Below are 57115 nucleotides of genomic sequence, written 5' to 3' on the forward strand. Positions count from 1 at the left end.
AAAGTTCTCCAAGTCGCCAGGGAAACCGGGCGGCCACCGGGACCACGAACCAAGCTCCCACCTCAGGTGGTAGAGTGGGTGGTTCCAAAGCAGGAGATCGGCTAGACCCCCCGCTGAAGCGCAAGTTTCACAGGGTGAACGGTGTGTCTTCTGAACAAACGGCTTGAAATAATGCCTCGGAAAAGGCCGTGTGAAGCGGGCTCTTCCAGGGTGTGTTGCTTGAGAACTCAACAGTGTGCTAGTGAACTAAGCCAGTAGAGCTTATATGAAACCCCCTCGTTGGGGTTTCCTTTGAGAATGATTGAGAAATAGTCTCGATCGAACTGTTCATTGTTGGAGAGTTTGATCCTGGCTCAGGACGAACGCTGGCGGCGTGCTTAACACATGCAAGTCGAACGCTGAACCGGTTTCGGCCGGGGATGAGTGGCGAACGGGTGAGTAACACGTGGGTAATCTGCCCTGTACTCTGGGATAAGCCTTGGAAACGGGGTCTAATACCGGATATCACAATTCCTCGCATGGGGGGTTGTTGAAAGTTCTGGCGGTACAGGATGAACCCGCGGCCTATCAGCTTGTTGGTGGGGTAATGGCCTACCAAGGCGACGACGGGTAGCCGGCCTGAGAGGGTGACCGGCCACACTGGGACTGAGACACGGCCCAGACTCCTACGGGAGGCAGCAGTGGGGAATATTGCACAATGGGCGAAAGCCTGATGCAGCGACGCCGCGTGAGGGATGACGGCCTTCGGGTTGTAAACCTCTTTCGCCAGGGACGAAGCGCAAGTGACGGTACCTGGATAAGAAGCACCGGCTAACTACGTGCCAGCAGCCGCGGTAATACGTAGGGTGCAAGCGTTGTCCGGAATTATTGGGCGTAAAGAGCTCGTAGGCGGTTTGTCGCGTCGGCTGTGAAATCTGGAGGCTTAACCTTCAGCGTGCAGTCGATACGGGCAGACTTGAGTTCGGTAGGGGAGACTGGAATTCCTGGTGTAGCGGTGAAATGCGCAGATATCAGGAGGAACACCGGTGGCGAAGGCGGGTCTCTGGGCCGATACTGACGCTGAGGAGCGAAAGCGTGGGGAGCGAACAGGATTAGATACCCTGGTAGTCCACGCTGTAAACGTTGGGCGCTAGGTGTGGGCGACATCCACGTTGTCCGTGCCGTAGCTAACGCATTAAGCGCCCCGCCTGGGGAGTACGGCCGCAAGGCTAAAACTCAAAGGAATTGACGGGGGCCCGCACAAGCGGCGGAGCATGTGGATTAATTCGATGCAACGCGAAGAACCTTACCTGGGCTTGACATGCGCCAGACATCCCCAGAGATGGGGCTTCCCTTGTGGTTGGTGTACAGGTGGTGCATGGCTGTCGTCAGCTCGTGTCGTGAGATGTTGGGTTAAGTCCCGCAACGAGCGCAACCCTTATCCTACGTTGCCAGCGCGTTATGGCGGGGACTCGTGGGAGACTGCCGGGGTCAACTCGGAGGAAGGTGGGGATGACGTCAAGTCATCATGCCCCTTATGTCCAGGGCTTCACACATGCTACAATGGCTGGTACAGAGGGCTGCGATACCGCGAGGTGGAGCGAATCCCTTAAAGCCGGTCTCAGTTCGGATCGCAGTCTGCAACTCGACTGCGTGAAGTCGGAGTCGCTAGTAATCGCAGATCAGCAACGCTGCGGTGAATACGTTCCCGGGCCTTGTACACACCGCCCGTCACGTCATGAAAGTCGGTAACACCCGAAGCCCATGGCCCAACCCCGCAAGGGGAGGGAGTGGTCGAAGGTGGGACTGGCGATTGGGACGAAGTCGTAACAAGGTAGCCGTACCGGAAGGTGCGGCTGGATCACCTCCTTTCTAAGGAGCACAACACATCCACCTGGCCGGGATACCCGGACCAACCATGGTGGAGTGGCTCGAGTCTAGAAGCCGACTGTGTTTCTGCTCGGGTTGCTCAAGGAATTGTGGAACTACTGGTCTAGGTGTTCAGGTGGTGACTGCGGTCGCCGGCGAGTACTGCACATGCTCTTCGGGGTGGGTGCGTGGAAAGTCGGGTTTCCGGGTCGGGTCTGGGCATGTTCATTGGCACGCTGTTGGGTCCTGAGGCAACACACTGTTGTTTCTGGTGTGGTGTTTGAGAACTGTAGAGTGGATGCGAGCATCTTTGTGGTCAAGTTGTTAAGGGCACATGGTGGATGTCTTGGCTTCAGGAGCCGATGAAGGACGTAGGAGGCTGCGATAAGCCTCGGGGAGCTGTCAACCGAGCTGTGATCCGAGGATTTCCGAATGGGGAAACCCAGCACCAGTGATGTGGTGTTACCCGCCGGTGAATATATAGCCGGTGTGGAGGGAACGCGGGGAAGTGAAACATCTCAGTACCCGTAGGAAGAGAAAACAACCGTGATTCCGTGAGTAGTGGCGAGCGAAAGCGGAAGAGGCTAAACCGATTGCATGTGATACCTGTCAGGGGTTGTGTAGTCGGTGTTGTGGGACCCACCTTGAAGAAACTGACATTTTTTCGAAGTCACGCATGAGTTAGTGGAACCGTTTGGGATGGCGGGCCGGAGTGGGTGAGAGCCCCGTACGCGAAAGCTTGTGTTGTGGTTTTTGGTGGTGTTCCCGAGTAGCAGCGAGCTCGTGGAATTTGCTGTGAATCTGCCGGGACCACCCGGTAAGCCTAAATACTTCCTGAAGACCGATAGCGGACTAGTACCGTGAGGGAAAGATGAAAAGTACCCCGGGAGGGGAGTGAAAGAGTACCTGAAACCGTGTGCCTACAAGCCGTCAGAGCCCGAGCATGTCGTAAGACGTTACGGTGATGGCGTGCCTTTTGAAGAATGAGCCTGCGAGTTAGTGCTGCGTGGCGAGGTTAACCCGTGTGGGGTAGCCGTAGCGAAAGCGAGTCTGAATAGGGCGAGTATAGTCGCGTGGTCTAGACCCGAAGCGGAGTGATCTACCCATGGCCAGGGTGAAGCGACGGTAAGACGTCGTGGAGGCCCGAACCCACTTAGGTTGAAAACTGAGGGGATGAGCTGTGGGTAGGGGTGAAAGGCCAATCAAACTCCGTGATAGCTGGTTCTCCCCGAAATGCATTTAGGTGCAGCGTCACATGTTTCACCGCGGGGGTAGAGCTACTGGATGGTCTAGGGGCCTTACCGGGTTACCGAAATCAACCAAACTCCGAATACCGTGGTGTGAGAGTGTGGCAGTGAGACGGCGGGGGATAAGCTTCGTCGTCGAGAGGGAAACAGCCCAGAACACCAGCTAAGGCCCCTAAGTGTGTGCTCAGTGGGAAAGGATGTGGGATTGCCCAGACAACCAGGAGGTTGGCTTAGAAGCAGCCACCCTTGAAAGAGTGCGTAATAGCTCACTGGTCAAGTGGTCCTGCGCCGACAATGTAGCGGGGCTTAAGCACACCGCCGAAGCTGTGTCATTGACACAATAGATCCGCCTTGCTCTTGCAGTAAGGGTGTAGTCGTGTTGATGGGTAGGGGAGCGTCCTGCATCCAGGGAAGCGGCCGTGTGAACGAGTCGTGGAGGGTGTGGGAGTGAGAATGCAGGCATGAGTAGCGAATGCAGAGTGAGAAACTCTGCCGCCGGATGACCAAGGGTTCCTGGGCCAGGCTAATCCGCCCAGGGTAAGTCGGGACCTAAGGCGAGGCCGACAGGCGTAGTCGATGGACAACGGGTTGATATTCCCGTACCCGAGCATGTGCGCCCATGACGAGGCGTTTGATACTAACCACCCAAAGCGTTCCTGTGATGCCTTCGGGTTGAGTGGGGATTGTGGAGCGTGGGACCTGATTTCGTAGTAGTCAAGCGATGGGGTGACGCAGGAAGGTAGCTCCGCCAGGCGATGGTTGTCCTGGTGTAAGCGTGTAGGCCGGAACATAGGCAAATCCGTGTTCCATATAGGTTGAGACGTGATGCGTAGCCGTTTGAGGCGAAGTAGAGTGATCCTATGCTGCCGAGAAAAGCCTCTAGTGAGTGCATGCACGGCCCGTACCCCAAACCAACACAGGTGGTCAGGTAGAGAATACTAAGGCGATCGGGTGAACTGTGGTTAAGGAACTCGGCAAAATGCCCCCGTAACTTCGGGAGAAGGGGGCCAAACATCCTGAAGCTTCTTGCAAGCTAGGGGTGGGTGGCCGCAGAGACCAGCGGAAAGCGACTGTTTACTAAAAACACAGGTCCATGCGAAGTCGCAAGACGATGTATATGGACTGACGCCTGCCCGGTGCTGGAACGTTAAGAGGACCGGTTAATCCCTTCGGGGGTGAAGCTGAGAATTTAAGCGCCAGTAAACGGCGGTGGTAACTATAACCATCCTAAGGTAGCGAAATTCCTTGTCGGGTAAGTTCCGACCTGCACGAATGGCGTAACGACTTTCCGGCTGTCTCAACCACAGGCCCGGCGAAATTGCACTACGAGTAAAGATGCTCGTTACGCGCGGCAGGACGGAAAGACCCCGGGACCTTTACTATAGTTTGGTATTGGTTTTCGGTTCGGCTTGTGTAGGATAGGTGGGAGACTGTGAAGTCATCACGCTAGTGGTGGTGGAGTCGTTGTTGAAATACCACTCTGGTCGAATTGGGAATCTCAACCTCGGACCATGATCTGGTTCAGGGACAGTGCCTGATGGGTAGTTTAACTGGGGCGGTTGCCTCCTAAAGAGTAACGGAGGCGCCCAAAGGTTCCCTCAGCCTGGTTGGCAATCAGGTGTTGAGTGCAAGTGCACAAGGGAGCTTGACTGTGAGACAGACATGTCGAGCAGGGACGAAAGTCGGGACTAGTGATCCGGCACCACCTGGTGGAAGGGGTGTCGCTCAACGGATAAAAGGTACCCCGGGGATAACAGGCTGATCTTGCCCAAGAGTCCATATCGACGGCATGGTTTGGCACCTCGATGTCGGCTCGTCGCATCCTGGGGCCGGAGTAGGTCCCAAGGGTTGGGCTGTTCGCCCATTAAAGCGGCACGCGAGCTGGGTTTAGAACGTCGTGAGACAGTTCGGTCCCTATCCGCCGCGCGCGTAGGATACTTGAGGAAGGCTGTCCCTAGTACGAGAGGACCGGGACGGACGAACCTCTGGTGTGCCAGTTGTCCCGCCAGGGGCATGGCTGGTTGGCCACGTTCGGAAGGGATAACCGCTGAAGGCATCTAAGCGGGAAGCCTGTTCCAAGATGAGGTATCCCACCCCGTGTGGGTTAAGGCCCCCAAGAGACCATTGGGTTGATAGGCCAGAGATGGAAGCACAGTAATGTGTTATCGAGTTGACTGGTACTAATAGGCCGAGGACTTGCCCACAAAGATGTTACGCATCCACTCTACAGCTCTGAAACACCACACCGACACCATCGAACAACTGGTGGTGGGTGTGTGTTGTTTCGTAGTGTTTCGGTGGTTATAGCGCCAGGGAAACGCCCGGTCCCATTCCGAACCCGGAAGCTAAGCCTGGTAGCGCCGATGGTACTGCAACCGAAGGGTTGTGGGAGAGTAGGACGCCGCCGAACTTTACGTCAGAAGCAGGGCCCCGGTCGAGGATCAGCAATGATTCTCCCGGGGCCCTACTTCTATATCTGGACCCTTTCCGGTTCCAGACCCTTTCCAGGGAACGCGACCCGGCTACGACCCGGCTCAGTGTCCGGACTTTCCACCGCGAGCCGGCCAAAGGCAGCCGCGGTGAGCTTGTGCCGCCCAGCTCGGGCGCCGCTTCAACGACGCTTCAGTGGGCCGGCCGCGCCGCCATTCGAGCCGGAGGACCAGGCGAACAGCGCCGACGAGGCGGCCTGGACCAGTTCGCAGCCGCAGAGAGGGGCCAGCTACCGCTTATGGCCGCGAGAAGCGCGGGAACGGCGGCACCAGCGGCCGCACGGGAACAGAAGCGTCGATGGGGGAATGGGACCAGTCGCGTTGGCACAGGGGGGCAAGCCGCACGTCCGCGGGAGCGCGTGTGCGGAACAGCCGCGCGTCGATGGGAGTGTCGCGTTGGGCCTACGCAAGGGAACGTTGGGCGTAGGCAAGGGAACAGAGCCGCGCGCTCGGGAAGCGAGCAGGCAGCGTGCAAGCCGGGCAGCGCGCGAACGGGCCGGGGGAACGAGCGCACGAAAAAGGCGCCGGAGCGAGCTGCTCCGGCGCCTTTCTCATGGCCTGCTCCCCAAAGAGAGTCCTTACAGGGCGGCGCCCTTCTGCCAGTCGGGCCAGGACTTGGACCAGTCGCCGTACAGGTCCCAGACCGGGAGCTGCGGGCCGCCCGAGTTGGTGACCTCCACGACGTCGCCGAGGCCGAAGTTCTGGAAGAACCACTCGGCGTTCGCGGCGTTCAGGTTGATGCAGCCGTGCGAGACGTTGGAGCTGCCCTGCTGGCCGACACTGTTGGGGTTCTCGTGGACGAACTCACCGTCGTTCGAGATGCGCTGGGAGAACTTTTCGTTGGAGCGGTACGCCTTCGGGTCCGGCGGGCAGACACCGTAGGTGCAGGAGTCCATCGTGTAGTTCGCCTGCTTGTCGGAGATGACGTGCGCGCCCAGATGCGTCGGGGTGGCGTCCTTGCCCATGGAGATCGGCATGGACTTCACCATGTCCCCGTTGTGGAAGATCTGCATCTGCTCGGTGTTTCCGTCGGCCTTGGCGATCCAGGAATCGTGCACCTTGTACGTTTCGGTGCGGTCCTCCGCGCCGAAAACGCCGTTTCCGAAATCGACGCCGTAGATCTTGGCCGTGACCGTCAGCGTGGTTCCCGGCTTCCAGTACTCCTTGGGCCGGTAGTGGACGTTCTTGTCGTCCATCCAGTACCAGCTGCCCTCCTGCTTCGGCGAGGACTCGACGTCCAGCGCCTTCTCGACGGCGGCCTTGTCCTTCACCGCGACGCCGAAGCTGAAGACGATCGGCTGGCCGACGCCCACGCCGCTGCTCTTCACCGCGGACGGCGCGGGGATCAGGTTCGCGTTCGCCTGCTTCGTCGGCGACAGCGTGGTGACCTGACCGTCCTTCTCGACGGACTTGCCGTCGCTGCCCTGGGCGTGGGCGACGATCTTGTAGGTGCCGCCGTAACCGAGGACGTCGGTGTTGGTCCAGCTGAGCCCGTCCGACGCGATCTTGCCGGCGACCGCCTTGCCCTTGGCACTGGTCACCGCCACGTCGAGCAGCTTGCCGTTGGCGGCCTTGACGACGATGGGGGTGGTGGGGCTGACGCCGTCGGCGCTCGCCGGGTCGATCGACACCGTCACCGGTGTCGCGGACTGGTTGGAACCGGGTGCCCCGGGGGTTGTTGCTGTCCCCGCGGTGTCCCCACCGGAGGAGCAGGCCGAGACCAGCAGGGTCGCCGCGAGGACTCCGGCAACCGAAAGTAAAGTCTTCTTCGGGAACATATTGTCTCTTTTGTGGGGGATCGCGGACCAGCAGGCTTCTTCGGTTTCAAAACTACGCGATCGTGAAGACGCTCCGTGCGGCGGATAGGTGCATCGCAGTGTCGTGGATCACGTTGTGACGAGCCCTGGCGCGCCGTAGAGACCGGGGCCGTCTACCTGGAGTTCTTTCAGATATCCGGCCGCCGCGCTGTAGGCCTGGTCCGCGAGTTCATCCGTACGGGTGAAGTCCAACGGGCTGACCCGCACGGGGGCCGGGCCGGGCAGATAGACGACGGGTGCCCGTTTCGCGGCGACCGGGGCCTCCAGCACGGCCTGGTTCCGCATGCTGATCATCGCGGTGAACATCATCACCTCGGCGAACGTCCGCGGCGCGCCGGGCATCTTGCCGGGGAACGCGCAGTCGAGGACCACCAGCGACTTCGCGCCCATGGCCAGTGCCTGCCGCATCGGCACGTTCGCGACGAGGCCGCCGTCGTAGAGCAGCCGTCCCTCGTGCTCGACCGGCGGGTAGATGCCGGGGATCGCGCAGCTCGCCAGCAACGGTGCGCGCAGTGGCCCGGAGCGGATCAGCACCGGCTCGGCGGTGTCGACGTCCGTGGTGACGACTCCGAGCGGCAGCGCGAGATCTTCGAAGCGGCGGCCGGCGCCCAGGTGGCCGTCGACGATCTTCTCCAGGCCGGTGTTGGGGAACAGGTGCGTTTTGCTGTGGCGCAACGTGCGCACCTGGCTGAGCACGCCGCCGGGGAAGGCCTCGTGCTTGGTCATGTGCGCCCAGATGCCGCGCAGGCGGTCCAGCCGGTTTCCGCCGGGCAGGGCGAGCACGGCCGCGTTCAGCGAGCCCACGGACGTGCCGACGACGAGGTCGGGCGTCACGCCGGCGTCCTCGAGCGCGCGCAGCATCCCGACCTGCAGCGCGCCGAGGCTGCCGCCCCCGCCGAGGACGAACGCGATCGGCCTGGGGAGATCGAGTGGGGTCATACCGCCGAATGTAACCAGCGGGAGCGTTCACGGCGGTGTGACTCCGGCCAAGCTCAGCCGGTCGTGCGGGCGGGCTCCTCGGCCTCGGGCTCCTTGGCCGCGAGTGCCTTGCGCTTCTTGAACCGGAGGAGGAAGAACAGCAGGACGCCGATCACCACGACGGCCACGACGAGGAAGCCGGTGCTGAGCGCGCCCTCCACCTGCTTGGCGGCCTCGCCGAGCGCGGCGCCGATGCTGATGTGCACCAGCGACCAGCAGAACGCGCCGGCCGCCGTCGCGGGCAGGAACCTGCGGAACGGCAGCCCGGACGCGCCCGCGGCCGCCGGCGTCAGCGTTCGCAGCACGGGCAGGAAGCGCGCGAAGAAAACCGCCCAGGCACCGCGCCGTTCGAGCACGGAGGCGGCCTTGTCCCACGCGTCGAGGCCGTACTTGCGGATCAGCTTGGTCTCACGCAGCCGCGGCCCGAAGCGACGGCCGAGCGCGTAGCCGACGGAATCGCCGAGCGCCGCGCACACCGTGACGACGGCCCACAGCGTGAGGAACCGCGGCACGGTCGTGGCGGTCGTCGCCGCGATCAGCAGCCCCGACTCGCCGGGCGCGATGAACCCCAGCCCGATGGTGCACTCGGCGAACACAAGCCCGCCGGCCGCCGCGACAAGGCCCGGTTCCGGGAGTCCTTGCAGCCAGTTCAGGAGATCCGTTACCAAAGCCACGACGCCACTTTACTGACTCTTTGGAATTGGTGGGGTGGGTGGAGGGGAGATGGGTGATTTCTGGGGGAGCTGCCTTAGGGGTGGCGGCGGTGGGGTGGTGATGCGATGGGGGCTTCTGCGGGCGTGGGCGTGGGGCTGGGCGGTGAGGCTGGGGTTGGGGTTGGGCGTGAGTGGGACGGCTGGTGGGGCGGCTTGGCTGGCGTTGCTGCGAGCGGCGAGGGTCGGCGGAGCCGCGCGGTGCGCGAGGTTGGGGCTGCCGAGGCAGGCGGGGCCGCTGCAGGCGCGCTGGGAGCATGCCGGGTCTGCTGGAGCGGGCTGGGGCGCGGTGGGCGGGGACGCTGTACATGGGGCTTGGACAGCTGGCAGCGGTGGGCGTCGCACGCTGGCTTGGTGTTGCGGGGGCGCGCGGCGCTTGGGCCATGGTTGAGAGAGCGAGCGGGGTGTTGCAAGCGAGGCGGAGGCGTGCGAGGCGCACCGTACGCGGGTCCCGGGAGCAGGCGGGGCGCGCTTTACGCGAGCTGAGAGCAGTGGGAGCGGGTGGGGTCGCGGCGCGCGGGCCGAAGGGTAGGGAGCGAGTGAGTCACTAGTCGCGGGGTCGGGCTGCGGAGGCGTTCGAGTCGCTGTGCGCGGGGCCGGGGCTGCCGAAGTGGGCAGGGTGCACTGTGACTGGGCCGGGGCTGCGGAAGCGGAAGGAGCGCGCTGTACGAGTCATGGCGCTGTACGCGGGCTGGGGCCGTGGGAGTGAAGTGAGCCGTGGGAATGGGTGTGAGCGCGCAGAAAACGGTGGAGGGCCCGCTCGGAGGATGAGCGGGGCCTCCACCGTTAAGGGCTGGAGTCAGCGGGCGAGCAGCGAGGCGGCTTCCTGCGCGGCTGGGCCCTCGGTGGCGAGGTGGGAGAGGTTGTCCGGGAGGTCTTCGCCGCGGTGGGCCTTCGTCTGCGCATACAACCGGCCCGCACGGTAGGACGAGCGGACCAGCGGGCCCGCCATCACACCGGCGAAACCCATCGACTCCGCCGCCTTCGAGTGTTCGACGAACTCTTCCGGCTTCACCCATCGGTCCACCGGGTGATGCCGCGGGGAGGGGCGCAGGTATTGGGTGATCGTCAGGATCTCGCAGCCGGCGTCGACCAGGTCCTGCATCGCCGCACCCACCTCGTCGGGGGTTTCGCCCATGCCGAGGATCAGGTTCGACTTCGTCACCAAACCTGCCTCGCGGGCGCGGGTGATGACTTCCAGGGACCGTGCGTAGCGGAAACCGGGGCGGATGCGCTTGAAGATCCGCGGGACCGTCTCCACGTTGTGTGCCAGGACTTCCGGGCGGGAGCTGAAGACTTCGGCCAGCTGTGCGGGGTCGGCGTTGAAGTCCGGGATCAGCAGCTCGACACCGGTACCGGGGTTCAGCTCGTGGATTTGGCGGACCGTTTCCGCGTAGAGCCAGGCGCCGCCGTCGTCGAGGTCGTCACGGGCGACGCCGGTGATCGTCGAGTAGCGCAAGCCCATCGCCTGGACGGATTCGGCGACCTTGCGGGGCTCGGTGCGGTCCAGGTCGGCAGGTTTGCCGGTGTCGATCTGGCAGAAGTCACACCGGCGGGTGCACTGGTCACCACCGATCAGGAAGGTGGCTTCTCGGTCTTCCCAGCATTCGTAGATGTTGGGACAACCCGCTTCCTCGCAGACGGTGTGCAGACCTTCGCGGCGGACCAGGCCCTTCAGTTCCGTGAACTCAGGCCCCATCCGCACCCGGGTCTTGATCCACGACGGCTTCTTCTCAATCGGCGTCTCACTGTTACGGACCTCCAACCGCAACAACTTCCGCCCTTCAGGTGCAGCAGTCACGGCCACCACAGTACGCCCGGACTGCCCGGGTGATCGCCTAGCGCGGGTCGGGGGTGACGCCCGTCAAGTCGGCCGTCAGGTCCCACAGGGCGGGGCCGGTGACGGGGTTGCCTGCCGCTCGCACCGGTCGCACTTTCGTGGGGTAGCCGTGGATACCGCCGAGGCCGCGGGGGCCGATGTAGTCGCCGCCCTGGATGTCGGCGACGGTCGCGGCGTACAGCTGCGGCAGGGCGCCGAGTGCCACGTTCTGGGAGAGCAGAAGCTCGCCCGCGTGGTTGATGGCCAGGATGGCCTTGCGGACGACTGAGCTGGTGTACGTGCGCGCCATGCCGACGCTCAGCCCGGTCGCGGTGTAGCCGGGGTGCGCGAGGACGCTCAGCACCTTCGAGCCCTCGGCGCGCAGCCGCCGGTCCAGCTCCAGCGCGAAGACCTGGTTGGCGAGCTTCGCCTGTCGGTACGCCGTCGCCGGGTTGTACTGGCGGTGCTCGAAGTTCGGGTCGTCCAGGCGGATCTGCGCGCCGACCGCGGCGATGCTCGAGAGTGTCACGACGCGGGCGCCGATCCCGCCGCGCAGGGCGGGCATCAGCAGCCACGTCAGCGCCGCGTGGCCCAGGTGATTGGTGCCGAGCTGCAGTTCGAAGCCGTCGGCGGTTTTGCCCCGGGCGGCCGCCACTACGCCGGCGTTGTTGATCAGCACGTCGAGGGCGTCGCCGGTCAGCTCTCGGACGGACTCGGCCGCCGCGCGCACCGACGCCAGGTCGGCCAGGTCCAGCGTCACCAGTTCCGGCGCGGAACCGGACGCGGCCGACCGCACCCGCTCCAGCGCGGCGGCGCCACGCTCGGCCGAGCGGCACGCGAGCAGCACCCGCGCGCCGCGGCCGGCGAGCACTTCGGCGGTACGCAGGCCGAGGCCCGAGTTCGCGCCGGTGACGACCACCGTCCGGCCGGCCTGGTCGGCGATGTCGGCCTCGGTCCAGCGCTGGTCCATGCGTCTACCTAACTACACCTCACGCGCTGGGTGCGAGCAGGCGCATCAGGTGGCCCATCGGGCTGCGCCGACGGGCCGGACGGGCGTCACCCGCGCGCACCAGCGCGTCGAAAGTGTGCCCGACCTTGGTGATCTCCTCGGCCGGCTCCCCGGGCTCCGCGAGGCCGGCGGTGATCGCCAGCATCCGCAGCTCGCCCTCGTACTGCCGGGCGAGGGCGGGGTAACGCTCCTGCGCGCCGTCGAGGACCGCGCGCAGCGCCTCGTTCCCGGACTGCGCCCGGCGCCACGCCCGCGAGACGGCGTCGACCTGGTCGCTGTCGACAGTGTCGGCCGCGGCATCGGCCGGGTCGGCGAACTCGGCGCGCAGGTGCCCGCCGAGCAGTTGGCTCCACTTGTACTGCATCGCCAGCAGCAGGTTCTCTTCACTGCCGAAGGCCTCGGCCGCGCCGGGGATCTCCTCCAGCGTCAGCGGTTCACCGGGCGCGCGCCCCGCGTGGCGGATGGCGGCTTCGAGGATTTCCCGGCGTCGGTAGAAGTCGGTCCAGCTCATGTGTTGGCTCCCCTTCCGTGACCCGGGCCATACCGCAGGTTTGCGGCATACTCCCGGTACGGACCTGACGGCACGAACATACCATGGGTATGAAGAGACTCCTCCGGCGTAAGGTTGTGAGCGTGCCGACAATGAGGTCCCGACGTCTCGACTATTCGGAGTCGACCCGCTCCGCGCTGGTCGACAGCGCGGTCGAGCTGTTCACCAAGCGCGGATACGCGGGTACCTCGCTCGACGAGGTCGCCAAACGCGCCCGCGTCACCAAAGGCGCGCTTTACCACCATTTCAGCGGAAAGCAGGCGTTGTTCGAAGCCGCTTTCGACTCGGTGGAAAGCCTGGTCTACGACCGGCTCGAGAAGATCATGACCGGCCCCGGCACGCCGTGGGAACGGGTGCTCGGCGGGCTGAACACGTTCATCAGGAGCTGCCTCGACCCGGCGTACCAGCGGATCGCCATCCACGAGGCGCCGGTGGTGATGGGCTGGGAGCGCTGGCGCGAGGCCGAGGAGCAGTGCAGCTTCGGCCTGGTCCGCTCGGGCCTGCAGTCCCTTGTGGACGCAGGCGAGGTCGAGCCGGTGCCCGTGGAGGTGACCGCGCGGCTGCTGTTCGGCGCGCTTTCCAGCGCGGCCACGGAAATCGCCAGCGCGGCCGACCCGAAGAAGGTCAGCGGCGAGATCCAGGACGTCATCGTGCGCATGCTGCTGCGGATCCGGCAGCCCGGCGACACCGGAGAGCAGCCCGCCGCGAGCTGATTAGGCTGGCGGCCATGGACTTGAGGATCTTCACAGAGCCCCAGCAGGGCGCCACCTACGACGACCTGCTGCGCGTGGCCAAGACGACCGAGGCCGCCGGCTACGACGCCTTCTTCCGCAGCGACCACTACCTGGCGATGGGCGACGGCGACGGGCTGCCCGGCCCCACCGACGCGTGGATCACCCTGGCCGGCCTGGCCCGCGAGACGAGCCGGGTGCGGCTGGGCACACTGGTCACCGCCGCCACGTTCCGGCACCCGGGCCCGCTCGCGATCGCCATCGCGCAGGTGGACCAGATGTCCGGCGGCCGGATCGAGTTCGGCCTCGGCTCGGGCTGGTTCGACGCCGAGCACACCGCGTACGGCCTGATGCTGCCGCCGCTCAAGGAGCGCTTCGACCTCTACGCCGAGCAGCTGGAGATCATCACCGGGCTGTGGAAGACGCCGGTGGGGGCGAAGTACTCGTTCTCCGGCAAGAACTACACCCTCGTGGACTCGCCCGCGCTGCCGAAGCCCGCGCAGTCGCCCGCGCCGCCCGTGATCATCGGTGGCGGCGGCAAGAAGCGGACGCCGGAGCTGGCGGCGCGCTTCGCCGACGAGTTCAACCTGCCGTTCGCCGACCAGGAGACGGTGTCCGCGCAGTTCGCCCGCGTCGACGCCGCGGCCGAGGCGATCGGGCGTGACCCGAAGTCGATCCTGCGCTCGGTCGCGCTGACCGCGGCGATCGGCCGCGACGACGCCGAGGTGGCACGACGGGCCGAGGCCATCGGCCGCGACCTCGGCCAGCTGCGCGCCGACGGACTGGCCGGGACGGCCGCCGAGGTCGTCGACCGGATCGGGGAGTGGCGGGAGAAGACCGGCATCACCCGGCTGTACCTGCAGGTGCTGGACCTCGCCGACCTCGACCACATCGAGTTCATCGCGGCCGAGGTCGCGTCCCAGCTGTAAGCCCCTCGTGAGTGGCTATGACGGTTCTAACCGGCATAGCCACTCACGAGTCAGTTCTGCAGGGCGAAGGTGACGCCGGGGGCCGTTGGGGCCTCCGGGCGCGGCAGCCAGCGGTCGTCGTTCACCGGCAGCTCGCCTTCGAGGGCGGCCAGCACGGTCTCGCGCGCCATCGGCAGCACCTCCTCGACGGTGACGTCGCGCTCCAGCTCGGCGGAGAGCGACGTGACGCCGGCGTCGCGGATGCCGCACGGCACGATCGCGTCGAAGGCGGACAGGTCGGCGTTGCAGTTCAGCTCGAAGCCGTGCATCGTGACGCCGCGCTGCACGCGGATGCCGATGGCGGCGATCTTGCGCTCGATACCGCGGTCGTCGGCCGGGATCCACACGCCGCTGCGGCCTTCGACGCGGCCGGTGCGCACACCGAGCCGCTCGCACACCACGATCAGAGCCTCCTCGAGGCGCCGCACGTAATGCATGACGTCGATGGGGTCGGCGAGCTTGAGGATCGGGTAGCCGACGAGCTGGCCCGGCCCGTGCCAGGTGATCTTTCCGCCGCGGTCGACGTCGATCACCGGGGTGCCGTCAGTGGGCCGGTCGCTGGGCTCGGTGCGCTTGCCGGCCGTGTACACCGAGGGGTGCTCCAGCAGCAGCAACGTGTCCGGGCCCGCGTCGTCGGCGCGCGCGGAGAGGACCTCGCGCTGCAGGTCCCAGGCCTCGGGGTACGCGATCGTGCCGAGCTCCCGGACGTCGACGGGCTCGCTGGCGATACGGCAGGAAGGGCTCGAAGAACTCACCCGTCGAGGCTACGCCCGTCGCGGCCGGGAAAGGGCAGGAGCCGGAGTGCGCTCGCTGACACCAGCCCGACGCCGAGCACCGCCAGCGTCGCGCCGACGGTGTCCGTCACCCAGTGCACCCCCAGCACGATCCGGCAGACGGCCGCGAGCACGGTGGCCCCCGCGCCGGCCGCGATCGTTCTCCTGATCAGCCGCGGCGCGAGCCACGCCACGAGCAGCACCGCCACCAACGCGGCCGACGCGACGGACACGACGTGCCCGCTCGGGTAGCTGAGGTCCGGGTACTCGCGCGGGCGCTGGCGCAGGAAAACGGGCTTGAACACCACGCTCGTCAACCGGCACAACACGAGCACGGCCGCGAGCTTCAGACACAGCGGCAGGCGCGCGCGGTCGCGCAGCGCGAGTGCGACGAGCGCCACGCCGAGCACGATGGGGAGGACGGGGCCGAGCACGTTCGTGACCACCCCGGCGACCAGCCCCGCGGGCTGGGAATCCTGCCCGCGCAACGCATTCGCCACGGCCTGGTCCAGTTTCAGCGGCTGCCGGTCGACCGTGAGGCCGAGCCCGAGGAAAGCGGCCAGGAGGACGACGCCGGTCACCAGCCAGCGGATCCGGGGGATGGTCATGACATGACCGGCCGATGTGGTGGCCGGGCTGGGGTTGGAGGGGTGGCGGCGTGGGGTGAGGTGTGGGGTGGCAAGGCTGTGGGTGAGAGAGCGGTGGGTGAGGCGAGCTGGGTCGAGGAGGTTCGTGATGGGGAGGACGTTTGTGGCGGGCAGAGCGAGGTTCGGGGATTGTGCGGCGACGGCTTGGGTCGGCATGCCCGCGAGCCGAGCGGGTTGGTCTGGGGTTTGGGCGCGGCGAGGTGAGGGCGGTGGTGGCTGGTTTGGGGTTTGTGGGCGGAGGTTCGGGGGTGGCGCGAGCGAGCTTGAGGTGCGGGTGAGGAGGGGCGCGGGCAGGTCTCCGGTTTGTGCGCGGAGGGGTGGAGCCCACGTGGCCAAACCTGGAGCCCGGGTGAGGAGAAGCGGGGACTGCGCGGGGAAGTCCGAGGCCCGTGCATCGAGGGCCTGCGCGACCAAGTCCGGGACCCGTGCACTAGGGGCGGGGAACATGGCTGGGAGCAGGAGTGCGGCCGGCCGCGGGAGCGGGAACAGGACCGGGAGTGGGCGCAGGAGTGGGACCGGGAACAGAGCCGGGAGTGGAGCCGGGCACAAGAACGGGACCGGGCGCAGGCGAGGGAGCGGGACGTGATCACGTCGCCGCGGCCAGGGCGCTCTCCAGGGTCTCGTGGCGGAAGGTGTAGCCCGCGCGTTCCAGCTCGCGTGGGACGGCGCGCTGGCCGAACAGCGCCATCTCCTCCGCGGCCTGCCCGAGGGCCAGCTTCAGGGCGATCCCGGGCGCCCACCACGGCGCCGGGCGGTGGACGGCGCGGCCCAGGGCGCGGGTGAACTCCGTGTTGCTCACCGGGGCCGGGCCGGTCAGGTTGACCGGGCCGGCGAGGTCGTCGTGGGTCAGGGCGTGGACCAGGGCGCCGACCTGGTCGTCGAGGGAGATCCACGACATGAACTGGCGGCCGTCGCCGAGGCGGGCGCCCAGCGCGAGCTTGAAGAGCGGGCGCAGCAGGTCCATCAGGCCGCCCTTGCGGGACAGCACCAGGCCCGTCCGCACCGACACCACGCGGGTCCCGGCCGCGGTGGCCGGGGCGGTCGCCGACTCCCACGCCGTGCACAGCTCGGCCAGGAAACCCTGGCCGGCCGGGGAAGTCTCGTCGACGACCGTCGAACCGGCGTTCCCGTAGTAGCCGACGGCGGAGCCGTTCACCAGCACCCCGACGCCGTGCTCGGCGACGGCCTCGGCCAGTACCTCGGTGGGCTCCACCCGGCTGTCGAGCAGTACCTGCTTGCGCATCGCGCTCCAGCGGCCCGGCAGCAGCGGCGCGCCGCACAGGTTCACGACCGCGTCTACGCCGGTGAAGGCGCCTTCGTCGATCCGGGCGGACGGCGGGTCCCAGCCGCGCTCGTCGGCCGCCCGCGCTTCGCGCCGTACCAGCCGGAGGACGTCGTGGCCGGACGTCCGCAGCCGGACGGCCAGCGCCGTGCCGATGAGCCCGCCGGAGCCCGCGATGAGTACCCGCATGCCTGTGATCGTGTCCTATCCGTTCTGGTTCCGCACGCCCGGTCGCAGCTGGCCGGCGACGTCCGCCGCCGCCGTCAGCAGCACCAGCGCGGGGATGGTGGCGGCCGGGCGCAGCCGATAGCTGCCACGGCGGTCCTGCTCCACCAGCCCGGCGCCGGTGAGCGCCTTGAGATGGTGGTACAGCTGGCCCGGCGAGCCCAGCTCGGCCGCCTCCTGCAGGGCCGCGCCGGTCTGCGCGCCGCCCTGCGCCAGCGCGCGCACGAGTGCGATCCGCACCGGGTTGGCCAGCGCGGCCAGCACCTCGACCCGCGGGCCGTCGGGCAGCGCCAGCACGGCGGGCGCCGCCAGCCGGATGGTCCAGCTCAGCTCGCCCGGCTCGGTCAGCTCGCCGTGGTAGCCGACGACGCCCCCGGGAATGTCCGGAATGGACTCCTCCGGCCGCCCCTCGAGCGCGGCCACCCGCCGTTCCAGCGCCGCGAGACGCTCGGCCAGGTCGGGATCGTCGGTCATGGGACTCAGTGTCCCAGCGCGCGCTCCAGCCCGGTGAAGCCGCCCGGCGTGGCGAGGTAACTGATCGACGCCTCGATCAGCGGGCCGGTGTTGGCGAAGTCCACATCGGACACGTTTTCGAGCATCAGCACGCAGGTGCCGGTGCGCCCGGGCGCGAGTAGGTCCAGCCCGATGGTGATCACCCCGGGCAGGCTGCCGCCCTTGAACAGCAACGAGTCCGCGCCCGGCGGCACCGCGCCCGGCAGGCTGGACGCGAGGACGTCGCGGGCCAGCGCCGCGGCCTTCCCACCGCCGGTGGCGAGCGCGCGGTGCATCGAGAACAGGTCGGCCGCCGGTGCGCGGCCGGTGTGTGCGACCCATTCGCGCGTCCACTCCGGCGTCGGCGGGTGCGAGAAGATCTGGGGCAGCACCCGGTTGCGGAACTCCGTGTCACGGGCGAACCGGTCCGACAACGCGTTGCCGAGGGCCCGGCGCACCGGCACCGGCGTGCCCGGCGGCGGGGCGTACTCGGGGAAGATCCACATCAGCGTCTCGCCGCCGAACATGCGCACGTCCGGGTTCGGCCAGCCGCCCTTCGCGGCGGCGGCGCGCAGAGCCGGGCCGCCGAGGCGGGCGTGCAGGTAGTCGGCCGCGGCGTTGTCACTGGACAGGATCATCGCCTCGGCCAGCTTCTGCAGCGGCACCCGCTGTTCCGGGTCCTTCGCGACGCCGTACTCGTCGCACGGGACGCCCAGCTGGGTCAGCGCGGTGTGATGGGACCCCGCGCCGATGATGCCGTCGCCGACGTAGGGATGGCGGGCGTCCCAGTCGCCCAGCCGGATGGGCTCGTCCGGGTCGAGCCGGCCCGCGGCCACCGCCGCGGTGTAGGCAGCGAGGTGCACGACCTTGATCGCGGACCCCACCACGCGGGAGTCGCCAGGCCGGTGCCGGAGCCGGCGGCCGGTGCCGTAATCCGCGACCACGGACACGTCGGCGCGGTGCGCGGCGAGCCACGCGAGCCAGCCTTCGGGCGTCGAGGTGTCCGGTGGCGCGGAGGCGCGCGCGGTCGCGGGCAGTAGGAGAGCGGCCGAGCCGGCGGCGGCCACGGTGGTCAGCAGGCTTCGTCGGGTGAGCATGACGCCACGATACTCTGGAACTCCGTAATTCCGGAATAGTGGAATATGCGGAAACGGCGAAGGCCGCCGCACCCGTGGGGGGAGCGCGGCGGCCTTCGCTGCGGGAACTGCCGGGGCCTTACAGACCCAGCTCGTCCTCGAAGTTGCCCTCTTCCAGACGCTGCTTGATCGTGGTCAGGAAACGGCCGGCGTCCGCGCCGTCGACCAGGCGGTGGTCGTAGGTCAGCGGCAGGAACACCATCGAGCGGACGGCGATCGTGTCGTTGCCCTCGGCGTCGGCCACCACGACCGGGCGCTTCACGACGGCGCCGGTCCCGAGCATGCCGGACTGCGGCTGCACGATGATCGGCGTGTCGAACAGGGCGCCGTTGCTGCCGATGTTCGTGACGGTGAAGGTGCCGCCCGACAGCTCGTCCGGCTTGATCTGCCCGGCGCGCGCCCGGCCCGCCAGGTCGGCGATGCGGTGCGCGAGACCGGCCAGGCTCAGCTCACCCGCGTCGTGGATGACCACCGAGAGCAGGCCCTTGTCGGTGTCCACCGCGATGCCCAGGTGCACGGCGCCGTGGTAGGTGATCTCCTTCGTGTCCTCGTTGTAGGACGCGTTGACGTTCGGGTGCTGCTTGAGCGCCTCGACCGTCGCCTTGGCGAAGAACGGCAGGAACGTCAGGTTGACGCCCTCGCGCTCCTTGAACGCCGCCTTCGCGCGCTGGCGCAGCTTGGCGACCTTGGTGACGTCGACCTCGTGCACCTGCGTGAGCTGCGCGGAGACCTGCAGCGACTCGCGGGTCTTCGACGCCGTGATCTGCCGGATCCGGCTCGCCTTCTGGACGGTGCCGCGCAGGGCGGCGATGTCCGGCGAGACGGAGGCGGCACGCGGAGCCGACGGCGCGGCCGCCGGCTTGGCCGGGGCCGCCGGGGCGGCAGCGGCGGGCGCCGAGGCAGCCGCCTTCTGCTTGGCCTCGGCCGCGGCGAGCACGTCCTGCTTGCGGATCCGGCCGCCGACGCCGCTGCCGGTCAGGCCGGCGAGGTCGATGTCGTGCTCCGAGGCGAGCTTGCGCACCAACGGGGTCACGTACGGGCCGTCGGCCGAGCCGTTGTCCGAAGTGGACGCGGCGGGCTGCGGCGTGGGCTCCGGCTTCGGCTCGGGCTTGGCCTGCTGGACTGGCTCAGGCTTGGCCTGCTGGACCGGCGCGGGCGTCGGTTCCGGCTTGGGCTCGGGCTTGGGTTCGGGGGCCGCCGCGGGCTTCGGCGCCGCGTTGGCGTCACCGATCACGGCGAGCACCCCGCCGACCTCGACGGTCTCGTCCTCGCCCGCGCGGATCTCCAGCACAGTGCCGGCGACCGGGGACGGGACCTCGGTGTCGACCTTGTCCGTGGAGATCTCCAGCAGCGGCTCGTCGACCTCGACCGAGTCGCCGACCTGCTTCAGCCAGCGGGTGACGGTGCCCTCGGTGACGCTCTCGCCCAGCTCGGGCAGCTTCACCTCGGTGCCTTCACCACCGGCAGCGGGCGCGGTGTCCGGCTGCGACGGGGCCTCGGCCTTGGCCGGCTCGGGAGCCGCCTCCGGCTCCGGCTGCTTCTCTTCCACAGGCGCCGCGGCGGGCGCCGACGAGGACTCGGGGACGCCGCCGGTGCCGTCGTCGATCACGGCGAGTTCCGCGCCGACCTCGACGGTCTCGTCCTCCTGGGCACTGATCTTCACAACCGTGCCGGCGACCGGCGACGGGACCTCGGTGTCGACCTTGTCCGTGGAGATCTCCAGCAACGGCTCGTCGACCTCGACGGTGTCGCCCTCCTGCTTCAACCACCGGGTGACGGTGCCTTCGGTGACGCTCTCACCGAGCTCCGGCAACGTGACGGAGTAGGCCATCGTTCGCTGACTCCCTTGATCTGTAAAACGTGGTGTGGATTCTGCCGGTGAGACGTCAGCTGTGCACGTGCAGCGGCTTGCCCGCGAGGGCAAGGAACGCTTCACCGAGGGCCTCGGTCTGGGTGGGGTGCGCGTGGATCAGCGGGGCGACGTCCTCCGGGAACGCCTCCCAGCTGTAGATCAGCTGCGCTTCGCCGATCAGCTCGCCGACGCGGTCGCCGACCATGTGCACACCGACGACGGGGCCGTCGGGGGCCTTCACCAGCTTCACCCCACCGGAGGTCTTGAGGATCTGGCTCTTGCCGTTGCCGCCGAGGTCGTAGGTGAACGTGGTGACGTCCGCCCCGTACTTCTCCTTGGCCTGGGATTCGGTGAGGCCGACGGAGGCGACCTCGGGGTGGGAGTAGGTGACCCGCGGGATGCCGCTCTCGTCGATCACGCGCGGGCTCAGCCCGGCGATCTCCTCCGCGACGAAGATGCCCTGCTGGAAGCCGCGGTGGGCGAGCTGCAGGCCGGGGACGATGTCGCCGACGGCGTAGACGTTCGGCAGGTTCGTGCGTAGGCGGTCGTCGGTGAGCACGAAACCGCGCTCGATCTTGACGCCGGCCTCCTCGTAGCCGTGCCCGGCCGAGTTCGGGCCGCGGCCGACGGCGACCAGCAGCAGGTCCGCGTCGATGGTTTCGCCGGACTCCAGCGAAACGCTCACGCTGTTGTCGTCCTGCTTCGCGCCGGTGAACCGCACACCGGTCTTGAAGGTGATCTTGCGACGGCGGAACGCGCGTTCGAGCTGCTTGGAAGCGAACTCGTCCTCGTTCGGCACGAGCCGCGGCAGCGCCTCGACCACGGTGACGTCGACGCCGAAGGAGGCCCACACGCTGGCGAACTCCACGCCGATCACGCCGCCGCCCAGCACCACGACCTTCTTGGGCACGTAGTCCAGCGAAAGCGCCTGCTCGCTGGCGATGATCCGGCCGCCGAGCTCGAGGCCGGGCAGCGTGCGGGAGTAGGAGCCCGTGGCGAGGATGACGTTCTTGCCCGTGTGGCGGGTGCCGTCGACCTCGACGGTGGTGCCGCCGACGAACGTGCCGGAGCCCTCGACCAGGTTGACCTTGTGGGCCTTGGCCAGGCCCTGCAGCCCCTTGTAGAGCCGGGAGACGATGCCGTCCTTGTACTTGTTGACACCGGCGATGTCGATGCCTTCGAAGACGGCCTTGACGCCGACGGACTCGGCCTCACGGGTCTCGTCGGCGACCTCGGCGGCGTGGAGCAGGGCCTTGGTCGGGATGCAGCCTCGGTGGAGGCAGGTCCCGCCCAGCTTGTCCTTCTCGATCAGCGTGACGGAAAGGCCCAGCTCGGCCGCGCGGAACGCCGCGGCGTAGCCGCCCGATCCGCCTCCCAGGATCACAAGGTCGGCGGAGGTGTCGGTCACTTCAATAACTCCTCGGCAAGCGGTAGGGGTGAAGCTCTGTTGCCGCCCGGCGCGGTATAAACGCGCGCGCGACAAGGCCATCTTGTCACTACGTTGATCCGGCCTGCGACCTAGCCGGGCCAAGGCGGCCTTTGCGACACCGACCACACCATGGCCCGGGAATAATGGGTGTAAGACACGAGCAGGAAGAGAGGTGGTCGGAGTGGGGATCTTCGACTCGCTGCGCCGGCGCGGCCGCGGCGGCAGACCGGGCACGACGCGCAAGGCCAGCTCGGAGGACACCCGGCACCTGGAGGAATGGGCCGCGACCCGGCGCGGGGTGGAGGCCTTTGTGGAACCGAAGACGAACGTCACGGAGGCCACCGTGGTCCTGGTCGCGCATGACGGCGAGTGGACCCGGCGCCGCATCGGCGGCCTCGAGTCGGCCCAGCAGTTCGGGCACCGGCGGTCCATCCCGGTGTACGAAGTGGCCCGGGTCGGTTACCCCAAGCGCATGCGCGAGTACACCGAGCGAAAGAAGCGTGGCCAGGCGCCTGGGTGAGGTTCGTCACCCAGCGTCAGGCCGGGGTCAGCCGGCGGCCTCCAGCAGCCGCAGGTGGTGCTCCAGCAGCGCACGGAACGTCGGGTGCGGGGTGCTGCCGAACACCGCGTCGACCTCGATCGCCCGCCACTGGCCGCCGGTTGCGGTGAGCAGCACCACGGCGGGCTCGGCGACGATCACCACCGGGCCGTCCGCACGGAGTTCGCGCGCGGGCAGCAGACGGGGGAAAACGACGTCCGCGGGCAGCCCATCGGCGGTCCGTAGGAACTCTCGGTAGTCGGCGGGCAACGGAGTGCCCAGTCGCGCTTCGGCTGCCGCGACCTCGCTTTCGGACGCCGGGGCGGGCGCCTGCTGGCCGCGTAGCCGCAGGATCGCGGCGACCAGCTCGGGCCAGCTGCCGGCGTCGGTGGGGTAGCGCTCGCGCAAGGCGGCGACGAGCGCCGCGGCGCACTGCTCCGGCCACTCGGGGCCGAGCCCGAGCGGGTCGGCGCCGGCCACGAGCCGCGCAGCGAGCGGGCGGGTCGCGCCGAGGGTTGCGACGTCCGGACTCGGATGGCCGGCGACGAGCGCGGCCCACCCTTCGAGGTCGCCCTCGGCGAGCGTTGTGCGAACCGGGTCGGCCCGGCCCGGCGCGAGCCCGGCGACGACGCCCGCGATGGGCGAGCCGTCGAAGACCCCTTCCAAGTCGGACACGCGACGGGTCAACAGCGCCTGGTGCGTCCGTTCTTCGGCGTCGAGGTCCAAAGGCGACAGTGCGTCCGCCCACTGTGGACGGACGCCGCGCGCCTCGAACAGCATCGCCCAGGCCCGCGCGCGCACGGCGTCGTCCGCCAGCCGCGTGACGGGCCGCTCGGTGACCTGCTGCCAATGTGCGACGAGCCGGTCGGCCTGCCCAGGTGCGCCCGCGGTGGCGAGCAGGAGCGCGGCGTGACCGACCCGCCGGTCGACGGTCGCCTCGTCGCCGGTGAGGACGTCGCGGACCGCCGCTTCGAGGTACTCGTCACGCTCCATGGGCGCGAGGGTGCCATAGATGTGGAGGGGTGCCTTGTCTGCCGGGTGAGGGGCGGTTGGTCGGCTGGTGGCAGCGCGGTTCGCGGTAGCCATTCGCGGTGGGCGGATTGGCCGCCGGATTGGCGGGTGGCGCGCTGGCGGGGGAAGGATCGTCCACCGTTGCCCGCTTGGCTCGTCACGCCGAACAGCCGGTCGCCGGTGGCCGGTTCCGAAGACCCGGGCGGCTTCGAAAACGTGACCCGTCCGGTCCTGGTGAGGACCCTATGGTGCAAATACTCCAGTTGTAGTGGTCTGGGAGACCACTACAACTGGAGTATTTGAGGCGTAGGGTCGCCGCCCTCGACGGTGGCCTCCGGGTTGCGGGTTGCGGCCCGGTCCGGCGGTGAGGGGACGGGTGGCGTCGCGATGGTGCGGGTGCTGCGCCCGGCGCCCGGCGCCCGGAGCCGGAGCCGGAGCCGGAGCTAGGGCCGGAGCTAGGGCCGGAGCACGAGGGCCAAAACCGGAGCCGGAGCCGGAATCAGTGGGCCGAAGCCGGAACCGGAGCTGATGCCCGGAGCTGAAACCCGAGGCTGAAGCCGAAGTTCGAAGCACAAGCGGGAGCCGAAATCCGAGAGCGGAGCCGGAAACCAGGGCCGGAAACTAAGGCCGGAACCCAGGGCCTGGCGCTGCCCGATCGGCTCCACCAATCCCGGCAAAGCTGCCGCCCCCGAACAAGTCGGGCCGGAGCGATCACCACCAGACGGCGAAAGCCCCCTCGCAGCGTGGCGAGGGGGCCTCCGGCGTCGGAATGAAGCAGGTCAGCCCTGGTCGGCGATGTCCGCCAGCACCGCGGCGAGAGTGCGGACCGGGACGCCGGTGCCGCCCTTGCCGGTGTAGCCCCAGGGGCTGCCGGTGTGGAACGCCGGGCCCGCGACGTCGATGTGCGCCCACGGCAGGCCCTCGGCCACGAACTCGCGCAGGAAGATGCCGGCGGCGAGCATGCCGCCCCAGCGGTGGCCGGGGACGTTGGCCAGGTCGGCCAGGCGGGAGTCCAGGTCGGCGCGCAGCTCGTCGGGCAGCGGCATCGCCCAGCCGCCCTCGCCGGTGGCCTGCATGATGCCCGCGACGCGGTCGCGGAACTCGTCGGAGCCCATCACGCCCGCGGTGCGGCTGCCGAGCGCCACGACCTGGGCGCCGGTGAGCGTGGAGGTCTCGATCAGGTAGTCCGGGCTCTCCTCGGCGGCGCGCACGATCGCGTCGGCCAGGACCAGGCGGCCCTCGGCGTCGGTGTTGAGCACCTCGACGGTCTTGCCGCCGTACATGGTCAGCACGTCGCCCGGGCGGTACGAGGTGCCCGAGGGCAGGTTCTCCGCCAGCGGGATGTGCGCGGTCACCTCGAGCGGGTACTTGAGCTTCGCGGCCAGCACCACGGCGGCGAGCACGGCGGCGGCGCCGGACATGTCGGAGGTCATGTGGTCCATGCCCGCGGCGGGCTTGATCGAGATGCCGCCCGAGTCGAACGTGATGCCCTTGCCGACCAGCGCGACCTTCTTGGCCGCCTTCGCCGGCTTGTAGCCCACGCGCAGCAGACGCGGCGGGCGCGAGGAGCCGCCGCCGACGCCGAGGATGCCGCCGAAGCCCTTGCGCTTGAGTGCCTTCTCGTCGAGCACCTCGAAGTCGAGGCCGCCAGCCTCGGCGAGCTTCTTCGCGCGGTCGGCGAAGGAGGCCGGGAACAGGTCGTTCGGCGGGGTGTTGATCAGGTCGCGGGCGATGATCACGGACTCGGCGATGGCGGTCGCGGCCTTGAGCGTCGCCTTGTGCTCGCGCGCGGCGCCGTCCTCCGGGCTGACGAAGTCGGCCTTGGCCAGCGGGCCGTCGCCCTTTTCGGAGCGGTACTCGGTGAAGGCGTACGCGCCGAGCGCGGTGCCCTCGACAGCGGCCTGCAGGTCGAGCGCGGAGAGCGTGACGAACGCGCGCTCGGTCCCGGCCAGCGCCCGGCCGGCGGCACCGGCGGCGCGGCGGACCTGCTCGGCGGTGACGGCGCCGTCCTTCGGCTTGCCGAGGCCCACGGCCAGCACCACGGAAGCCGGGAGCTTGCCCAGCGTCGGCACCTTGACGACCTCTTCGGCCTTGCCGCTCGCGCCGAGGGCGGCGAGCACCTCGGCGAGTTTGCCGTCGAACGCGGCGTCGGCGATGCCGGCGCCGACGGCCAGCGTCGGGCCGTCTTCGCCCTGCAGGGTGCCGATCACCACCACGTCGGCGCGGGTCTTGGCCAGTGCCGCCTCGCTGTTGTCGGAGAGGGCAAGCTTCGGCACGGTCACTTCTGGCTCCTCGCGCGTTCACGGTGGTACCGGGCGGCGCGCCCGGACGGATCGTGAGCCATGCTAATGACACGGGTGGCCGGGCGTCGGAAGGGGACCATCGTGCGTCTCGGGGGTGGGCTCCTCGTCGTGCTCGCGGTGGGGGCCGCCGGCGCCGGTTACTGGGTGCTCGCGGGGGTCGTGCTCGCCGCGGTGGCCGCGGTTTTCGCCACCCGGCTGCCTGCGCCCGGCGACACCCGGGCCGAGCGGTACGTCGGCGGTTTCGCCCGGCTGGCGCTGGTAGTGGTGTACGGGATCGTGTTCGGCGACTACGTGGTGCCCGCCGCTCCGGCGCCTGCCGCGGCGGGGCTCGTCCTGGTGGTCGCGGCCGCCGATCTGGCCGGACTCCGGCTGCCGGCGGCGCTGCGACGCTGGTTGACCGTGGTGCTGCTGGTCGCTGCGGCGGTGCTTGTGGTGCTGTGCTCGGTGATCGCGCCGGTAGCGGCCGCCGGCGGGATCGGCTCGCCGGACGTCGCCGGGATCGTGGTGGCGGCGCTGGTCGTGCTGCCGTTCTTGCTGCCGGCGGCGGGGGACCGCGCGCTGGGCCGGACGGTCACGCTCGGCGGGGTCGCGGTGCTGGTGACGCTCGTCGCGCTGGTGCAGCTCGGGCCGATCCGGCTGGGCCTGTCCGCGACGTCCTTTCGCGACCTGCTCTACGCCGCGGACGCCGGCCAGCTGCAGCCGTTGCTCACCGTGGTCGTGGTGCTCGCGACGGTCCCCGCCGCGCTGACCACGTTCACCGACGCGCGTGAGCGCTTCGCGCCGGAAGGCGGCCTGCCCGGGGCGGCCGGCGGGATCGTCGGCGCGGGCGTGGCGCTGATCGTTACGCCGTACGTGGCGCTGCTCGCGGCCGGTTTCGGCACGGTCGCCGAACTGGTGCTGCGGGCGCGCGGGCGCCGCTACCGTGACGCGCATGAGTGATTACCGCTGGGAGCCGGGGCAGACCGTCGTCGAGCGGTTCCTGCGGCCCGACGGCAGCATCGGCCAGCACCACCCGTTGCGCGTGGTTTCCGACGACGGCCGGGTGCTGTTCGGCTGGCTCCCGATGGGCACGCCGATCGTCGGCAGCCGGCTCGCCGACGGCCGCAAGATGCACGAGGCGCCGCTCGAGGAGCGCTTCCGGATCCCGCGCGTGCGGGTGGCCGACTCCTGGCACGGCACGTCCACGCTGCGGATGATCGCCGAGGACGAGTGGTCGTCGGTGTGGTGGTTCTTCGGGCCGGACGGCACCTTCCGCGAGTGGTACGTCAACCTCGAGCTGCCGATGGGCCGCACCGCCGCCGGGCCGGACCGGATCGACGGGGTGCTGGACGTCGTGGTCACCCCGGACGGCGGCTGGCGCTGGGAGGACGAGGACGAGGCCGGGGAGGCCGTCGTCGCCGGGCGGCTCACCGCCGAGCAGCTGGACCGGCTGCGCGCGGAGGGGGAGCGGCTCGCCGGGCTGGCCGAGCGCGGGGCGTTCCCGTTCGACGGCACGCACACGGACTTCCGGCCGGACCCGGCGTGGCCCGCGCCGGAGTTGCCCGACGGGCTGCGCTGAATCTTGGGCGGCTGAGTCTCAGGTGGCGTTGACTCAGGCGGTGCTGACCCGGGTGGCTGAGTCTTGGGCGGCTGAGTCTCAGGTGGCGCCGACTCAGGCGCTGACCTGGGCGGCTGAAACTCGGGTAGCCGGGCCTCGGGTGGAGATGACTGAGGCGGCGCTGACCCAGACGGCTGAGTCTTGGCGGCGCTGGCCCCGGTGGCTGGATCTCACGCGGCACTGACCCAGGTGACTGGATCTCGGGCGGCGCTGAGCCAGGTGTCTGAGCCTCAGGCAGCGGTGAGCAGCAGGATCCCGGCCAGCACGACGTTGACCACCAGCAGGATGATCACCGAGCGGGTGGGCAGGTCCGTGGCGAACACCTTGCCGTGCAGGCTGCGCCACCAGTAGATGCCGAAGCCGGCTGCGACGAGGCCGAGGACGAAGCCGAAGCCGCTGCTCAGCAGCGCCCAGCCGACCATGCCGAGCAGGCCGGCGCCGAAGGTCAGCAGGACCGCCGTGCCGAAGGTCTTCAGGTCGGTGCTGAACCCGGGCTTGGCCGGCAGTGCGGGGTGTGAGGTCACGTGGCCATCCTAGTGGCGTCGCGCCGAGGGTGCGGCGTCGCGCCGCTGGTGCCGTGGTCATGGGGGCGTGCGGCGTCGCGCTGCTGGTGCCGTGGTCATGGGGAGCGTGCGGCGTCGCGCCGCTGGTGCGGTGGTCATGGGGGCGTGCGGCGTCGCGCTGCTGGTGCGGTGGTCGCGGGGAGGGTGCGGCGTCACGCTGTGGGCGCGAGGGTATGCGGCGTGTGAAATAGGCGGTCTTCCGACTAACGCGCCTCCGACCAAGCGCTATCGTCTAACCATGACGATAGCGACGCAGTTCACCCATGTCCCGAACTCGAGCCCCGCGAGCCCGGAACGCGTCGCCGAGGTACTCGCCAATCCCGGGTTCGGGACCTACTTCACCGATTACATGGTGACGGTGAAGTGGAACGCGGCACAGGGCTGGCACGACGCGACGGTGGGCCCGTACGCGCCGTTCTCCCTCGACCCGGCCACGTCCGTGCTGCACTACGGCCAGGCGATCTTCGAGGGGCTCAAGGCCTACCGCCAGCCGGACGGCACCATCGCCGCGTTCCGGCCCGACGCCAACGCCGAGCGTTTCCAGGACTCCGCCGAGCGGCTCGCGATGCCGAAGCTGCCGGTGGAGATCTTCGTCGACTCGCTGCGTGAGCTGATCGCCGTGGACGAGCGCTGGGTGCCCACGAAACAGGGCGAATCCCTTTACCTGCGCCCATTCATGATCTCCACCGAGACGGGCCTTGGCGTCAATCGGCCGGCCGGTGAGTACGTGTTCGCGGTGATCGCCTCGCCCGCCGGGTCGTACTTCAGCGGTGGCGTGAAGCCGGTGAGCGTGTGGCTGTCCACGGAGTACGTGCGCGCGGCGCCTGGCGGTACCGGGTTCGCGAAGTGCGCCGGCAACTACGCGGCGTCGTTCGTGGCGCAGGCGCAGGCCGTGGAGAAGGGCTGTGACCAGGTGGTGTGGCTCGACGCCGTCGAGCGCCGCTGGGTCGAGGAGATGGGCGGGATGAACCTGTTCTTCGTCTTCGGCTCGGGCGACGACGCCCGCGTGGTGACGCCGGAGCTGACCGGTTCGCTGCTGCCGGGCGTCACGCGCAAGTCGCTGCTGCAGCTCGCGCAGAGCATGGGCCACGCCGTCGAGGAGCGCCGGATCTCCACCGAGGAGTGGGAGAAGGCGGCCGCCTCGGGTGAGCTGACCGAGGTCTTCGCCTGCGGCACCGCGGCGGTCATCACGCCGGTCGGGCACGTCAAGCACGCGGGCGGCGAGTTCTCTGTCTCGGGCGGCGAGCCGGGCAAGCTGACGATGAAGCTGCGTGAGGAGCTGGTCGGCATCCAGGAGGGCACCCGCCCGGCCCCGGAGGGCTGGATGCTGCCGCTGCGCTGACCGGCGCCGACGGAACCGGACAACGGCGAAAGGGCCGCTCGTGACTTGTCGCGAGCGGCCCTTTCGCTTCGGATCAGGTGGCCGGGACGACGGCCGGGTTCAGCCGCGCCCCACAGCCGCGTGCGTTCGTGAGCGGTTCAGCCGCGCCCGCGGCCGGTTCCGTTCGTGAGCCGGTTCAGGAGGCCTCGACCGGGACGAGCGGGCCGGAGACGCCGGACTGCTCGTGGGTGGTCATCTCGGCCAGTACGCGGGCCGCCATCATCAGCAGGGGCAGGGCGGTGACGGCGCCGGTCCCCTCGCCGAGGCGGACGTCGAGGTCCAGCAGGCCGCCGAGGTCGAGGTGCTCCAGGGCCAGCGCGTGCGCGGGCTCGCCGGTCAGCTGGCCGGACATCCACCAGCGGCGCGCGCCGGGCGCGAGCTCTTCGGCCACCATCGCGGCGGCGCAGACGACGAGGCCGTCGAGCACCACGGGCGTGCGGCGGACCGCCGCCTGTGCCAGGAAACCCGCCATCGCGGCGATGTCGGCGCCCGAGGAGGTGCGGAGCAGCGCCACCGGATCGGCGAGGACCGCGCGGGCGCGGCGGAGCGCGTCGCGGACCGCGGCGGCCTTGCGCATCCACGCGTTGTCATCGATGCCGGAGCCGCGGCCGACCACGGCCACCGGCTCGCTGCCGGTCAGCGCGGCGACCAGCACGGACGCCGGGGTGCTGTTGCCGATCCCCAGGTCGCCCGCGATGAGCAGGTCGGCGCCGCCGTCCACCTCGCTGTCGGCGATCGCGATGCCGGCGCGCACGGCGGCGCGGACCTCGTCGTCGGTGAGGGCGTCCTCGACGTCGATCGAGCCCGAGCCGCGGCGGACCTTGAACTCGCCGATCGACCGCATGGCCGACTCCCCGGTGTCCACGGCCATGTCGACCACACGCACGCTGGCGCCGGCCGCGGCCGCGAGCACGTTGATCGCCGCGCCGCCGGTGAGCATGGTGCCGACGAGCTGCGAGGTCACCTCGGCGGGGTAGGCCGAGACGCCCTTCCTCGCGATCCCGTGGTCACCCGCGAACACGACCACCCGCGGCCGAGTGAACGGCCGCGGCGGCGCCTGCCCCTGACAGGCCGAGATCCACACGCCCAGCTCTTCCAGCCGGCCGAGCGAGCCGGCCGGTTTCACGAGCTTGTCGTGCAGCGCGATCGCCGCCGACCGGGCCTGGTCGCTGGGCGGCTCGATCTCGCTGAACTCGATGCTGGTGTCCGCGTCCACGCCAGGCCTTTCTCTCACCGGGGTACCCGTTCGCAAACCTACCGGCCGCCGCGGGAAAACCTCCGGCGCCCACCGTGGATCTCCTCGGCCCAGCCGGTGCTCCTCGGCTGCACGCCGGCGCCCGCGGCCCAGTAGGGTCGCGCGACGTGCGGGAAACGACTGCGGCCGGGGTGGTGCTGGCCAGTGGCGCCGGCACCCGCGTCGGCGCCGAGCTGAACAAGGTGTACCTGCCCGTCGCGGGGCGGCGGGTGGTGGCGTGGTCGCTGGCGGCATTCGCCGCGGTGGCCGACGTCGGCGTGCTCGTGCTGGTCATCCGGCCGCAGGACGCCGAGCTGGCCGGCGAGGTGCTGGCCGCGCATCCCGGGCCGGTCGAGATCGTGCACGGCGGGGCGACGCGGCAGGCTTCGGAGCTGAACGCCCTGCGCCACCTCGCCCCGCGGATCGCGGACGGCAGCGTGGACGCCGTGCTGCTGCACGACGCCGCCCGGCCGCTGGCCTCGCCCGAGCTGATCGGCGACGTGCTCGCCCGGACGCGGGAGCACGGGGGAGCGGTGCCGGGCGTGGCCGCCGACGACGTGGTCGCGGTGACCGGCGACGAGACGGTGTCGGCACGGGTCCCGGGTGCCATCCGCGTCCAGACCCCTCAGGGCTTCCGCGCCCGGCCGCTGCTCGCGGCGTACGAACAAGCCGAGGCCGAGGGCTTCCTCGGCACCGACACGGCCTCGTGCATGGAGCGGTTCTCCGCGCTGCCGGTGCGCTGGGTGCCCGGCGGCGCGGAGAACCTGAAGATCACCTACCCGCACGACCTGCTGGTGGCCGAGCGGCTGCTGAGCCGCTGATCAGGGGCTGCGGGTCAGCGAGGCGTCGCGTTCGACGACGTCTTCGAGGGCCTCGTCGATCGCGGTGAGCAGCTCCGGCTCCAGCTTCACCCCGGCCGCCTTGACGTTCTCGTGCACCTGCTCGGGGCGGGACGCGCCGATGATCGCCGAGGCGACGTTCGGGTTCTGCAGCACCCATGCCACGGCCAGCTGCGCCATGCTCAGCCCGGCTTCGGCCGCCAGCGGCTCGAGCTTGGCGACGGCGGTGAGCGTCTTGTCGTTCAGGAAGCCCTTGACCGTGTTCGCGCCGCCGTTCTCGTCGGTCGCGCGCGAGCCCGCGGGCAGCGGCTGCCCGGCCTTGTACTTGCCGGTGAGCACGCCCTGCGCGATCGGCGACCAGACGATCTGGCTCAGCCCCTCGCGCTCGGACGCCGGCACCACCTGCGACTCGATCACGCGCCACAGCATCGAGTATTGCGGCTGGTTCGAGACGAACGGGACCTTCAGCTCACGGGCCAGCTCCGCGCCCCGGGTGATCTGTTCGGCGGTCCACTCCGAGACGCCGACGTAGAGCACCTTGCCCTGGCGCACCAGGTCGGCGAAGGCGAGCATCGTCTCTTCCAGCGGCACGCTCCGGTCGAACCGGTGCGCCTGGTAGAGGTCGAGGTAGTCGGTGCCGAGCCGCTGGAGCGACGCGTTCGCCGACTCCAGGATGTGCTTGCGGGAGAGGCCCTTGTCGTTCGGCCCCTTCGGACCGGTGGGCCAGAAGACCTTGGTGAAGATCTCCAGGCTCTCCCGGCGCTGCCCCTGCAAGCCACGGCCGAGCACGGACTCCGCAGCGGTGTTGGCGTAGACGTCGGCGGTGTCGAACGTGGTGATGCCCGCCTCGAGCGCCGCCTTGATGCAGGCCTGGGCCTGTTCCTCCTCGACCTGGGAACCATGCGTGAGCCAGTTGCCGTAGGAGATCTCACTGATGTTGAGGCCGCTGCGGCCAAGTCGTCGGAACTCCATGGCGCACAGCCTAGGCGAAGTTGTTCGCTTCGCTAACGAACCCTGCCCCGAACGTCAGCTCGGGATCGGCTGGCCCGGCTTGAGGCGGGGCTTCGGCACACGCAGCTTGCGGATCTGGCTCGCCCGGACGAACGCGTACCAGCCGAGGCCGCGCACGCCCACCGCCTCCTTCGGGAAGCGCTCGCGCGCCAGCCTGCCGATGCGGCGGCCGTTCACCACGCCCTCGACGGCCATCACGAGCAGCATCGCCATGCAGACCAGGGTGATGTACTGCTGCGCCGCGGGCACCGGGATCAGCAGCGCCACGAAGACCAGGATCGCCAGCGGCATGAACAGGCCCAGGATGTTGCGCCGGGAGTCCACGAGGTCGCGCACGTAGGCCTTGACCGGGCCGCGGTCGCGGGCGGGCAGGTACTTCTCGTCGCCGGCCATCATCCGGGCGCGGGACTCGCGCGCGGCGCTGCGGCGCTCCTCCTTGAGCTGCGGGTTCGCCTTGCGCAGCTCCTTGTTGCGCTTCATCGCCTCACGCATGCTGGTGGGCGGCGGCGCGACGGGTCCCCGCTTCTTCGCCTCGGCTTCCCGCCGCTTCGGCGTCGCCCGGCCCTTGCCCGGCGTGTACGACGCCTTGCCGGTGGCGGCATCGATTTCGATGGCGTCGCCGTCGTCGGCGGCGGTGTCTGTGGTGCTTCGGCGCAGGAACCTCACCTCGCCAGGGTATTGCAGGCGTCACGGCGTTGTTCACCAGGTGCGTTGGATGTGCGACGATGCAGGGGGAACAGATCGGGCGCGGCTCGCGTTGGAAATTGCGCACGAGTAGTACCCGCACCGAGTTCGACCAAGAGGGAGTGCCATGACGACCGCTGAGCAGACCGGCGCGACGCAGGCCGAGGCCGCCGAGGAGACCCACGGCGTCACGTTGACCGACACCGCGGCGACCAAGGCGAAGGCCCTGCTCGAGCAGGAGGGCCGCGACGACATGCACCTGCGCATCGCCGTCCAGCCCGGCGGCTGCGCGGGCCTGCGCTACCAGCTGTTCTTCGACGAGCGCAAGCTCGACGGCGACCTCTTCCGTGACTTCGACGGTCTGCAGGTGGCGGTCGACCGGATGAGCGCGCCGTACGTGACGGACGCGGTGATCGACTTCGTCGACACCATCGAGAAGCAGGGCTTCACCATCGACAACCCGAACGCCACCGGGTCCTGCGCCTGCGGCGACAGCTTCCACTGAGCCCTGGGCTCGGCAGAACGCGGAACATGAAGAGGGCCCCGGCCGGTGACGGCGGGGGCCCTCTTCATGTGCTGGGTGGGTCCGGCTGGCGCGCTGTCTTCCTGTTGCGCGTTGCCCGGGCTCCGGGCTGGTCAGACGTTGCGGGGCTGGTCAGACGTGCGGGGCCGGTCAGACGTAGGCGTCGAGGTCCGCGACCTGCGCGTGGCAGGCGTCGTCGACGGTCCACGGCGTGGCCGTCTCCCGCGGGAGCGGCAGGTTCCCGGCGCCGGGCTTTTCGACCTGGAGCGCGGGCGGGATGTGGGCGCAGTCGGCGATCAGCTCGCCGAGGGTTTCCGGTTCGGTGGTGACGTTCACGTCGCCGACGCTATTGACCATGATTCGAGGGGGAAAGCGGTACCAGCCGGTAGTGTCGGTCGAGGCGCGGGAACTACCCGTACGGGGCATGACCCGCGGGTAACTTCGCGTGAGTTCGAGCACACCAGAGCCATGACAGCTATGAGGAGAACCGGTGGCAGACAAGGCCAGGATCGCGGTGTCCGGCAGCATCGCAACCGACCACCTGATGCACTTCCCCGGCAGGTTCGCGGAGCAGCTCGTCGCGGAACAGCTGCACCGGGTGTCCCTGAGCTTCCTGGCCGACGACCTGGTGGTCCGGCGGGGCGGGATCGGCGCGAACATCGCGTTCGGGCTGGGTGTGCTGGGCGTCAGCCCGGTGCTGGTCGGCGCCGTGGGAGCGGACTGGGCCGACTACGCGTCCTGGCTGGAGCGCCACGGCGTCGACACCTCGGGGGTGCTGGTCTCCGAGGTGGCGCACACCGCGCGGTTCGTCTGCACCACCGACACCGACCTGTGCCAGATCGCCACGTTCTACGCGGGCGCGATGGCGGAGTCGCGCAACATCGAGCTCAAGCCCATCGCCGACCGCGCCGGTGAGCTGAGCCTCGTGCTGATCAGCCCGGACGACCCGGACGGCATGGTCCGCCACGCCGAGGAGTGCCGTCAGCGCGGCTACACCTTCGCTGTCGACCCGTCGCAGCAGCTGGCCCGCATGGACGGCGCGCAGGTGCGTGCGTTCATCGAGGGCGCCAAGTACCTGTTCAGCAACGACTACGAGTGGGAGCTGCTGCTCCAGAAGTCGGGCTGGACCGAAGCCGACGTGCTCGAGCGCGTCGGCATGCGCATCACCACGCTCGGCGAGAAGGGCGTGGAGATCGTCGGCAAGGACGGCGTGAACCTGCAGATCGGCGCCGTCCCGGAGCGCGGCAAGGCCGACCCGACGGGCGTCGGCGACGGCTTCCGCGCCGGCTTCCTCGCCGCCCTCGACGGCGGCCTCGGCCTGGAGCGCGCCGCCCAGCTCGGCTCGCTGATCGCGGTGCTGGTGCTGGAGACCGTCGGCACCCAGGAGTGGACCTTCGACCGCGCCGACGCACTGGCCCGCCTCAGCGAGGCCTTCGGCCCGGCGTCGGCGGACGAGATCGCCCCGGTCCTGCCCGGCTGATCCCGGTTTTGTGGTGTGGACGGCCCTCTCGTGCTCGGCGCGAGGGGGCCGTCCTCGTCCGCCTGGTTTCCGGACAGGGCTGGAGAAGCCGGGATGTTCCGGGCTTACGCGGAGTGGTGGCGCCGGGTGGCCCAGCCAGGGGAGCGGCGGGCTCGGATGATCCAGTCACGCGGCGTTGGGCATGCTGGCGCGGTGGTGGGCATGCTGGCCCAGCCCAGCCCAGCCCAGCCCAGCCCAGCCCAGCCCAGCCCAGCCCAGCCCAGCCCAGCCCAGCCCAGCCCAGCCCAGCCCAGCCCAGCCCAGCCCAGCCCAGCCCAGCCCAGCCCAGCCCAGCCCAGCCCAGCCCAGCCCAGCCCAGCCCAGCCCAGCCCAGCCCAGCCCAGCCCAGCCCAGCCCAGCCCAGCGGTGGCTGTCCAGAGCTGTGCACCGGCATGAAGTCCCTCGAGCCCGGCCCGGAAAAAGCTTCACCCGCCGCGGGATTCGCGGCGGGTGAACGGCTTCAGACCTTGAACGGCCTTAAGAACCTGACCGGCCTCAGAGCTTGACCGGGTAGACCGGCTCCGGGATCGCCGGCTTGATCCGGTGCTCCACGAAGATCCCGTGCCACAGCATGAACACCAGCAGCGCCCAGATCTGCCGGCTGCGGTCGAGCTGGCCGGCCTTGTGCTCCTCCAGCAGCCGCAGCACGGCGGCCTTGTCGAGGAGCTCGTCGGTCTTCGAGTCGTTGATGATGCCGCGGGCCCAGTCGTACATCTCGTTGCGCAGCCACAGGCGGATCGGCACCGGGAAGCCCAGCTTGCGGCGGTTGAGCACGTGCGGCGGGATGATCTTGGCCAGTGCCTGGCGCAGCGCGTACTTCGTGGTGCCGTGGGCCAGCTTCTGGTCCAGCGGAATCGAGGCGGCGACCTTGAACACCTCGGCGTCGAGGAACGGCACGCGCAGTTCCAGCGAGTTGGCCATGGTGACCTTGTCGGCCTTCACCAGGATGTCGCCGCGCAGCCAGGTGTAGAGGTCCACGTGCTGCATCCGCGCCACCGGGTCCCAGCCGCGTGAGATGTCGTACCAGGGGGCGGTGACGTCCTTGAAGCCCACGCCCTCGGTGTAGGTCCGCAGCACCGCGCGCAGCTGGTCGTCGCGGAAGTTGCGGGCGTTGCCGTAGTAGCGGTCCTCCAGCGGCAGCGCGCCGCGGCGCAGCAGGTCCTTGCCGCGGGTGCCCTCGGGGATCTTGGTCGACACCTTGCCGATGAGCTTGCGCACACCGCCGGGCACCTTTTCGAACGGCGCCAGCGAAATCGGCTCGTTGTAGATCGTGTAGCCGCCGAACAGCTCGTCCGCGCCTTCGCCGGAGAGCACGGCCTTCACGTGCTTGCGCGCTTCGCGGGCGATGAACCACAGCGGCACCAGCGCCGGGTCGGCCACCGGGTCGTCGAGGTACCAGACGATGAGCGGCAGGGCCTCCATCATCTCGTCGGCGGAGACGGTGCGGACCACGTGCTTCACGCCGATCGCGGCGGCCGACTCCGCGGCCACGTCCACCTCGGAGTAGCCCTCGCGCTCGAACCCGGTGGTGAACGCGATCAGGTTCGGGTTGTGCTCCTTGGCCAGCGTCGCGGTGGCCGTGGAGTCGATGCCGCCGGAAAGGAAGGCGCCGACCGTCACGTCCGGGTCGGAGATCATGTGCTTGCCCACCGAGTCGCGCATCACATCGGCGATGCGCTGGTACAGCTCGTCGGCCTCGGCGGCGCCGTTGACCGGCTTCGTGGCGAACTGCGGGTGGAAGTAGCGGGTGAACTCGACCGTTCCGCCCGGGGTCACGCGGAACGACGTGCCGGACTCGACCCGGCGCACGCCGGTGTGCAGCGACTCGGGCTCCGGCACGTACTGCAGCACCAGGTAGTGCTGCAGGGCCGTGCGGTCCAGCTCCTGCGCCACGCCGAGGGTGCCGGACAGCTCCAGCAGGCTCTTCTTCTCGCTGGAGAACGCCACGCCGTTCGGGCCCGCGCTGTAGAACAGCGGCTTGATGCCGAACGGGTCGCGCGCGCCGAAGACGACCTTCTCCTGGGCGTCCCAGATCATGAAGGCGAACATCCCGCGCAGCTTCTTCACCGCGTCGGCGCCGAGGTAGTGGTACGCCGCGACGACGGCCTCGCCGTCGCCCTCGGTCTCGAACTTCGCGCCGAACTCCGCCGCGAGCTCGTCGCGCAGCTCGCGGTAGTTGTAGACCTCCCCGTTGAAGTTCAGCGTGTACCGGCCGGGCGCCTCCGGCGGGCCCCAGTGCAGCGGCTGGTGGGAGTGCTCGACGTCGATGAAGGCGAGCCGGTTGAAGCCGTAGACGACCTCGGCGTCAGCCCAGGTGTCCTGCTCGTCGGGGCCGCGGTGGCGCTGGCAGCGCATTGCCGCGCCGACGGCTTCACGCGCGTTCGCCGCGTCGGTCTCGGTCGCGCAGATCAGTCCAAGCAGGCCGCACACGTGTACTCACACACCTCTGGGTCGGGCCGGTCCGGGGAAGGGCCCAGTATGCCGCGCGCGGCGGCCGCCCGGCCCCGCCGGGTTACCCGCGTGCGTTGTGGTTACCCCTTGGTCAGCGGGAAGCGCCAACTCGGCTAGGCTCCGCCTGTCACGAAGATCGGTCGAGGAGGCTCTGGGTGAAAGGGCGAGGCGCAGTGGGAAAACCAGAGCGCACCCCGGTGGGTAAGCGGGCCGGTCGCGTCGCCGCGCTGGCCGTGCTGGTCGCGCTGACCGCGACGGGCTGCTCCGGGGACGAGATCCTCCGATTCGGCTGGCCGGTCGGGGTCACCCCGCAGGCCAACGAGATGCGGAACCTCTGGACCTGGACGGTTGTCGCCGCGCTGGTCGTCGGCGTCATCGTGTGGGCCCTGATCTTCTGGACCGCGACGTTCCACCGGAAGAAGAAGAACACCGCGGTCGAGGGTCCGGACGACCTCCCGCGGCAGTTCCAGTACAACATCCCGCTGGAGATCTTCACGGTCGTCGTGCCGACGATCATGGTCTGCGTGCTGTTCTTCTTCACCGCGACGGCCGAGAACGACGTGCTGGCCAAGAAGCCGAACCCCGACGTCGTGGTCGACGTGGTGGCCTTCCAGTGGAACTGGGAGTTCAAGTACGACGACGCGAACGCCAAGCGCGCGGACGGCAGCCAGGTGAGCACCGTCGGCTCGTCCGGCGAGATCCCGCTGCTGGTGCTCCCGACGAACAAGACGATCGAGTACCGGCTGCGGTCCACCGACGTCATCCACTCGTTCTGGGTCCCGGAGTTCCACTTCAAGCGCGACGTGATGCCGGACCCGGAGAAGAACAACCAGGACAGCTCGTTCCAGAACTCGATCGACCGCGAAGGCTCCTTCGTCGGCCGGTGCGCGGAGCTGTGCGGCACCTACCACTCGGTGATGAACTTCGAGGTCCGTGCGCTGTCCCCGGACAAGTACGACCAGTACATCAAGCTGCGCACCGAGACGAACCCGAAGACGGGCAAGCCGAACACGGCTTCCGAGGCGCTGACGGCGATGAACTGCGGCGAGCTCTGCACCCCGCACGCGGTGACCACGCAGCCGTTCAACACCGACCGCACCGCGCGCACCGCGTCCAACTGACCGGTTCCGGCGAACCAGAGGAGTAGGGGAGAAAGTCCCATGAAGGTCGAAGCCCGGATTTTCTACCTGGTGGCGGGGTTCGCGGTCGTCATGGCCGCCATCTACTGGGTGATGACCGCCCTCTACGCGACCGGCCAGAAGGCCGAGCCGGTCGGCATCGTCGCGCTCTTGCTGACCGGTGGCCTCGCGTTCCTCGCGGGCAGTTACCTGCAGTTCGTGTCCCGCCGGATCGAACCGCGCCCGGAGGACCGCGAGGACGCCGAGATCAGCGACGGCGCGGGCGAGCTGGGCTTCTTCAGCCCGGGCAGCTACTGGCCGATCGGCCTCGCCGCCTCGGCCGCGCTGTGCGGCGTGGCGCTCGCGTTCTTCCACATCTGGCTGCTCGTGCTGGCCCTGGTCGCCCTGCTCATCACCGTGGGCGGACTGGTGTTCGAGTACCACACGGGTCCGAACCACGAGTGACCTCGGGCGGCTTCCGGGCCGCCCGGCCGCCGCGCTGGGGAGCCAGCGCGGCGGCGAGCACCGCCAGCATCCCCAGGCCCTCGGGCCAGCTCAGCCGGTGGCCGAAGACCGCCATGTCGACGACCACGGCGACCACCGGGTACAGGTAGGACAGCAGCGCCACCGTCGTGGTGGGCAGCCTGCCGATGCTCGCGTACATCAGCACGTACATCACCGCCGTGTGCACGGTGCCCAGCAGCACGAGCCAGAGCAGCCCTGAAGTGCTGTGCGGCAGTGGCGTGAAGGCCAGCGCGGGCGCGAGCAGCACGGCGCCCACCGTGCACTGCACCGCCGCCAGCAGGTGCGGCCGGACGTGTTTCAGCTGCTTGGCCACGAACGACGCGCCGGCGTAGAGCACCGCCGCGCCCAGCGCGAGCGCGATCCCGGCCAGCCGCACGGGTTTGCCGTCGTCGCCGTTGGCCGACAGTGAGATCACGATCACCCCGGCGAACGCGATCCCGCCGCGCGCGAGGTGCGTCTTCGAGACTTTCTCACCCAGGAACGCCGCGGCCAGGCCGACCAGGATGAGCGGCTGCGTGTGGTAGACGACCGTGCTCACGCCGATCGACGACAGCGCGTACGAGGCGAACAGCAGCACCCAGTTGCCGACCAGCAGCACCCCGCCGAGCGCGGCGAGCAGCAGGTCGCGGCGCGTCGGCCGCCAGGTCCACAGCCAGCCGCGGGCCAGGCACCAGAGCACGAGCAGCACGCCGCCGACGACGCAGCGGGCGAAGGCGACCGCGGGGGCCGCCGCGCCGCTCTCCAGGACGACCGCGCCGATCGTGCCGGACAGCGCCATCGCGGCGGACCACTGCAGGAGCGGGCGGGATTCGGGATTCTTCATGCGCCCCAGCGTGTTCCCGGCCGCGGCCGCCGACCAGTGTCAGAGATGACAACGGCCGCAAAACTTGTGACAGCATGGCCGGCATGGACGTGCAACGGGTCGCGGTGGTGCTGGCCGACCGGGTCTCCCCCTTCGAGCTGGGGGTGGCGTGTGAGGTGTTCGGCACCGACCGCAGCGCCGACGGCATCGAGGGCTGGGAGTTCGCCGTCTGCTCACCGGGCGGTGCGGATGTGCCGAGCTGGTCCGGCTTCGGGCTCGACGGTCTGTCCGGTTTGGACTTCGCCGCGACCGCGGACCTGCTGATCGTGCCGACCTGCGAGCCACGCGCCGCCGCGCCGCCGGAGCCGGTGCTCGAGGTGCTGCGTGACGCCCGTGCGCGTGGCGCCTGGGTGGCGGGCTTCTGCGCGGGCGTGTTCTCGCTCGGTTACGCGGGCCTGCTCGACGACCGCCGCTGCACCGTGCACTGGGTGTACGAGCAGGAGTTCCGCCGCCGCTTCCCGACCGCCGTCGTCGATCCACAGGCCCTGTATGTCGACGACGGCGGGATCCTCACCAGCGCCGGCACGGTGGCCGCGGTGGACCTGTGCCTGCACCTGGTGCGCCGGCTGCGGGGCGTCGCGGCGGCCACGACACTGGCGCGGCGCATGGTCGCGGCGCCGCATCGCGCGGGCGGCCAGGCGCAGTTCGTCCAGGCGCCGGTGCCGGCCACCGCCGCCCCGGACGACGCCGTGGTCGCCGAGGCCCTGGAGTGGGTGGAGCGGCGGCTGGACCAGCCGTTCACCGTCGCCGAGCTGGCCCGCCGCAGTGGGTTGGGCGAGCGCACGTTCCTGCGCCGCTTTTCCGCCGCCACGGGCACCACTCCGCACCGCTGGCTGACCGAACGACGGCTCGACCGCGCGCAGGCACTGCTGGAACAGGGCCGGCTTTCGGTGGAGGACATCGCGACCGCCTGCGGTTACGCCTCAGCCGCCGCGCTACGGCACCAGTTCAGCCGCCTGCGGGCCACGACACCGAGCGCGTACCGCGCCGCCTTCCGGCCGTCCTGAGCACAACTCGTGAGTGGCTATGACGGTTAGAACCGTCATAGCCACTCACGAGAACTCGATCCAGCGGTCCAGCAGCGTCGCCGCGGCGCCGGAGTCGATGGCCCGGGCGGCGCGGTCCAGGCCGGTCGCCAGGTCGTCCTCGAGGGAGCCGGAAAAGCCGGTGAACGCGGCCAGCGCGGCGGCGGCGTTCAGCACCACCGCGTCGCGCACCGGCCCCGCCTTGCCGGCGACCAGCTCGCGCACGACCTCGGCGTTCGAGGCCGCGTCGCCGCCGCGCAGGTCGTCGGCCGTGGCGCGCGGGACGCCGAGCACAGCGGGGTCGAAGGTCCGCTCGGTCACCGTGCCGCCGGAGACCACCCACACCGAGGTGGTCGTGGTGGTGGTGATCTCGTCGAGGCCGTCGTCGCCGCGGACCACCAGCACCGACATCCCGCGCCGCGCGAAGACCTCGGCCAGCACCCGGGTCTTGTCCTGGTAGGCGCAGCCGATCAGCGCGCTGCGCGGCTGCGCCGGGTTGGTCAGCGGGCCGAGCAGGTTGAACGTCGTCGGCACGCCGAGCTCGCGCCGCGGCGGGCCGGTGTGCCGGAACGCCGGGTGGAACGCCGGCGCGAAGCAGAACCCGATGCCGATCTCGTCGAGCGAGCGGCGCACCGCGTCGGGCGGCAGGTCGATCTTGACGCCGAGGGCCTCCAGCACGTCGGCGGCGCCCGACTGCGACGACGCGCTCCGGTTGCCGTGCTTGGCCACCGGCGCGCCCGCGGCGGCCGTGACGATCGTGGCCATGGTGGAGATGTTGACCGAGTTCGACCGGTCGCCGCCGGTGCCGACGATGTCGACCGACGGCCGGGCCAGCTCGATCCGCCGCGCGTGCGCCAGCATCGCGTCGGCCATGCCGGAGATCTCGTCCGGCGTCTCGCCCTTGGCGCGCAACGCGACGGCGAACCCGCCGATCTGCGCCGGCGTGGCCGTCCCGGACATGATCTGGTCCATCGCCCACTCGGTGGCCTCCGCGGACAGGTCCTCGCGCCCGATGAGCCGGGTCAGCAGGGCCGGCCAGGTGCTGGGGACCGGGGCGGTGCTCATCGCGGGCTCAGCCGTTGACGACGGGCACACGCCCGGCGCGCAGGACGCCGGCGACGGTCTCCGCCGCGGTCAGCGGGTCGAGCGGGTGCTCCAGCACCGCGTCCGCCTGCGACCAGGTGGCCAGCCAGCGGTCGTCGTGGCGCCGCACGGAGACGATGATCGGCGGGCAGTCGGTGATCTCGTTCTTCAGCTGACGGGTCAGCCCGATGCCGCCGGTGGGCTGCGCCTCGCCGTCGAGGATCGCGAGGTCGACGGTGCCCGCGTCCATTTCGCTCAGCACGTCGGCGATCCCGGCCGCCTCGACGTACTCCACGCGGCCGAGGTCGGCGGCCGGCCGCCGGCCGACGGCGTTCACGATCGCGTCGCGCACCTCGGCCTTGTGGCTGAACACCAGGATCCGCTTCGCCTGCTCGCCCATCAAGCACGCCTCCGTCTCGTCGGGGGTGGAACTGCCGCGATGGTACTAATCCGACCGAAAGCAGGCGGACACGGCCTGAAGCCGATCTGCTCGAAGAAACCCTTTCCGCCGTGACTGCCGTCGGACTAGTAACTAACGGCACAGTATCTGCCGAGATGCTCGTCACGCTGGCGCGGTCGGCGACTCACCCGGTTGCCGGGCGTCCCAGCCGAGCGCGTCGCCGCCGAGGCGCTGCGCGAGCCCGGCCATCCGGGACCGCTCCTGGGCGCAGTGCAGCGCGTCGAGCACCTGTACGCGCAAGGCGTGCGCGAGGACGCGTTCGCCGTCCGGCCCCTGTTCCCGCAGCTCCCAGCCGTCCTGCGCGAGGATCTCGGCCGCTTCGGCCACGCGGTCCGGCGGAAGACTCAAGTGGTGCACCAGAACGGCGGGCGCGGCCGTGACCCAGGCGGGTGAACTCGCCAGCACCGCGGAGTCCGCGACGGCCGGGTCGAAGGCCTCCGCGACGATCTCCAAACCGGGCGTGTCGGGCGTCAGACCGGGTCTTTCCCGCTTTCCGGCCAGGTCACGAAGCCGATCCAGTAAACCCATGAGTAGCTCTCACGTCTGCCGGGTAAGGGTGTGATGCGAAGCTCCCACGACCCGCCGTGGACCCGAACGGCGGGGTGCCCGCGCGGGAGGACATAATGCGATCCGTGACAACGGCAGCTCCCACCATCAGCCAGCGGGTCCACTCGCTGAACCGGCCGAACATGGTCAGCGTCGGCACCATCGTGTGGCTGTCCAGCGAACTGATGTTCTTCGCCGGACTGTTCGCCATGTTCTTCACCGTCAAAGCGCAGAACCCGGCCGGTGCGGCCTGGCCGCCGCCGCTGCACGGCGAGGAGTTCCACCTCAACGTCGCGTACGCGATCCCGTTCACCGTGGTACTGGTGCTGTCTTCGCTGACGTGCCAGTTCGGCGTGTTCGCGGCCGAGCGCGGCGACGTCTACGGCCTCCGGCGCTGGTACATCATCACGCTGATCATGGGCGCGATCTTCGTGTTCGGTCAGGCGAACGAGTACCACAACCTGGTCGAGGAGGGCCTCACCATCCCGTCCGGCCCGTTCGGCACGGTCTTCTACCTGGCCACCGGATTCCACGGCCTGCACGTGATCGGCGGGCTGATCGCGTTCGTGTACCTGCTGATCCGCACCAAGCTCAGCAAGTTCACGCCCGCGCAGGCCACCTCGGCGATCGTGGTGTCGTACTACTGGCACTTCGTCGACATCGTGTGGGTGGGCCTCTTCGCGGTCATCTACATCCTTCCCTGATCCGCGCCCGCCACCACAGCCCCATCGGCCCGAACTGACAGCAAGGGTTGCCGAAAGATGACCACCAGCAATAAGTCCCCGGAGCGCCGGTTCCGCGCGCGCTCGAAGCTGCGCAGGCGTTTCGCCGGCCTGCTCGCACTCGGTGTCGCGTTGGTGGGAGCCGGCGCGCTGTACGCCGTGTTCGCGCCCGAGCCGCAGACCGCGCAGGCCCAGGGCGACCCGGCGCTGCTGCGCCAGGGGGAGCAGGTTTACAACAACACCTGCATCGAGTGCCACGGCGCGAACCTCGAGGGCGTCAAGGACCGCGGTCCGAGCCTGATCGGCATCGGCGACGCGGCCGTCTACTTCCAGACTTCGTCCGGCCGGATGCCGGCGGCTCGCCAGGAAGCGCAGATCGAGCGGAAGCCGCCGAAGCTGACCCCGAGCGAGATCGACGCCATCGGCGCCTACGTGCAGGCCCACGGCGGCGGCGTCCAGCGGCCGACCGAAACCGGCGAGGCGCTGCGCGGCAGCGACCCGGCCCGCGGCGGCGAGCTGTTCCGGCTCAACTGCGCGTCGTGCCACAACTTCACCGGCCGCGGCGGCGCGCTGTCCGCGGGCAAGTACGCGCCGAACCTGGACCCGGCCACCGAAGAGCAGATCTACGACGCGATGCTCACCGGGCCGCAGAACATGCCGAAGTTCTCCGACCGGCAGCTCAACCCGGACGAGAAGAAGGACATCGTCGCGTACGTGAAGTCGGTGTCCGACGGCAACAACGACCCCGGCGGTAACGGCCTCGGCGGGGTCGGCCCCGCCTCGGAGGGCCTGATCGCTTTCGTAGTCGGAATCGGCGCGCTCATCGGCGTGACACTGTGGATTGGATCGAAGGCATGAGTGCCGAAGGGCCCCAGCCGCCCTCGGAGGCGGAGCTGGCCGAGATGGACCGCGACCAGCTGGTGAAGCTGGGCGGCGCGATGGACGGCGTCGAGATCGTCGACTACCCGGAACCCTGGCCGGTCAAGAACACCCGCGCCGAACGGCGTGCGGAGCGGCTGGTCGCGTTCTGGTTCGTGCTGTCGGCGATCGCCGGGCTGGCCTTCGTGGTCGTGCTCGCCTGGCCGAAGTGGTGGGAGTACAAGGCTCCGAGTGACCCGACCGGGCACGAGACCTACAGCCTGTACACCCCGGCGCTGGGCGTCACGCTCGGCGTGGCCGTGCTGGCGCTGGGCATCGGCGTGATCCTCTACACGAAGAAGTTCGTGCCGGCCGAGACCTCCGTGCAGCAGCGCGGCGACGGTCCGTCCAAAGAGGTCGACCGCGCGACGATCCTGGCGCAGCTGGCCGACGCCGGCAGCCGCAGCACCATCGCCCGCCGCTCGCTGATCAAGCGCACCGCGATCGGCGGGGCCGGCGTGCTCGGCCTCGCGGCCGCGGCCCTGCCGGTGGCGTCCTTCATCAAGGACCCCTGGAAGGACACGAACAACGCGGACTCGCTCTGGCACACCGGCTGGCAGCCGAGGTTCGCCGGCGAGAAGGTCTACCTGCGGCGCAACACCGGCAGCCTGGACGAGGACGTCGAGAAGGGCGTCACCCGGGTGCGGGTCGAGGACCTCGACGCGGGCGGCATGGAGACGGTGTTCCCGTACCGCGACTCGGAGAAGGGCGACCGCGAGGCGCTGGCCGCCGCGCTGACCCGGGTGGACAACCCGGTCATGCTCATCCGGCTCCGCACCACCGACGCCGCGCGCGTGGTGAAGCGGAAGGGCCAAGAGGACTTCAACTTCGGCGACTACTACGCGTACACGAAGATCTGCAGCCACGTCGGCTGCCCGACCTCCCTGTACGAGCAGCGCACGAACCGCATCCTCTGCCCGTGCCACCAGTCGCAGTTCGACGCACTGCACTACGCCAAGCCCATCTTCGGCCCGGCGACCCGGCCGCTGGCCCAGCTGCCGATCACGGTTGACGAAGAGGGATACTTGGTCGCGCGGAGCGACTTCATCGAGGCCATTGGTCCGGCCTTTTGGGAGCGTAAGTCATGAGTTCACTCACCACGCCCACCAAGGGCACGAGCGCGCTCGAGAAGCAGCTGGGCATGGCCGCGGACGGCGCCGACCAGCGCTACCACATGGCGAAGGGCCTGCGGCACCAGTTCAACAAGGTCTTCCCGACGCACTGGTCGTTCCTGCTCGGCGAGATCGCGCTCTACAGCTTCATCATCCTGCTGCTCTCGGGTGTGTACCTGACGCTGTTCTTCGACCCCTCCATGGAGGAGGTCGTCTATCACGGCAGCTTCCAGAACATGCAGGGCCTGGAGATGTCGAAGGCGTTCGCGAGCACGCTGGACCTCTCGTTCGACGTGCGCGGCGGCCTGTTCGTGCGCCAGCTGCACCACTGGGCGGCGCTGATCTTCGTCGCCTCGATGATGGTCCACATGCTCCGGATCTTCTTCACCGGCGCGTTCCGTCGCCCGCGTGAGGCGAACTGGGTGATCGGCAGCCTGCTGCTGGTGCTGGGCATGTTCGAGGGCTTCTTCGGCTACTCGCTCCCGGACGACCTGCTGTCCGGTACCGGTATCCGCGCGACCCTGTCGGGCATCGTGCTGTCGGTGCCGGTGATCGGCACCTGGATCCACTGGGCGCTGTTCGGCGGCGAGTTCCCGGGCACGGAGATCATCCCGCGGCTCTACACGATCCACATCCTGCTGGTGCCGGGCATCATGCTGGCCCTGATCGGCGCGCACCTGGCGCTGGTCTGGTACCAGAAGCACACGCAGTTCCCCGGCGTGCGGCGCAAGGAGACGAACGTCGTCGGCATCCGCATCATGCCGGTGTTCGCGCTCAAGGGCGGGGCCTTCTTCACCCTGGTGATCGGCGTGCTGGCGCTGATGTCGGGCCTGTTCCAGATCAACCCGGTGTGGAACTTCGGCCCGTACAACCCGGCGCAGGTCTCGGCGGGCTCACAGCCCGACTTCTACATGGCCTGGGCCGACGGCATGCTGCGGATCTGGCCCGCGTGGGAGGTGTACCTCGGGAACTACACGATCCCGGCGGTGTTCTTCCCCGGCGCGGTGGGCATGCCGGTGCTGATCGGGTTGCTGCTGGCGTATCCGTTCCTGGAACGGAAGCTGTCGAAGGACACCGCGCACCACAACCTGCTGCAGCGGCCGCGCGACGCACCGGTCCGCACCGCGCTCGGCGCGATGGCGCTCGGGTTCTTCCTGGTCATCGAGCTGTCGGGCTTCAACGACATCATCGCCGACCAGTTCGACATCTCGCTGAACGCCACCACCTGGGCGGGACGCATCGGCGTGCTGCTCGTGCCGCCGGTCGCGTACTACCTGACCTACCGACTCTGCCTGGGCTTGCAGCGGGCGGACCGCGAGGTGCTGGAGCACGGCGTCGAGACCGGCATCATCAAGCGCCTGCCGCACGGTGAGTTCATCGAGGTCCACCAGCCGCTGGGCGGCGTGGACAGCCACGGCCACGCCGTGCCGCTGGAGTACCAGGGCGCGACCGTGCCGAAGAAGATGAACAAGCTCGGCACCGCCGGGCACGCCGTTCCGGGGTCCCTGTGGACGCCGGACCCGCCGGAGGAGTCGGCCGCGCTGGAGCGGGCGTCGCACCATGGCAATGGCAATGGCAATGGCAACGGCAACGGGCACGCCGGTCAGGACGACGTCGACGGGGCTTCGCCGGAGACCCAGCCGGAGTCGCACCAGATCGGCTCCGGGCACTAGTCCTTCAGTCACGGCGAAGGCCCCTTCACCCAAGCAGCGGGTGGAGGGGCCTTCGCCGTGACTTGCCTGGTGCGGTCCGCTTTCAGGCGCCTTCGACGCCGATCTCGAACGCCGAGTCGGTGTCCGCGCGCGAGTAGGAGCGGAACGCGATGTGCGTGACCGTGTCCAGCACCCCGTCGACCTTGCCGATGCGGCCGGGGACGAGGTCGGCCAGGTCTTCGTGCGCCCGGACCCGCACGGTGGCGATCAGGTCGACGTCGCCGGCGCAGGAGTAGACCTCCGCGACCCCGTCCAGGTCCGCGATCGCCTGCGCGGCCTCCGGGATCGCGTCGGCCTCTAGATTGATCAGCACGATCGCCGTGATCACAGCGTTCCTCCACTCCCTGGCGGTAACCGACGAGCGCGATCGTAGCCGGGTCAGCCCGCCACCCGCTCCAGCGTCCGGGCGCCCGCCGCGAGGTCGAGCCAGCCGCGCCAGCCCGCGACGGCGGTGGGCTCGGCCCAGGGCCGGGTGGTGCGCACCAGCCGGACTCCGGGCCGGGCCAGCCAGCGCAACAGGACTCCGACCTCCTCGCCGGACGCGCCGTGCAGCGGCCCCTCACCGGGCAGCACGGTCTCGGCGGCCGCGACCAGTTGCTCCACGACCGGCATCGGCGGCACGCCCCGGCGCGCGACACCGGCGGACGCGAGCTTGCCGTGACGGATCACGGACAGCTCCCAGCCGCCGTTGCTGTCCGGGGCGGCGGCGATCAGCTCGGCGATCGACGCCAGCGCGGCCTGCCGGTGCGCCCGGCCGACGGCGCGGACGAGGTCCGCCAGCTCGTCGCGGTGGCGGGCGGCCTGCTCGTAGTGCTGCCCGCCGGCGAGCCGCGCCAGCTCAGCGGCGGCGGTGTGCAGCGGGCTGCCGTCGCGGCCTTCGATCAGCTCGCGGGCGGCCGTGACGCCGGGGGAGTACTCCTCGACGGTCTGCCGGCCCGCGCACGGCGCCCCGCAGCGGCCCAGCTCGGCCAGCACACACGGGGTGCCCGAGGCCGACTTCGCCGAGATGCGCTGGGTGCACGTGCGCAGCCCCGCCGCGCCCGCGAGCGTGTCCGCCGCCGTGCGGGCGTCGGACTGGCTCCGGAACGGCCCGAGCGTGCCCGCGCGCGGCAGGCGCACCACGGACAGCCGCGGGAAGGCCTCGTCGGTCAGGCCGATCCACCAGGCGTGGTGCGGGTTCTTCGAGCGCCGGTTGTACATCGGCCGGTGCGCCGCGATCAGCCGCAGCTCGCGGATCTCGGCCTCCAGCGAGTGGGCGCACTCGATCGCCTCGACGCGCTCGGCCAGCCCCACCATCTCGCGGATCCGGCCGCGGCTCTCCGACCCGGTGAAGTACTGCCGCACGCGTCGTCGCAGGTCACGCGCGGTGCCGACGTACAGCACCTCGTCGCGCGGCCCGCGGAACAGGTAGACGCCCGGCCGCGCGGGCAGGTCGGCGGCCAGGTGCCGTTTGCGGCGCTGCGCGGCCGTGACCTCCGGCAGGTAGTCCACGAGTTCCTCGAGCGTGTGCACGCCGACGTTGCCGACGCGCTCCAGCAGCGCGTGCAGCACGTCGACGGTGGCCTTGGCGTCGTCGAGCGCGCGGTGCGTCGGCCGGGTGCGCGCGCCGAGCAGCATCGCCAGCGACGAGAGCCGGTAGCTGTGCGCCTCCTCGCGCGGGATCACGCGCCGGGCGAGCTTCACCGTGCAGACCACGGTCGCGCGCGGCCAGACGTAACCGTGGCCCTCGCAGGCGGCCCGCATGAAGCTGGTGTCGAAGCCCGAGTTGTGCGCGACCAGCACAGCGCCGGCGATGAACTCGAGGAACGCGGGCAGCACGCGCTCGATCCGCGGCGCGTCGTAGACCATCGCCTGGGTGATCCCGGTCAGCTCCACGATCTGCGGCGGGATCGGCGCGCCCGGGTTGACCAGGGTGGCGAACTCGCCCAGCACCTGGCCGGCGCGCACCTTGACCGCGCCGATCTCGGTGATCCCGTCCGGCCCCGGCTTGGTCCCCGTGGTCTCCAGGTCGAACACGACGAACGTGGTGTCCCGCAACGGGGTGCCGAGCTCGTCGAAGGCCAGCTGCGCCTGGCCGGGCCGCGGTCCGGTGTCCATGATCGCGCACCCTAGGACGGCCCACCGACAATCCCGGGACGTGAGCTGCGGGTGGCGCACGGCGCGCGATCCGGTGGCGGGGCCTACCCTGGACCAATGCAGCCACAGCCCGTGGAACCGGACGAAACCGGGGAGGCCGCCGGCCCCTCGGCCGTCCCGGCACGGGCTGGTGAGGCCGCGGCCGACGTGCCCGAGCCCGCCACCTGGTCGGCGCTGCCCGACGCGGTGCGCGAGCGGATCGCCGAGCTGGCCGCCGCCGCCGTGGCGAAGCTGCCGCTGGCGGACGTGCCGCGGCAGCTGCGGCCGGTCGCCAAGTTCGCCCCCGCCAAGCGCGCGAAGCTGGGCGGCACGGCGCTGCTGGCGGCGCTGGGCGATTCGGCGCAGTTCCGCACCGCGGTGATCGAATGGCTGCGGGAGCACCGCACCGACGTGCTCGACCCGAACGCCGCCGACTCCGTCTCCGCCGCGGCCGCCGCGGTGCTGCTCGGCGAGTCCGGCGCGGCCGGCCGGGTGCGGCTGATCGCCAAGAACGCCGAGGAAACCGCCCTGCGCGCCGAGCGTGACGCCGCGCTGGCCCGGAACCAGCGGCTGGAGGCCGAGCTCGCCGAGCTGCGGCTAGAACTCGAACAGGCGCGCGGAGCCGCGGAGAACGTCCGTGGGGAGCGCGAGGCCGAGGTCGAGAAGCTGTTGCGCCGGCTGCGTGAACAAGGGGTGCAGCTGCGCCAGGCCAGGGACGCCGCCGAGGCGGCGCGGACCGAAGCCGAACGCGGGGGAGCGGCGCAGGCCGAAGAGCTCGACGCGCTGACCGCCCAGCTGGGGCGTGAGCGGCAGCGGGTGGCCACCGAGCGGGCCAGGGCCGAACGGGCGTCCGCGGACGCTGAGATCGCCCGTCAGTCCGCGCGCGAGGCCCGTGAGGCCGACGAGGTGCGGCTGGCGCTGCTGATCGACACGATCGACGGTGCGGTCAGCGGCCTGCGCCGCGAACTCGCCCTCGGCGACCGCGGCGCGCGGCCCGCGGACATGGTGCGCGGCGCGACGTCCGGGCTCGGGCCCGGCGGCCGGATCCAGGACGTCTCGGCGCTGGACCGGCACCTGGCGCTGCCGAACGTCCACCTGATCGTGGACGGCTACAACGTCACCAAGACCGGCTATCCCGAGCTGGCCCTGGCCGACCAGCGCGACCGGCTGATCCACCAGCTCTCCGCCCTCGCCGCCCGCACCGCCGCCGAGGTCACCGTGGTCTTCGACGGCGCGGGCGTGCTGTCCGTGCCCGCCGCCGTGCCCCGTGGCGTGCGGGTGCTGTTCTCCGACCGCGGCGTGCTGGCCGACGACGTGATCCGCGCGCTCGTCGCGGCGGAGCCGAAGGGCCGCCCGATGGTGGTGGCGACGTCCGACCGGGCGGTCGCCGATTCCGTGCGCGCCGCCGGGGCGCATCCGGCGCCGTCGGCCGTGCTGGTCAGCAGGCTCGGCCGGGTCTGAGGCCGCTCTGGCCTCCCGCCGCGCCGAAACTGTCGGTGGTGGCTCCTACCGTGCGTTCAGGAAGCACGGCTAGGTGAGGAGCCCCACATGGACGAGAGCCCGTTGCCCCGCCCGCCCGGTGCGGTGGACATCGGTTTGGCGGACATCGAAGACCTGGTGGTCGACTGCGACCGCTGCGCGGTGCGTGGCGACGCGTGCCACGACTGCGTGGTGAGCGCGTTGCTCGGCCCGCCCGTCGCGCTCGCTTGGGACGCCGACGAGCGGCGGGCGGTCGACGCGCTCGCCGAAGCGGGGATGGTGCCGCGGCTGCGTCTGGTGCCGGGGCCGGAACGGAGGCCGGCCTGACCCGCCCGGGTGAGGTCGCCGCGCCGAGTGGTCGATCTGATCGGGTGAACGGTACGTAGCTGATTAGTGCCGGAATGACACCATGCAGTATGACCGCCGTCACATATTTCCTCCCCTGCTGGTCCGATGGTGTTTCGCCGAACTACGGAGAGTTTTTACGGGGGGCCTAGTGGACGTGGTCGCGGTCTTTTCGTAACCTGTCCGAGATCTCGTGGCCAGCAGCTGTCGGCAAGACGGCGACACGGGATCGCCGCCGGACCGGCTTTGTCGGGGAGCAGGTACCGGGACCACACCGCGTGCGTGAGGCTGATGCGCTGAAGCACGGCCGGAACGCGGGCGGTGGGCGTGCGGAAGAGGGCCCCCGACCCCTTCGGCGCCAAGGCTCCGGACGGCGGCCCGACAGCAAAGGAGACACGCGCGACCGTGCAGTCGCATCCAGTCAAGCGCGTGGTGTCAGGTGCCCTAGCGGCGGCCTCGGTGTTCGCTATCGTCGCCGTGGCCCAGCCGGCCGCCACAGCCAACGCAGCTCCCTCCCCCTCCCTCCAGGCCCCGCCCGACTCGAGCTCGGACGCCCTCGCCAAGTACCGCGACCTCGCGGCACAGGCCGAGAAGGCGAACGAGGACCTCCTCAAGGCCCAGGACGACCTCACTGCCAAGCAGGGCGACCTGGACAAGGCCAACGCCGGGGTCGCCACCGCCAAGGACCAGGCGACGCAGGCCGCGGGCAACGAGAAGAAGTACCGGGTCGACGTCGACAAGTTCGCCGGTGCCTCGTTTGTCGCCGGCGTCCAGATGAACAAGCTTTCGGCGTTGCTCGCCGGAACCTCCACGCAGGAGTTCCTTGAGCGCTCCTCGGCACTCGACCAGATCGCCTCGGAGAAGGACGCCGCGCTCAGCGGGCTGTCCGACGCGGTGAATCAGGCACAGAGCGCCGAGAAGCTCGCGGCCGACTCCGCCAAGAAAGCCACGGACTCCCGTGACGCCGCGGCGAAGCTGACCGAGGACATCAAGGCCAAGCAGAAGTCGCTGAAGGACCAGACCGACGCGCTGACGAAGCAGTACAGCTTCCTGAGCAAGTCGGACAAGGCCTCGCAGAGCGACACCGGCGGCGACGCGCCGAACGTCCCGGCTCCCGGGCCGGAGGCCCAGCAGGCCATCAACGCGGCGCTGAGCAAGCTCGGCAGTGCGTACGTGTGGGGCGCCACCGGCCCGTCGACGTTCGACTGCTCGGGCCTGATGCAGTGGGCCTACAAGCAGGCCGGCATCACGCTCCCGCGGTCGAGCCGGGAGCAGTCCACTTTCGGCACGGCCGTCTCGCAGAGCCAGCTGCAGCCGGGTGACCTGGTGTTCTACTACACGCCCGTGTCGCACGTCGGCATGTACCTGGGCGAGGGCAAGATGGTGCACGCACCGACCTCCGGTGACGTCGTCAAGATCTCGCCGCTGCAGAGCCAGTACGTCGGCGCCCGCCGCGTGAGCTGAACAGGACCCTTCGAACGGGGCGGTACCGCGACCGCGGTGCCGCCCCGTTTCGTGTCCGCGTGGCTCAGTAGCCTTCCGGGTGTGCTGAGGACCCTGCTCGTGACCAACGACTTCCCGCCGCGCCCCGGGGGGATCCAGAACTACCTCAACTCGCTGGCCACCCGGCTCCCCGCCGACGACCTGGTCGTCTACGCCCCGTCGTGGGAGGGACAGTCCGGCTCGCACGGCGAGTTCGACGCCGCCGCGCCGTTCGAGGTGGTCCGGCACCCGACGTCGCTGATGCTGCCGACGCCCGACGTGCTGCGCCGCGCGAAGCAGATCATGCGCGCGAGAGACTGCGAAGCCGTGTGGTTCGGTGCTGCGGCGCCGCTCGCGCTGCTGGGGCACCCGCTGCGCCAGGCCGGCGCACGCCGGGTGGTCGCGTCCACACACGGGCACGAGGTCGGCTGGTCGATGCTGCCGGGTTCGCGCCAGGCACTGCGCCGGATCGGCGACACGGTGGACGTGCTCACGTACGTCAGCAAGTACACGCGGAGGCGCTTCGCCGCGGCGTTCGGACCGTTGGCAGGGCTGGAAATGCTGCCGTCCGGAGTGGACACCACACTGTTCGCGCCGGACGCCGGCGCGCGGGAGGAGATCCGCGCCCGCCACGGTCTCGGCGACCGTCCGACGGTGGTGTGCGTCTCGCGGCTGGTGCCGCGCAAGGGCCAGGACATGCTGATCCGTGCGTTGCCAGGGCTGCGCGAGCGCGTGCCGGACGCGGCGCTGCTGATCGTCGGCGGCGGCCCGTACCGCAAGCACCTGACGGAGCTGGCCGACGAGCTCGGCGTGGCCGGCCACGTGGTGATCACCGGCTCCGTGCCGTGGTCCGAGCTGCCGGCGCACTACAACGCGGGCGACGTGTTCGCGATGCCCGCGCGCACCCGCGGCAAGGGGCTCGACGTGGAGGGGCTCGGGATCGTCTACCTGGAGGCGTCGGCGACCGGGCTGCCGGTCGTCGCGGGCACCTCCGGCGGAGCGCCCGAGGCGGTGCTGGACGAGGTGACCGGCCACGTCGTCGACGGCCGCGACGTCGGCCAGCTGCGCGAGACGCTCACCGCCCTGCTGTCCGACCCCGTGCGCGCCCGCCGGATGGGCGAGGCGGGCCGCGCCTGGGTCAAGGAGAACTGGCGCTGGGACACGATGGCGGCCCGGCTCGCCGGCCTGCTCGACGGCGATCCGGTGTCCTCGGTGCGGTGATCCCAGCGGTGGCGACGGCGAGTGGAGTGGTGGCTGCTGGAGCGGCGGCTGCGGTGATGGCGGCTGCGGTGGTGAGGGCTGTGGTGAGGGCTGCGGTGTCGGGGACGGCAGCAGTGCCAGGGCTGGCGGCGGCCGGGACGGTGTTCCCGGTGTGGCGAGGGGAGTCCGGTGACGACGGAGCACGTCCGCGCGGCCGAGGGCCGGGCCCGGCGGACCTACCTGGTGGCCGTGCTGGTCGCGCCGGTGGTGCTGGCGGCGCTCGGCGTGGTCGGCCTGGTGCGGCAGGCGTCGGTGGCCACGGCGGTGGTTTCGCTGGTGCTGGCCGCGGTGCTCGCGGGCGTTGGCGTCGCGGTGCGCGGGTCGGCGCGGTGGTGGCCGCCGGTCGCCGGGATCGGCGGGCTGCTCGCCGGCCTGTACTCGGCCGTGACGTTCCTCCTCCGGGGCGACGACGGCCGGTTCGTGGTCGCGGTGGCGCTGCTCGTGGTGCTCGCGTTGCTGCCGTGGCTGGTGGCCCGCCAGGCGGCCGCGGTGGTGACGGACCGGACGGCCGGGGCGGGCGCCGGTCAGGCTTCCGGTTCGTAGACGGCCGGGTGGCGAGGGTCGTCCACCCGGACCACGACGTCCGCCAGCGCGCTGGGGTCGACTTCCTCTTCGTAACGCTCGTACGCGGGCAGCACCCACGCGGCGTCTTCCGGCACGCGCCGCCGCAGCGCGGCCGGTGACAGCCACAGGTGCACGACCAGGTCGAAGGCCAGTCCGGCGCCCAGCAGGAACTCCCCGTCCACCAGCACCACGCCGCGTTCGGGCACGGGGACGCGCGGCAGCCGCGTGGCGCGGTCGCGCTCGGGGTCCCACAGCGCGGGCAGGACCTCGCCCGTGCCGTCTTCGGCGAGCGGGTCGAGCACCTCACGGCGGAGGCCGCCCAAGTCGAGCCAGTCGGTGTAGCGCGCGTCCGGGTTTCGCTTGCCGTGCTCGAACCGCAGGGACGCGGGGCGCAGGAACCCGCGCGCCGGCACCCGCACGGCCGGGCGGCCCAGCAGGCGCAGGGGGCCGGCCAGCGCGTCGGCCAGTTCGGCGGTTCCGGTCGCGCCGTCGGCGCCGTCCACCGCCACCGCGATTCGGCGGCGTTGCGTGAGCGAGTCGATGCGGGCGGTCAGCTCGTCGGCCAGCGCGGTGGGGGAGATGGGTCGGTAGCGCACAGCAGAAGATCCTGCACCCCGGCCGCCGGCGAGTTTTGTCGGTGCCGGATGTCATGATGGGGTCATGAGTGAAGAGGTGGGGAGAACCGCGCAAAGTGGTTGGGAGGTAGGGGTTTCCCGCACGCTGCCGTATTCCGGCGCGCGGCTGTGGGAGTTCCTGCTCAGCCGCGAGGGTGTGGAGGTCTGGCTCGGCGCGGGGGTGGAGCTGCCGCGGGAGCGCGGCGAGACGTACGAGACGGCGAACGGCATCACGGGGGAGATCCGCAGCTTCCACGAGGGCACCAGGGTGCGGCTGACCTGGCAGCCGAAGGACTGGGACCACGACTCCACGCTGCAGCTGACGGTCGTGGGCCAGGGGCGCCGCGGCACGCTCAAGTTCCACCAGGAATGGCTCGCCGACGCCGCCGAGCGCGCCGAACAACGGGCATACTGGAAGGACGTGACCGAGCGCGTCGCGGCCGCGCTGGCCGAGCGCTGACACTGACACAGGATTCCGGGGGAACCGCGTGACCGTGGAAGAGCTGCCCGTGGTGGGCGAAGAATTCATGCAGCACACGCACTCCACGCTGGAGCAGCTGCGCGGCGAGGGCCGGGTGTGCCCGATCGTCATGCCGCGCGGCACGCCGTCCTACCTGGTGACCGGCTACGAGGACGCCCGTGCGCTGCTGAACGACCCGCGCATGAGCAAGGACAGCGCCGGTGCGTACCACCTGATGGCGGCGAAGATCGGCCCGGAGAACACCATCTCCGACTCCGGCCAGTCGCTCGTTTCGCACATGCTGAACGCCGACCCGCCGGACCACACGCGGCTGCGCAAGCTGGTGAACAAGGCGTTCACCGCCCGCACGGTCGCCCGGCTGCGCCCGCGGATCGAGGAGATCACCGCGGGGCTGCTCGACGCGATGGAGGGCCACGACCGGGCCGACCTGCTGCCGTCGTTCGCCGGGCCGGTGCCGATCACGGTGATCTGCGAGCTGCTCGGCATCCGCGAGGAGGACCGCGGCGAGTTCACCGGCTGGTCCAACACGCTGCTCTCGTCCGGCGAGGCGGAGGAGATGCAGGCGGCCGGGCAGTCGATGCACGCCTACCTGGTCGGGCTGGTCGGGCAGAAGCGCGCCGAGCCGGGTCAGGACCTGCTGTCCGACCTGGTGCTGACCACCGACGAGGGCGACTCGCTGAGCGAGGAGGAGCTGGTCGCCACCGCCTTCCTGCTGCTGGTCGCGGGGCACGAGACCACGGTGAACCTGATCGCGAACGCGACGCTGGCGCTGCTGCGCGCGCCCGAGCAGCTGGCGAAGCTCAGGGCCGACCCGAGCCTGCTGCCCGGCGCGGTCGAGGAGTTCCTGCGCTTCGACGGCCCGATCAACATCGCGACCCTGCGCTTCACCACTGAGCCGATCGAGGTCGGCGGCACGACGATCCCGGAGGGCGAGTTCGTCCAGGTGTCGCTGCTGGCCGCGAACCGCGACGCGGAGCGTTTCCCGGACCCGGACGAGCTGGACATCACGCGCCCGGCGGGCGGGCACGTCGCGTTC

At 70.0% G+C, this 57115-nt stretch carries 51 protein-coding genes and 3 rRNA genes (1 of these 54 cut by a window edge); 26 read left to right on the top strand and 28 right to left on the bottom strand.

Going from position 1 to position 57115, the window contains the following annotated elements; genetic code table 11:
• The first annotated feature begins 330 nt into the window (after window positions 1-330).
• From OG943_RS00005 to rrf, 3 genes are all read left to right on the top strand, one after another.
• A 16S ribosomal RNA gene (locus OG943_RS00005) occupies window positions 331-1851 on the top strand.
• 311 nt (window positions 1852-2162) lie between these two features.
• Window positions 2163-5299, top strand: a 23S ribosomal RNA gene (locus OG943_RS00010).
• 89 nt (window positions 5300-5388) lie between these two features.
• Window positions 5389-5505: ribosomal RNA gene (rrf, locus tag OG943_RS00015) — 5S ribosomal RNA — on the top strand.
• Together the 16S, 23S and 5S rRNA genes form the textbook arrangement of a ribosomal RNA operon.
• Window positions 5506-6162: 657 nt before the next feature.
• On the opposite strand, the gene OG943_RS00020 is transcribed toward rrf, so the two are convergent.
• The 6 genes from OG943_RS00020 to OG943_RS00045 form a co-directional block, all read right to left on the bottom strand.
• On the bottom strand, window positions 6163-7362 hold the full coding sequence (locus tag OG943_RS00020; RefSeq protein WP_328607569.1) for a L,D-transpeptidase: 1200 nt from the start codon (window positions 7360-7362) through the stop codon (window positions 6163-6165).
• Window positions 7363-7470: 108 nt separating this feature from the next.
• A complete protein-coding gene (locus OG943_RS00025; RefSeq protein WP_328607570.1) occupies window positions 7471-8340 on the bottom strand; it encodes a patatin-like phospholipase family protein in 870 nt (289 codons plus the stop codon).
• Between the two features lie 53 nt (window positions 8341-8393).
• Entirely contained in the window at window positions 8394-9053 is a 660-nt protein-coding gene (locus OG943_RS00030) for a DedA family protein (protein ID WP_328607571.1), read from the bottom strand.
• Window positions 9054-9888: 835 nt separating this feature from the next.
• Entirely contained in the window at window positions 9889-10890 is a 1002-nt protein-coding gene (lipA, locus tag OG943_RS00035; RefSeq protein ID WP_328607572.1) for a lipoyl synthase, read from the bottom strand.
• 37 nt (window positions 10891-10927) lie between these two features.
• Window positions 10928-11878, bottom strand: a complete 951-nt coding sequence (locus OG943_RS00040; RefSeq protein ID WP_328607573.1) for an oxidoreductase — start codon at window positions 11876-11878, stop codon at window positions 10928-10930.
• Between the two features lie 19 nt (window positions 11879-11897).
• Window positions 11898-12428 carry a hypothetical protein gene (locus OG943_RS00045; protein ID WP_328607574.1) on the bottom strand — a complete coding sequence of 177 codons (531 nt, stop codon included), beginning with the start codon at window positions 12426-12428 and terminating at the stop codon, window positions 11898-11900.
• Window positions 12429-12559: 131 nt separating this feature from the next.
• On the opposite strand from OG943_RS00045, the gene OG943_RS00050 reads away from it, so the two are divergent.
• Window positions 12560-13180, top strand: coding sequence for a TetR/AcrR family transcriptional regulator (locus OG943_RS00050; RefSeq protein WP_328607575.1), 621 nt, complete (start codon window positions 12560-12562; stop codon window positions 13178-13180).
• A gap of 14 nt (window positions 13181-13194) precedes the next feature.
• Window positions 13195-14127, top strand: coding sequence for an LLM class F420-dependent oxidoreductase (locus OG943_RS00055; protein ID WP_328607576.1), 933 nt, complete (start codon window positions 13195-13197; stop codon window positions 14125-14127).
• Between the two features lie 50 nt (window positions 14128-14177).
• Here OG943_RS00055 and lipB read toward each other — a convergent pair whose 3' ends face one another.
• The 7 genes from lipB to lpdA form a co-directional block, all read right to left on the bottom strand.
• Entirely contained in the window at window positions 14178-14921 is a 744-nt protein-coding gene (lipB, locus tag OG943_RS00060; protein WP_328607577.1) for a lipoyl(octanoyl) transferase LipB, read from the bottom strand.
• Entirely contained in the window at window positions 14918-15547 is a 630-nt protein-coding gene (locus tag OG943_RS00065) for a phosphatase PAP2 family protein (protein ID WP_328607578.1), read from the bottom strand. Before OG943_RS00065 ends, lipB begins: the two co-directional genes overlap by 4 nt.
• Before the next feature lie 625 nt (window positions 15548-16172).
• On the bottom strand, window positions 16173-17057 hold the full coding sequence (locus OG943_RS00070) for a TIGR01777 family oxidoreductase (protein ID WP_328607579.1): 885 nt from the start codon (window positions 17055-17057) through the stop codon (window positions 16173-16175).
• A gap of 15 nt (window positions 17058-17072) precedes the next feature.
• Window positions 17073-17567 (bottom strand): ArsR/SmtB family transcription factor, encoded by a 495-nt coding sequence (locus tag OG943_RS00075; protein WP_328607580.1) that lies wholly within the window; start codon window positions 17565-17567, stop codon window positions 17073-17075.
• A 5-nt stretch (window positions 17568-17572) separates the two neighbouring features.
• On the bottom strand, window positions 17573-18682 hold the full coding sequence (locus tag OG943_RS00080; protein WP_328607581.1) for a serine hydrolase: 1110 nt from the start codon (window positions 18680-18682) through the stop codon (window positions 17573-17575).
• A gap of 118 nt (window positions 18683-18800) precedes the next feature.
• Window positions 18801-20552 (bottom strand): 2-oxoglutarate dehydrogenase, E2 component, dihydrolipoamide succinyltransferase, encoded by a 1752-nt coding sequence (gene sucB, locus OG943_RS00085; protein WP_328607582.1) that lies wholly within the window; start codon window positions 20550-20552, stop codon window positions 18801-18803.
• A 55-nt stretch (window positions 20553-20607) separates the two neighbouring features.
• Window positions 20608-21981 (bottom strand): dihydrolipoyl dehydrogenase, encoded by a 1374-nt coding sequence (gene lpdA / locus OG943_RS00090; RefSeq protein ID WP_328607583.1) that lies wholly within the window; start codon window positions 21979-21981, stop codon window positions 20608-20610.
• Between the two features lie 193 nt (window positions 21982-22174).
• On the opposite strand from lpdA, the gene OG943_RS00095 reads away from it, so the two are divergent.
• Window positions 22175-22522, top strand: a complete 348-nt coding sequence (locus OG943_RS00095; RefSeq protein WP_328607584.1) for an oxidoreductase — start codon at window positions 22175-22177, stop codon at window positions 22520-22522.
• 27 nt (window positions 22523-22549) lie between these two features.
• On the opposite strand, the gene OG943_RS00100 is transcribed toward OG943_RS00095, so the two are convergent.
• Window positions 22550-23533 (bottom strand): SMI1/KNR4 family protein, encoded by a 984-nt coding sequence (locus tag OG943_RS00100; RefSeq protein ID WP_328607585.1) that lies wholly within the window; start codon window positions 23531-23533, stop codon window positions 22550-22552.
• A gap of 797 nt (window positions 23534-24330) precedes the next feature.
• Window positions 24331-25833 (bottom strand): leucyl aminopeptidase, encoded by a 1503-nt coding sequence (locus OG943_RS00105; RefSeq protein ID WP_328607586.1) that lies wholly within the window; start codon window positions 25831-25833, stop codon window positions 24331-24333.
• Window positions 25834-25935: 102 nt separating this feature from the next.
• Between OG943_RS00105 and OG943_RS00110 the strand changes: the two genes are divergently transcribed.
• Window positions 25936-26793 (top strand): sulfatase, encoded by an 858-nt coding sequence (locus OG943_RS00110; protein ID WP_328607587.1) that lies wholly within the window; start codon window positions 25936-25938, stop codon window positions 26791-26793.
• Window positions 26786-27412, top strand: coding sequence for a DUF402 domain-containing protein (locus OG943_RS00115; RefSeq protein ID WP_328607588.1), 627 nt, complete (start codon window positions 26786-26788; stop codon window positions 27410-27412). The genes OG943_RS00110 and OG943_RS00115 overlap by 8 nt, the downstream gene beginning before the upstream one ends.
• A gap of 269 nt (window positions 27413-27681) precedes the next feature.
• On the opposite strand, the gene OG943_RS00120 is transcribed toward OG943_RS00115, so the two are convergent.
• Window positions 27682-27975 (bottom strand): hypothetical protein, encoded by a 294-nt coding sequence (locus OG943_RS00120; protein ID WP_328607589.1) that lies wholly within the window; start codon window positions 27973-27975, stop codon window positions 27682-27684.
• A 277-nt stretch (window positions 27976-28252) separates the two neighbouring features.
• On the opposite strand from OG943_RS00120, the gene OG943_RS00125 reads away from it, so the two are divergent.
• The gene (locus OG943_RS00125) at window positions 28253-29356 is read left to right on the top strand and encodes a branched-chain amino acid aminotransferase (protein WP_328607590.1); all 1104 of its coding nucleotides are present in this window, start codon (window positions 28253-28255) and stop codon (window positions 29354-29356) included.
• 175 nt (window positions 29357-29531) lie between these two features.
• On the opposite strand, the gene cobT is transcribed toward OG943_RS00125, so the two are convergent.
• Window positions 29532-30611: a nicotinate-nucleotide--dimethylbenzimidazole phosphoribosyltransferase gene (gene cobT / locus OG943_RS00130; protein WP_328607591.1), complete on the bottom strand. Its 1080-nt coding sequence runs from the start codon at window positions 30609-30611 to the stop codon at window positions 29532-29534.
• A 170-nt stretch (window positions 30612-30781) separates the two neighbouring features.
• Between cobT and OG943_RS00135 the strand changes: the two genes are divergently transcribed.
• Window positions 30782-31450: an IspD/TarI family cytidylyltransferase gene (locus OG943_RS00135; RefSeq protein WP_328611946.1), complete on the top strand. Its 669-nt coding sequence runs from the start codon at window positions 30782-30784 to the stop codon at window positions 31448-31450.
• Here OG943_RS00135 and OG943_RS00140 read toward each other — a convergent pair whose 3' ends face one another.
• Together OG943_RS00140 and OG943_RS00145 are read right to left on the bottom strand one after the other, a co-directional pair.
• On the bottom strand, window positions 31451-32440 hold the full coding sequence (locus OG943_RS00140; protein ID WP_328607592.1) for an aldo/keto reductase family protein: 990 nt from the start codon (window positions 32438-32440) through the stop codon (window positions 31451-31453). It lies immediately after the preceding gene.
• 54 nt (window positions 32441-32494) lie between these two features.
• Window positions 32495-33145, bottom strand: coding sequence for a DUF3043 domain-containing protein (locus OG943_RS00145; protein WP_328607593.1), 651 nt, complete (start codon window positions 33143-33145; stop codon window positions 32495-32497).
• 145 nt (window positions 33146-33290) lie between these two features.
• On the opposite strand from OG943_RS00145, the gene OG943_RS00150 reads away from it, so the two are divergent.
• Window positions 33291-33668 (top strand): HesB/IscA family protein, encoded by a 378-nt coding sequence (locus OG943_RS00150; protein ID WP_328607594.1) that lies wholly within the window; start codon window positions 33291-33293, stop codon window positions 33666-33668.
• Window positions 33669-33836: 168 nt separating this feature from the next.
• Here the strand turns inward: OG943_RS00150 and OG943_RS00155 are convergent, their stop codons facing one another.
• Entirely contained in the window at window positions 33837-34022 is a 186-nt protein-coding gene (locus OG943_RS00155) for a hypothetical protein (RefSeq protein ID WP_328607595.1), read from the bottom strand.
• 154 nt (window positions 34023-34176) lie between these two features.
• Between OG943_RS00155 and OG943_RS00160 the strand changes: the two genes are divergently transcribed.
• Window positions 34177-35166 carry a carbohydrate kinase family protein gene (locus OG943_RS00160; protein WP_328607596.1) on the top strand — a complete coding sequence of 330 codons (990 nt, stop codon included), beginning with the start codon at window positions 34177-34179 and terminating at the stop codon, window positions 35164-35166.
• A 534-nt stretch (window positions 35167-35700) separates the two neighbouring features.
• On the opposite strand, the gene asnB is transcribed toward OG943_RS00160, so the two are convergent.
• Window positions 35701-37635: an asparagine synthase (glutamine-hydrolyzing) gene (gene asnB / locus OG943_RS00165; protein WP_328607597.1), complete on the bottom strand. Its 1935-nt coding sequence runs from the start codon at window positions 37633-37635 to the stop codon at window positions 35701-35703.
• A gap of 194 nt (window positions 37636-37829) precedes the next feature.
• On the opposite strand from asnB, the gene ctaC reads away from it, so the two are divergent.
• Both ctaC and OG943_RS00175 read left to right on the top strand, forming a co-directional pair.
• Window positions 37830-38777, top strand: a complete 948-nt coding sequence (ctaC, locus tag OG943_RS00170; protein ID WP_328607598.1) for an aa3-type cytochrome oxidase subunit II — start codon at window positions 37830-37832, stop codon at window positions 38775-38777.
• 39 nt (window positions 38778-38816) lie between these two features.
• Complete coding sequence (locus tag OG943_RS00175; RefSeq protein ID WP_328607599.1) at window positions 38817-39239, top strand: cytochrome c oxidase subunit 4; 423 nt, start codon at window positions 38817-38819, stop codon at window positions 39237-39239.
• Here OG943_RS00175 and OG943_RS00180 read toward each other — a convergent pair.
• Entirely contained in the window at window positions 39187-40122 is a 936-nt protein-coding gene (locus OG943_RS00180; protein ID WP_328607600.1) for a DMT family transporter, read from the bottom strand. The two genes, OG943_RS00175 and OG943_RS00180, sit on opposite strands and share 53 nt — an antisense overlap.
• An 83-nt stretch (window positions 40123-40205) precedes the next feature.
• Between OG943_RS00180 and OG943_RS00185 the strand changes: the two genes are divergently transcribed.
• Complete coding sequence (locus tag OG943_RS00185) at window positions 40206-41168, top strand: GlxA family transcriptional regulator (protein WP_328607601.1); 963 nt, start codon at window positions 40206-40208, stop codon at window positions 41166-41168.
• A gap of 45 nt (window positions 41169-41213) precedes the next feature.
• On the opposite strand, the gene trpD is transcribed toward OG943_RS00185, so the two are convergent.
• The 3 genes from trpD to OG943_RS00200 form a co-directional block, all read right to left on the bottom strand.
• The gene (trpD, locus tag OG943_RS00190; RefSeq protein WP_328607602.1) at window positions 41214-42251 is read right to left on the bottom strand and encodes an anthranilate phosphoribosyltransferase; all 1038 of its coding nucleotides are present in this window, start codon (window positions 42249-42251) and stop codon (window positions 41214-41216) included.
• 7 nt (window positions 42252-42258) lie between these two features.
• On the bottom strand, window positions 42259-42669 hold the full coding sequence (locus OG943_RS00195; RefSeq protein ID WP_328607603.1) for a hypothetical protein: 411 nt from the start codon (window positions 42667-42669) through the stop codon (window positions 42259-42261).
• 162 nt (window positions 42670-42831) lie between these two features.
• Window positions 42832-43257, bottom strand: coding sequence for a hypothetical protein (locus OG943_RS00200; RefSeq protein ID WP_328607604.1), 426 nt, complete (start codon window positions 43255-43257; stop codon window positions 42832-42834).
• Window positions 43258-43352: 95 nt separating this feature from the next.
• Between OG943_RS00200 and ctaE the strand changes: the two genes are divergently transcribed.
• From ctaE to qcrB, 4 genes are read left to right on the top strand one after another with little or no spacing between them, the layout of a single operon-like run.
• Window positions 43353-43979 carry an aa3-type cytochrome oxidase subunit III gene (gene ctaE / locus OG943_RS00205; RefSeq protein WP_328607605.1) on the top strand — a complete coding sequence of 209 codons (627 nt, stop codon included), beginning with the start codon at window positions 43353-43355 and terminating at the stop codon, window positions 43977-43979.
• Between the two features lie 57 nt (window positions 43980-44036).
• Window positions 44037-44855, top strand: coding sequence for a cytochrome bc1 complex diheme cytochrome c subunit (gene qcrC, locus OG943_RS00210; protein WP_328607606.1), 819 nt, complete (start codon window positions 44037-44039; stop codon window positions 44853-44855).
• On the top strand, window positions 44852-46003 hold the full coding sequence (qcrA, locus tag OG943_RS00215) for a cytochrome bc1 complex Rieske iron-sulfur subunit (RefSeq protein ID WP_328607607.1): 1152 nt from the start codon (window positions 44852-44854) through the stop codon (window positions 46001-46003). Before qcrC ends, qcrA begins: the two co-directional genes overlap by 4 nt.
• A complete protein-coding gene (qcrB, locus tag OG943_RS00220) occupies window positions 46000-47700 on the top strand; it encodes a cytochrome bc1 complex cytochrome b subunit (protein WP_328607608.1) in 1701 nt (566 codons plus the stop codon). The genes qcrA and qcrB overlap by 4 nt, the downstream gene beginning before the upstream one ends.
• Window positions 47701-47782: 82 nt before the next feature.
• Here the strand turns inward: qcrB and OG943_RS00225 are convergent, their stop codons facing one another.
• Window positions 47783-48067: an Lrp/AsnC family transcriptional regulator gene (locus OG943_RS00225; protein ID WP_328607609.1), complete on the bottom strand. Its 285-nt coding sequence runs from the start codon at window positions 48065-48067 to the stop codon at window positions 47783-47785.
• Window positions 48068-48117: 50 nt separating this feature from the next.
• Window positions 48118-49836 carry a DEDD exonuclease domain-containing protein gene (locus OG943_RS00230; RefSeq protein WP_328607610.1) on the bottom strand — a complete coding sequence of 573 codons (1719 nt, stop codon included), beginning with the start codon at window positions 49834-49836 and terminating at the stop codon, window positions 48118-48120.
• A 96-nt stretch (window positions 49837-49932) separates the two neighbouring features.
• Between OG943_RS00230 and OG943_RS00235 the strand changes: the two genes are divergently transcribed.
• The 5 genes from OG943_RS00235 (at window position 49933) to OG943_RS00255 (ending at window position 54963) form a co-directional block, all read left to right on the top strand.
• Window positions 49933-51315 carry an NYN domain-containing protein gene (locus tag OG943_RS00235; protein ID WP_328607611.1) on the top strand — a complete coding sequence of 461 codons (1383 nt, stop codon included), beginning with the start codon at window positions 49933-49935 and terminating at the stop codon, window positions 51313-51315.
• Between the two features lie 87 nt (window positions 51316-51402).
• On the top strand, window positions 51403-51660 hold the full coding sequence (locus tag OG943_RS00240) for a hypothetical protein (RefSeq protein WP_328607612.1): 258 nt from the start codon (window positions 51403-51405) through the stop codon (window positions 51658-51660).
• A gap of 423 nt (window positions 51661-52083) precedes the next feature.
• On the top strand, window positions 52084-53142 hold the full coding sequence (locus OG943_RS00245; protein WP_328607613.1) for a C40 family peptidase: 1059 nt from the start codon (window positions 52084-52086) through the stop codon (window positions 53140-53142).
• A gap of 81 nt (window positions 53143-53223) precedes the next feature.
• Window positions 53224-54381, top strand: a complete 1158-nt coding sequence (locus OG943_RS00250; RefSeq protein ID WP_328607614.1) for a glycosyltransferase family 4 protein — start codon at window positions 53224-53226, stop codon at window positions 54379-54381.
• A gap of 168 nt (window positions 54382-54549) precedes the next feature.
• Window positions 54550-54963: a hypothetical protein gene (locus OG943_RS00255; protein WP_328607615.1), complete on the top strand. Its 414-nt coding sequence runs from the start codon at window positions 54550-54552 to the stop codon at window positions 54961-54963.
• On the opposite strand, the gene OG943_RS00260 is transcribed toward OG943_RS00255, so the two are convergent.
• Window positions 54945-55580: a uridine kinase gene (locus OG943_RS00260; RefSeq protein WP_328607616.1), complete on the bottom strand. Its 636-nt coding sequence runs from the start codon at window positions 55578-55580 to the stop codon at window positions 54945-54947. The genes OG943_RS00255 and OG943_RS00260 overlap by 19 nt on opposite strands.
• 64 nt (window positions 55581-55644) lie before the next feature.
• On the opposite strand from OG943_RS00260, the gene OG943_RS00265 reads away from it, so the two are divergent.
• Together OG943_RS00265 and OG943_RS00270 are read left to right on the top strand one after the other, a co-directional pair.
• Entirely contained in the window at window positions 55645-56058 is a 414-nt protein-coding gene (locus OG943_RS00265; protein ID WP_328607617.1) for an SRPBCC domain-containing protein, read from the top strand.
• Window positions 56059-56086: 28 nt separating this feature from the next.
• Window positions 56087-57115: the 5' portion of a cytochrome P450 family protein gene (locus OG943_RS00270; protein WP_328607618.1), read on the top strand. The gene runs 180 nt beyond the window's last position; only the first 1029 of its 1209 coding nucleotides appear in the window; the start codon lies at window positions 56087-56089; its stop codon lies beyond the right edge, outside the window.

This window comes from Amycolatopsis sp. NBC_00345, assembly GCF_036116635.1.
Classification (GTDB): domain Bacteria; phylum Actinomycetota; class Actinomycetes; order Mycobacteriales; family Pseudonocardiaceae; genus Amycolatopsis.

Bases quoted from the DNA above. Each gene is read 5' to 3' on its own strand.
- qcrB (WP_328607608.1), top strand. From the start codon at position 46,000: ATGAGTTCACTCACCACGCCCACCAAGGGCACGAGCGCGCTCGAGAAG.
- sucB (WP_328607582.1), bottom strand. From the start codon at position 20,552: ATGGCCTACTCCGTCACGTTGCCGGAGCTCGGTGAGAGCGTCACCGAA.
- OG943_RS00125 (WP_328607590.1), top strand. From the start codon at position 28,253: ATGACGATAGCGACGCAGTTCACCCATGTCCCGAACTCGAGCCCCGCG.
- OG943_RS00050 (WP_328607575.1), top strand. From the start codon at position 12,560: ATGAGGTCCCGACGTCTCGACTATTCGGAGTCGACCCGCTCCGCGCTG.
- OG943_RS00025 (WP_328607570.1), bottom strand. From the start codon at position 8,340: ATGACCCCACTCGATCTCCCCAGGCCGATCGCGTTCGTCCTCGGCGGG.
- OG943_RS00185 (WP_328607601.1), top strand. From the start codon at position 40,206: ATGGACGTGCAACGGGTCGCGGTGGTGCTGGCCGACCGGGTCTCCCCC.
- OG943_RS00200 (WP_328607604.1), bottom strand. From the start codon at position 43,257: ATGGGTTTACTGGATCGGCTTCGTGACCTGGCCGGAAAGCGGGAAAGA.
- ctaE (WP_328607605.1), top strand. From the start codon at position 43,353: ATGCGATCCGTGACAACGGCAGCTCCCACCATCAGCCAGCGGGTCCAC.
- OG943_RS00235 (WP_328607611.1), top strand. From the start codon at position 49,933: ATGCAGCCACAGCCCGTGGAACCGGACGAAACCGGGGAGGCCGCCGGC.
- OG943_RS00080 (WP_328607581.1), bottom strand. From the start codon at position 18,682: ATGCTCACCCGACGAAGCCTGCTGACCACCGTGGCCGCCGCCGGCTCG.
- OG943_RS00065 (WP_328607578.1), bottom strand. From the start codon at position 15,547: ATGACCATCCCCCGGATCCGCTGGCTGGTGACCGGCGTCGTCCTCCTG.
- qcrC (WP_328607606.1), top strand. From the start codon at position 44,037: ATGACCACCAGCAATAAGTCCCCGGAGCGCCGGTTCCGCGCGCGCTCG.
- OG943_RS00140 (WP_328607592.1), bottom strand. From the start codon at position 32,440: ATGGAGTTCCGACGACTTGGCCGCAGCGGCCTCAACATCAGTGAGATC.
- OG943_RS00020 (WP_328607569.1), bottom strand. From the start codon at position 7,362: ATGTTCCCGAAGAAGACTTTACTTTCGGTTGCCGGAGTCCTCGCGGCG.
- OG943_RS00180 (WP_328607600.1), bottom strand. From the start codon at position 40,122: ATGAAGAATCCCGAATCCCGCCCGCTCCTGCAGTGGTCCGCCGCGATG.
- OG943_RS00100 (WP_328607585.1), bottom strand. From the start codon at position 23,533: ATGGAGCGTGACGAGTACCTCGAAGCGGCGGTCCGCGACGTCCTCACC.
- trpD (WP_328607602.1), bottom strand. From the start codon at position 42,251: ATGAGCACCGCCCCGGTCCCCAGCACCTGGCCGGCCCTGCTGACCCGG.
- OG943_RS00230 (WP_328607610.1), bottom strand. From the start codon at position 49,836: ATGGACACCGGACCGCGGCCCGGCCAGGCGCAGCTGGCCTTCGACGAG.
- OG943_RS00040 (WP_328607573.1), bottom strand. From the start codon at position 11,878: ATGGACCAGCGCTGGACCGAGGCCGACATCGCCGACCAGGCCGGCCGG.
- qcrA (WP_328607607.1), top strand. From the start codon at position 44,852: ATGAGTGCCGAAGGGCCCCAGCCGCCCTCGGAGGCGGAGCTGGCCGAG.
- OG943_RS00175 (WP_328607599.1), top strand. From the start codon at position 38,817: ATGAAGGTCGAAGCCCGGATTTTCTACCTGGTGGCGGGGTTCGCGGTC.
- OG943_RS00055 (WP_328607576.1), top strand. From the start codon at position 13,195: ATGGACTTGAGGATCTTCACAGAGCCCCAGCAGGGCGCCACCTACGAC.
- OG943_RS00150 (WP_328607594.1), top strand. From the start codon at position 33,291: ATGACGACCGCTGAGCAGACCGGCGCGACGCAGGCCGAGGCCGCCGAG.
- OG943_RS00265 (WP_328607617.1), top strand. From the start codon at position 55,645: ATGAGTGAAGAGGTGGGGAGAACCGCGCAAAGTGGTTGGGAGGTAGGG.
- OG943_RS00075 (WP_328607580.1), bottom strand. From the start codon at position 17,567: ATGACCGACGATCCCGACCTGGCCGAGCGTCTCGCGGCGCTGGAACGG.
- OG943_RS00115 (WP_328607588.1), top strand. From the start codon at position 26,786: ATGAGTGATTACCGCTGGGAGCCGGGGCAGACCGTCGTCGAGCGGTTC.
- OG943_RS00070 (WP_328607579.1), bottom strand. From the start codon at position 17,057: ATGCGGGTACTCATCGCGGGCTCCGGCGGGCTCATCGGCACGGCGCTG.
- OG943_RS00195 (WP_328607603.1), bottom strand. From the start codon at position 42,669: ATGGGCGAGCAGGCGAAGCGGATCCTGGTGTTCAGCCACAAGGCCGAG.
- OG943_RS00240 (WP_328607612.1), top strand. From the start codon at position 51,403: ATGGACGAGAGCCCGTTGCCCCGCCCGCCCGGTGCGGTGGACATCGGT.
- OG943_RS00045 (WP_328607574.1), bottom strand. From the start codon at position 12,428: ATGAGCTGGACCGACTTCTACCGACGCCGGGAAATCCTCGAAGCCGCC.